The sequence below is a fragment of the Pseudomonas cedrina subsp. cedrina genome (assembly GCF_001983175.1).
GTDB classification, from domain to species: Bacteria; Pseudomonadota; Gammaproteobacteria; order Pseudomonadales; family Pseudomonadaceae; genus Aquipseudomonas; species Aquipseudomonas cedrina.
On record NZ_MNPW01000012.1, the window covers coordinates 114259 to 171646 of the forward strand.

The following is a 57388-nucleotide window of genomic DNA, read 5'->3' on the forward strand; positions in this document are numbered from 1 at the left end:
TGGCCCAGGCTGAGTATCCCGCCGTACCCCCAGATCATCACCATGCCCACGGCGCAGAACGCCAGGCTCAGGTATTTGCCGGCCAGGCCCAGGCGAAAGTCGCCCAGGCTCAAGGGCAATATCACCAGCAACAGCAGCGACAGCCAGATCAGGCTGTGGCGCTCGAGCAGCGGCAGCAACCCGTCGCGCAGCCGGCGCGTGGTCGACGCCTGGGTGCTGGAGCGGGTGAGGGGCGTCTCAGTCATATCGTTCATCTCAGCGTCTCACTTTCGCGGCGAACAAGCCGTTGGGGCGGAAGAACAGCAGTACGATCACCACCAGCAGCGTGATGGCCTTGGCCATGGACCCGGTGGTGAGGTATTCCAGCGAAATCTGCGTCTGGCCGATGGCGAAGGCCGACAGAAAGGTGCCCAGCAAACTCTCCACGCCGCCAAACACCACGACGATGAAGGTGTCGACCAGGTACTGCTGGCCGCTGACCGGGCCGGTCGAGGCGAGCATGGTGAACGAGCTGCCGGCGATCCCGGCCAGCCCGCAGCCCAGGGCAAACGTGACCGCATCGACACGGGCGGTGTTGATGCCGGCCGCCCCGGCCATGGCGCGGTTCTGGGTGACCGCGCGAATGCGCAAGCCCCACCGGCTGCGGTACAAAAACAGGAATACGGCGCCGGCGATAACCAGTGTCAGGCCGATGATGAAGATCCGATTGAGCGGCAGTTCCAGGCCTTCGCTGATCTTCCATGCGCCCTGCAGCCATTGCACCGTGGGCACGCTGACTTCCTTGGGCCCGAACACCTGGCGGAACACCTGTTGCAGCACCAGCGACAGGCCCCAGGTCGCCAGAAGCGTGTCGAGCGGGCGGTTGTACATGAAACGAATAAAGCAGCGCTCAAGCAGGAAACCAAACGCGAAGGTCACGACGAAGGCCACGCCGATGCCGATCACGAAATACCAGCCCATGTAGTCGGGGAAGTAGCGCGCAAACACCACGGACGTGACGTATGTCATGTACGACCCCATCGCCATCAACTCGCCATGGGCCATGTTGATCACGCCCATCAGGCCAAACACGATGGTCAGCCCCAGGGCCATCAGCACCAGCACCGAGAACAGCGAGAACCCGCTGAAGACCTGCATTACCAAAATATCGAAAGTCATTGCGTCGCTACCTGTCGCTGCACGTTGGCGGACCGCGTGGGCGGGAGAGGGCGCGAGTCAGACCGCGCCCGACCCTGCGTCACAGTTTCGGGAAAGGGTTGGGCTCGATGGGCGCCGACTCGTAGATCACGTCGACCTGACCCTGGGCGTTGATGGTGCCGATGCGCGCGCGCTTCCACAGGTGGTGGTTGTCCTTGTGGACCTTGACCTCGCCTTCAGGCGCGTCGAGGGTCAGCTCCGACGACGCCGCGATCACGGCCGGGACGTCGAAACTGCCGGCTTTTTCCACGGCTTTCTTCCACAGGTACACGGCGGTGTAGGCGGCAGCCATCGGGTCGCCGACCACGCGTTTCTCGCCATAGCGGGCCTTGAAGGCGGCGACGAACTTCTCGTTGACCGGGTTTTTCAGGCTCTGGAAGTAGCTCATGCACGTGAGAAAGCCGGTGAGGTTTTCGGCGCCGATGCCAGTGACTTCTTCCTCGGTGACGGCCAGCGCCATCAGCGTCTGGTTGCTGCTATCGATGCCGGCGGCCTTGAGCTGTTTGTAGAACGCCACGTTTGAGCCACCGACGATGGTCGACAGCACGATGTCGGGCTTGGCGGCCTTGATTTTGTTGATCACCGAGGAGAACTCGATGTTGCCCAGGGGCAGGTAGTCCTCACCCACGATGGATCCGCCCTGCTTGGTCACCGACGCGCGCGCCAGCTTGTTGGTGGTGCGCGGCCAGATGTAGTCAGAGCCCACCAGGTAGACGCTCTTGCCTTTGTTGGCCATCAGCCAGCTGACCGCTGCCAGGGTTTGCTGCGACGCTTCGGCGCCGGTGTAGATGATGGCGGGGGATTTTTCCAGGCCTTCATAGAACGTCGGGTAATACAGCAACGCCTTGTTGCGTTCGAACACCGGCAACACCGCTTTACGCGACGCCGAGGTGTAGGCGCCGAACGTGGCCACAACGTGATCGTTCTCCAACAGCTTGCGCGCCTTCTCGGCAAAGGTCGGCCAATCGCTGGCGCCGTCCTCGACGATGGGTTCGACGGTCTTGCCGAGCACGCCACCGCTGGCGTTGATTTCGTCGATGGCGAGTTTTTCCGCATCCACCACCGAGGCCTCGCTCATGGCCATGGTGCCGGTCAGCGAATGGATGATGCCGACCTTCACGGTGTCGGCCGCCTGCACCTGACTGACCAGGGAAAACGGCAGCAGGCTGAAGGCGCCCAGCAACAGGGCATGCTTGATCAAACGGCGTTTGTCGTTATGCATTCACTTCTCTCCAGGAATAAAAAAAGCCCGACATCCCGGCTAAACCAATAGTCGGGAAATCAGGCTTCTTGTGCCGAATCTGGCGGGACAGCTGTGTCCGATCCAGTCGTACGCGAGGGGCTTCCCTACTTGCCAAGGGGGCGTAGGGCAAACAGCTGGCGCGATGTCTCAGGAGAGTTATAGCAAGGGCAGTGCCAATTGCGGCCAGGGGAGTTTTGCGGGCAATTGAAGGGGCGCGCGAGTGACTCCTGCATCTATTGCCGGGTAGTGGTGGCCTGCGCCGCTTTGGCGCGACCGCACCCTGAATGCACCAATACCGTGAGCGTGTCGGTGGCATGGCGTGGTTCCAGGGCAAGGGTTTAACCCGGCCGGCCTCACGCGTGCAGGTCGCCCATTGCGTGTGGCCCACTATCTGCATGAGCGAGAGGCAACACCCTCGCAGGGTTCCTTGCCACACGCCCATCCTCGGCAGGTGTGGAAGGCCCCTCGCAATGACTGGCCCTGACAGCGTTGTCGCGCCAGCCCCAGGCACAACCCGCCTGAGAGCAGCCGTTGCGTTACACGGCGCCTCGCTCAATCATTTTTCGCACAGGCCTCCAGACCTCCCTCCACGAGCGGGTGTCTTTTCTCACGTTGAACAAGGTTCATAGGCATGGTTGACCAGTCGATCCGCATAGGCGGTCTGTTTTCCGATACCGGTGTCACGGCGGCTGCCGAGGGCTCGACGATGCGCGGCGCGCAGTTCGCCATTGCGCAGATCAATGCGGCAGGCGGGGTCGAGGGGCGCCCACTGCAGTTGATCACCCGCAATCCCGATTCGACGCCTGCGCTGTACGCCATGCACATCGAATCGCTGATCCGCGAAGAACACCTGCGGTTTTTCTTTGGTTGCTACACCTCGGCTGCACGCAAGGCGGCGCTGCCGATTGTCGAGCGCTATGACGCCCTGTTGCTGTACCCGGTGTATTACGAAGGTTTCGAATATTCGCGCAACATCATCTACACCGGCGCCACGCCGAATCACAATGCCTTGCCGCTGGGCAATTACATGCTGGACAACTTCGGCAATCGCGTGTTGATGATCGGCTCCGAATACGTCTACCCATACGAAACCAATCGCTTGATGAGCGACCTGTTGTACGAGCGTGGCGGCACCAAGCTGGGCGAGTATTACCTGCCGCTGAAAAACGCGCGTCCGGAAGATTTCGCCAAGTTGATGGTCAAGGCCAAGGAGCTCAAGCCCTCGTTTATTTTCTCGACGGTCGTCGGCGAAACCATGGGGCATCTGTACCAGGCCTATGCCGACGCAGGCTTTGACCCGTCGGTAATGCCGATTGCCAGCCTGACGACCAGCGAAACCGACATTCAGCAAATGGGTGTGCACCTGGGGGCGGGGCATATTTCGGCGGCTACGTATTTTCAGTCGGTGGACACGCCGACCAACCGCCAATGCATCGCCCAATACCGCGAGCTGTTTGGTCAACATCAGGTCACTGACCGTTGCTGGGAGGCGGCGTACTTCCAGGTGCATTTGCTGGCCAAGGCGATCGTTCGCGCCGGCAGCACTCAGGTGGAGGATGTACTGCAGGCCATGCGCGGGCTGGAATTCGAAGCGCCACAAGGACGCATTCGGGTCGATGCCAACAATCACCACACGTACCTGTTTTCGCGGATCGGCCGGGCCAATGTCGAGGGCCAATTCGACATTCTTTACCAGAGCCAGGCTGCACTCAAGCCCGACCCTTATGCCATTGCCCCCAATTTCAATGAATGGTCCGGCTCGGTGGGGAGACGTCCATGACCTTGCGTGCCGCCAAGAAACGCCTGCGCAACGACAGTGCAACAGGCATCAAGGACCTGCGCGACGTCAGCGTATTGGTGATGCACCCGGATGACGAGGATGGACGCAACCTGATCGAGCAGTTGCAGCGCATCGGCTGCCAGGTGCGTGTGCAATGGCCGATTCCGGAGCGCTTGAGCGCCGAGGCGGACGTGATCGTGCTGGCGGTGTCGCCGGAAAGCCTGTCGACCAATACGCCATGGCTGCTGCACGCCAGCACGCCGCCGATCATTCCGGTGATTGCCTATGAGAACCCGATCATCGTCGAGGCATTGGTGCAATTGAACGCCTGTGCTGTGATTCCTTCGCCAGTGAAGTCGTTCGGCTTGCTGACCGCTTTGGCGATCACGCTCAGCCAGTCCCGCAAGGCCCGCGAACGGGAAAGGCACGTCAAGCGCCTGGAAGGGCGCATGGCGGTCATGCGCACCGTGCAGCAGGCGAAAATAATCCTCATCGAGACCAAGGGCATGTCGGAGACCGATGCCTACAACGCCTTGCGGGACCAGGCCATGGCCAAACGCGAACCGGTGGAGAAAATCGCCGAGGCGCTGGTCAAGGCCCACGAGTTGTTCCGACAAGCCTGTTCCTGAACAGTCTTTGAGCATCAAGCGTGTGAGGGCTTGATCCTCTTCTGCGTGGACGTTTGCCATACGCCTCCCTTGGCAGGTATGGATCACCGCGTGGCGACCGGCGTGGACAATGGCGTCCTCCGGAGCGAGCCGTCACCTGTGCATTGGGCATGGGGGGCTCGCGTCAGTGATCACCCGATACCGGGTGGTTCTTAACGTCATTTGGAGAGCACCATGTCCGTAAAACGCCCCAGCAAAGCCGATTTTCTGATTGCCGCCGAAGACCATGGTTATCACCTGACCGATAGCCAGATGGAGGCCTTCCTCAACCTGGCAGACGAAACGTTGAATTCCTACGAATCGGTCGATGCGCTGTACGCCGCCAACGTCGCGCAGCAACCGCCCGAACGCGAATACAGCAAAGCCGCCGAGGCAGACAACCTGCACGGCGCCTGGTACGTGAAAACCCGAATCGTCGGAGCGGCGCAAGGGCCGCTGGCCGGCAAGACGGTGGTCATCAAGGACAACGTGTCGGTGGCGGGCGTGCCCATGGCCAACGGCTCATTGAGCCTGGACGGCTATATCCCGTCCGAAGACGCCACCGTAGTCAAACGCCTGCTGGCGGCCGGGGCCACGGTGGTGGGCAAGTCGGTGTGTGAAGACTTGTGTTTCTCCGGGGCAAGTTTTACCTCCGCCAGCGGCCCGGTTAAAAACCCGTGGGACCTGACGCGCAATGCCGGCGGCTCGTCGAGCGGAAGCGCGGTGCTGGTGGCGCTTGGCCAAGTGGACATGGCCATCGGCGGCGACCAGGGCGGTTCGATCCGGATGCCGTCGGCCTGGAGCGGCATCGTAGGGCATAAACCGACTTACGGCCTGGTGCCTTACACCGGCGCGTTTCCGATTGAGCGAACCATCGACCATGTGGGCCCGATGGCCAACAGCGTGCGCGATGTGGCCGTGATGCTCGACGTCATTGCCGGAGCGGACGGTCTTGATTCCCGGCAGAAGAACCCGCCAGCGGTCAACTGCCTCGCGACGCTGGACCAGGGCGTGGCCGGCTTGAGAATCGGCTTGCTGCGCGAGGGTTTTGCGATCCCGGGAATGTCCGAGCCCCAGGTGGATGCGCTGGTCAAGGCGGCGGTCGCCCAGCTTGAACGCCTGGGCGCCAGCGTCGGCGAAGCGAGTGCTCCGTGGCACACGGGCGTGGCAATGGATCTTTGGAACGTGATTGCCACTGACGGCGCGGCGTATCAGATGTTGCAGGGCAATGGTTATGGCATGAACGTCGACGGCTATTACGACCCGGACATCATGAGTTACTTCGGCGAAAAACGCCGTGAGCACGCCGATGCGTTGTCCAGTAGTGTGCGAGCGGTCGCGTTGACCGGTCACTACAGCCTGAAAAACCTGCATGGCGCCTATTACGCCAAGGCACGGATGCTGGTACCGGAACTGACGCGCCAATATGACGCGGCATTCAAGGATTTTGATGTATTGGTGATGCCCACCATGCCGTTCGTAGCCACGCCGTTGACCGCCGCGGATGCACCCGTCGAGGCGTACGTGCACAGTGCACTGGACATGCTCGCCAATACCGCGCCGTTCGACCTCACGGGGCACCCCGCAACGTCGATCCCGGCAGGGCTTGCGGACGGCTTGCCGGTCGCCATGATGATCGTTGCTCCGCGTTTCCAGGACGCCCTCGCGTTACGTGTTGCCCAGGCCTACGAACACGCCCGTGGCGCGTTCCCTAAACCCCCTACGCTGTAGACCGCTTGCCTGCCCAGGCGCCGGCGAATACGTTCGCTGGCGACTGGGCTTGGTGACTGACAGCGGGCATGCATCAGTTTTCTTGCGTGAATCTGTGAGTCGCATCGGGTAGGCAGTCACGTTATGCCGTCGATCAAAATATGCCGTTGTCCCCGGCTGCATTGCTCGATCCGCGCCTCAACCTGGTACACCTCGCGCAGCATGTGTTCGGTGATCACCTCATGACTCGCGCCGCTGCCCTGGGCGGTGCCGTGCGCAATCACCAATACCTGGTCGGCGAAGCGCAACGCCTGGTTCAGGTCATGCAGGGTAATAAACACGATGACCTGCTGCTTGCGGGCCAGTGCGCCCATGAAGTTCAAGACCTGCACCTGACGATGCATACCGAGGGCGCTGGTGGGTTCGTCCATGAGCAGGACTTCCGGTTCGCGCACCAAGGTCTGGGCGATGGACACCAGTTGCTGCTGGCCGCCGCTGAGTTCGCCCAGGTTACGAAAGGACATTCACCTCGTCTTCGCGTGGGCAATCGAGCACTGAAGTACCGCCGAAGCGGGGTTGGATTACATGAGTTACGGCGCCTGCCAGCCTAACTGCCTGGAAATCTGCTGCGTGGTTTCCATCAGCCGATTAACGTAGTCCTGCTTGAGCTCTTCGCGAAAACGGAAGCAGGGGAAGGACACGCTCATACCCCCTATTACGTGGCCGAAACGGTCGCGGATCGGTGCGGCCAGGCAGCGCATATTGTCTTCGAACTCTTCATGGTCTTCGGCATAACCTTGGGCGCGCACCACTTCCAGCTCTTGCAGATATGCCTCGATGCTGACCAAGGTGTTGGCGGTGCGGCGTTCAAAACTTTCTTCCTGCAAGTGGGCGATCAGCTCCGGCTGGTCCAGCCAGGCCATGAGTACCTTGCCGATCCCGGTGCAATACAGCGGCGCACGTCGGCCGATGCGCGAGTACATGCGCAGGTTGTACTTGGAGTCGATCTTGTGCACGTAGACGATGCTGCCTTCGTCGAGAATACCCAGGTGCACGGTCTCGCCGGTCAGTTCGTTGATGCGCCGCATGCCCGGTTCCGCCTCACGGACGATGTCCAGGTGGGGCAGGGCCTGGGCGCCCAGTTCAAATAGCCGAACGCTGAGCCGATAGCGATCCTCGGCGTCCTGCACTACATAGCCGCGCGCCTTGAGGGACTGCAAGAACCGGTAAACCGTGCTTTTGGACATGTCCAGTTTCTGCGCGATTTCCGATACGCCGCTTTCCTCTGGATGCTCGGCCAGCGCTTCAAGCACGGCCATGGTCCTTGCGACGGCGGAAACCAGTTCGTTGTTCTGGAGGGTGCTGTTGTCCATGAAGGCTCCAACGGAAACGGAAAACCCAAGAATATACGCTGGTGAATCAAAACGCTGTTTCATTTTTCTTGACGGTGTGGGAAATCTGATTAAACTCGACCACGCAAGCTCGAAATGAAACGCCGTTTTAAAAATAACAAAGGCGCGCAGGAATGACGTTAAATTCAAGGCAACGCCCGCAATCTGCTCCATCCGGCCCGCTCAAAGTGGCGCTGGTGGGTGAGTGCATGATCGAGATGCGCAGCGATCCCGTCGCGGGTCTCAGCCAGACGTTTGGCGGCGACACACTTAACGTGGCCGTTTATTTCTGCCGATTGAACGCGTCTGAGCACATTGTCGCGGACTACGTCACCGCCATCGGCGCCGACAGTTTCAGTGACGCAATGCGTCAGTTGTGGCGTGACGAAGGTGTCGGCGACCCACATGTGCGCGTGATCGAGGACGCGCTGCCGGGCTTGTACTTCATCCAGACCGATAGCCAAGGCGAAAGACGCTTTCTTTATTGGCGTGGCGAAGCCGCAGCGCGACGCATGTTCGACGGCGCTGAAGCAGACGCCGCACTGCATGCCCTTGCGGATTACGACTACATCTATGTGAGCGGCATCAGCCTGGCGATTCTCACGGCCGGTGGCCGTGAGCGCCTGCTGCATGCCCTGCGACTGGTCCGTGAAGCCGGCGCGCGCATCGTCTTCGACAACAATTACCGTCCCCATCTATGGCCCGATACCCAGGCTGCACGCCAGGCCTATGGCGACATGCTGCGCCTGACTGACCTGGCGCTGATTACCTGGGAGGACGACGCGGCCCTGTTCGGTTATGCCGATGTCGAGGTGTTGTTCCGCGCTTACGCGGCGTTTGGCGTGGGTGAAATCGCTCTCAAGCGCGGCGCCGCCTCGTGCCTGGTGCAGTGCGATTCGGGTCGTTTTGAAGTGCCCGCCGAGCAGGTGCGGCACGTCGTCGATACCACGGCGGCAGGCGATTCCTTCAGTGCGGCCTATCTTTCGTGTCGCCTCCAGGGCGGTGATCCACAACTGGCTGCGCGTTGGGGGCATCGACTGGCGGCCCAAGTCGTCCAGCATCGCGGCGCGCTGATCCCTGGCGCTGCCATGCCGAGCTTGAAAATGCCTTCATTTTCTTCTGCAACAGAGGCCTGACTTTATGAAAATCATTGAAGCGCGCGTCATTGTTACCTGCCCGGGGCGCAATCTGATCACGCTGAAAATCGTCACTGATTCGGGCATCTACGGCATCGGTGATGCGACCTTGAACGGCCGGGAAATGGCGGTGGTCGCCTACCTTGAAGAGCATGTATTGCCCGCCTTGATCGGTCGCGATGCCCAGCGCATCGAGGACATCTGGCAGTACCTGTATCGCGGCGCCTACTGGCGCCGTGGTCCGGTGACCATGACCGCGATTGCCGCCGTGGACGTCGCTCTGTGGGACATCAAGGCCAAGGCCGCGCAGATGCCGTTGTACCAGTTGCTCGGGGGTAAAAGTCGCGAGCGGGTCATGGTCTACGGGCATGCCACTGGCAAGGATATCGAAGGTTGCCTGGACGAAGTCGCCCGGCATGTCGAACTCGGTTACAAGGCGGTGCGCGTGCAATGCGGGATTCCCGGCATCGCCACCACCTATGGCGTGGCCAAGCGCAGCGGTGAACGTTATGAACCCGCCGACAGCGACCTGCCTGCCGAGCACGTGTGGGACACCGCCAAATACCTGAACCATGTACCCAAGCTGTTCGCCGCCGTGCGCGAGCGATTCGGCGATGACTTGCACATCCTGCACGACGTGCACCATCGCCTCACACCGATTGAAGCGGGGCGCCTGGGCAAGGCGGTGGAGCCGTTCAACCTGTTCTGGCTGGAAGACTGCACCCCGGCCGAGAATCAGCAAGCCTTCCGCCTGATCCGCCAGCACACCACCACGCCGCTGGCGGTGGGTGAAGTGTTCAACTCTATTCACGACTGCCGCGAGCTGATCCAGGAACAGCTGATCGACTACATCCGCGCCACCCTGGTACATGCCGGTGGCATCACCCATGTGCGCCGCATTGCTGACTTTGCTGCGCTCTACCAGGTGCGCACCGGCTTTCATGGCGCCACCGACCTGTCGCCGGTGTGCATGGGCGCGGCGCTGCATTTCGATACCTGGGTGCCCAACTTCGGCATTCAAGAGCACATGCCCCACGACGAATGTATCGACGAAGTGTTTCCCCACGCCTATCGCTTCGACGATGGCCACTTCACGCCCGGCGAAACGCCGGGGCATGGCGTCGACATCGACGAGAACCTGGCGGCGAAATATCCCTACAAGCGCGCCAGCCTGCCGGTCAATCGCCTGGAAGACGGCACGCTCTGGCATTGGTAAGCGCTGCCTCGACTGCTTGATAACGACAGAACACAGAGTGCCACCCGCCCTGTCAGGAGTTACCCGATGAAAGCATTTCAAGTAAGAGCACCTTTTGAGTTCGGCCTGGCGCAGGTCGAGATGCCGCAAGTGGCACCCGGTGAAGTCAAGATTGACGTCGCCTACGCCGGTATCTGCGGCTCGGACATGCACATCATTCACGGGCAAAACGCGTTTGTGCGGTTTCCGCGTGTGACCGGCCATGAGTTCTCCGGCGTGGTACGGGAAGTGGGCGAGGGGGTCGATAATCTCAAGGTCGGCGACCGCGTGTGCATTGACCCGGTCATCAGCTGTGGCACCTGTTATCCCTGCAGAATCAACCGACCGAACGTCTGCACCCGGCTGCAAGTGATTGGCGTGCACCGCGATGGCGGGTTCAGCGAGCAAGTCTGCGTCCCCGCGGACAATGCCCACCGCTTGCCGGACTCGATGTCCCTGAGCCATGCAGCGCTGGTGGAACCGTACACCATCGCCCTCAACGTGCTGGACCGCATGCAGCCCGAACCGGGCGACAGCCTGTTGATCTACGGCGCGGGCGTGATCGGCTTGACGCTGGTGCAAATGGCCCGGGCGCTGGGGATGACCGATATCACCGTGACCGACGTCCTCGATACACGCCTGGAGGCGGCCAGGGCACTCGGGGCCAGCCGCACCCTCAACGGCAAGGACGTTGACGTCGAAGCAACGATGCGCGAATTGACCCAGGGCGAAGGCGTGCCGCTGATTGTCGACGCCGCCTGCATCCCCGCGCTGATGCCGCAGATGGTGCGCCTGGCCTCGCCTGCGGGGCGTATCGGCCTGCTGGGTTTCAACACCGTGCCGAGCGACCTGGTGCAATTGGAAATGATCAAGAAAGAACTGACGCTGGTGGGATCGCGCCTGAACAATCGCAAATTTCCAAAGGTGATCGAGCTGATCGCCAGCGGCAAATTGCAGGTGCGGGAACTGATCAGCCACCGCGTGAGCTTCGACGAAATGCCGGGGGCCATCGATTTGATCGAAAACCATCCCGAACAAACCCGCAAGGTTCTCGTGGAACTGAGCGGCGCGCATCCCTAGTCATCCGTAGACACGCGTGCCCACACGGGCACCCTCACCGAATAAACACAAGAAGCGGGAGGTTCCAATGTTTGGTCAAGGTCGCACATTAATCATCATCATGCTGTTCCTGGCGGGCGTCATCAATTACCTGGATCGCTCGGCATTGTCCGTTGCCGCGCCGTTCATCCAGAAGGACTACGGTCTTTCGACGGGTGAAATGGGCATGATCTTCAGTAGTTTTTTCGTCGGTTATGCCGTGTTCAACTTTATCGGCGGCTGGGCGGCCGACCGCTACGGCGCGAAAACCACGCTGTTGCTGGCGATGGTGCTGTGGTCGCTGTTCAGCGGTCTCACGGTGCTGACGGTTGGCTTTGCCTCGCTGGTATTGATCCGCATCCTGTTCGGCATGGGTGAAGGGCCGTTGAGCGTGACCACGAGCAAAATGGTCAACAACTGGTACACCCCCAAGCAAAGGGCGCGGGCCCTGGGCACGTCAATGTCCGGCACGCCGTTGGGCGGCGCCATTTCCGGGCCGGTGGTGGGCTTCATCGCCGTCACCTACGGCTGGAAGGTGTCGTTCATTATCATCATGGCGATCGGCCTGGTCTGGGCGGCGGTGTGGTACAAATTCGTCAAGGAACGGCCTGAAGGCGCGGGCGCCGAGGATATCCTGCGGGCCGAGGGTCAAAGCGAGCTGGCGGCGCAGCCGGTGTTCCCGCTGCGGTACTACCTCAAGCAGCCCACGGTGCTGTTCACGTCCCTGGCGTTCTTCTCCTATAACTACACGCTGTTCTTCTTCCTGACCTGGTTCCCCAGCTACCTGACCATGGCCCACGGCCTCAACGTCAAGGACATGAGCATCGCCACGGTCATTCCCTGGGTCCTGGGGTTCCTCGGCCTGGCCCTGGGCGGTTTCATTTCCGACTTCGTGTTCAAGAAAACCGGGCGGATGATGTTCTCGCGCAAGGTGGTACTGGTGACCTGCCTGTTGCTCTGCGCCGCCTGTATTGCGGTTGCCGGGGTGGTCAAGACCCTGTACCCGGCAGTTATCCTCGTCGCCCTGGCCGTGTTCTTCCTTTACCTCACGGGTGCCATCTATTGGGCGATCATCCAGGACACCGTGCCTGCCGCGCGGGTGGGTGGCGTCAGTGGCTTCATGCATTTTTTGGCGAATACCTCGGGCATCATCGGGCCGACCTTGACGGGCTTTCTGGTGCAGTTCACCGGTTCGTTCACCAGCGCGTTCCTGCTGGCGGGATTGTTGACCGTGATTGGCGCCGTGTGCGTAGCGCGTTATGTCAAACCGCTTTCGGCGGCGGATACCGGTAACGCGCAGGCAGTGAGCCCGCAACCCGTTTCGGCCCTGAGCCGGCCATAACTCAAAGGAGCCTGTCGATGCCCACCGTGAACCGTGTGCCCTCAGCCGGCACTGTCCGTGACATCGGGATCGTGCATCTTGGCCTGGGGGCGTTTCATCGCGCCCACCAGGCGGTCTACCTGCAACGCCATCTCAACCGTCATGGCGAAAGCGATTGGGGGTTGTGCAGCGCCAACCTGCGCTCGAATCGCACATTGGTTGATCAATTGCGCGCGCAGGACGGCCGCTATCATGTGGCCGAATACCGTGATCGCGAGCGGGTGACGCTGCGTGAGATCGGTGTACTGCGCCAGGCCTTGTATGTGGGCGAGGGCGGCCATGAGCTGGAGCAACTGTTGCAGCGCATGGCCGCGCCGCAAACCCGGATCGTCACGCTCACCGTCACCGAGAAAGGTTATTGCCTGAACCCGGCCACCGGACAGCTACGCACCGAAGATCCGACGATTATCCATGACATTGCGCATCCCCGAGCGCCACGCACGGCGCCCGGCATTGTCCTCGAAGCCCTGCGCCGCCGCCGCGCCGCCGGCACGCGTGCGTTTACGGTGCTGTGCTGCGACAACATGCCCGACAACGGCCAGCGCACCCGCCAGGCGGTGAGCGCGTTGGCGGCGTTGCAGGACCCAGTCCTGGCGCAATGGGTCAATGAGCATGTGGCGTTCCCGGGCTGCATGGTTGACCGGATCGTTCCCGCCATGGACGGCGAGTCCTTCACCCGGCTGGAGCAGCAACTGGATTGCCCCGACCGTGCGGCGGTGGTCTGTGAAAGCTTCAGCCAATGGGTGATCGAAGATCACTTTCCTCTCGGGCGTCCGGACTGGGAGGAGGAAGGCGTGCAGATGGTGGGCGATGTGCGCCCATTTGAAACCATGAAGCTGCGCATGCTCAACGGCAGCCATTCGTTGCTGGCCTACGTGGGGCTGCTGGCCGGCCACCACTTGGTGTTCGAAGCCATCAACGATGCGGATCTGGCGCGTTTCATCGCACGCTATATGGCCGAGGAAGCCGCGCCGACCCTGGCCATGCCGGCGGGCATCGATCTGGCGCTCTACGCCCGCGATCTCAAGGCGCGATTTGCCAATGACAGCCTGCAACACCGTTTGCGCCAGATCGCGATGGACGGTTCGCAGAAACTGCCGCAACGCTGGTTGCTTGGCGCGCAGCAATTGCTCGATGAAGGGCGTGACCTGAGCTGTACCGCATTGGGTATCGCGGCCTGGATTCACGACTGCACGCAGCCGCGCCCCAACGGTTCGGCACCGGTGATCGACGATCCCTTGAGCGCCACCTTTGCTGAGCTTGCCGGGCGGTTCGAAGGCGTTGCCTTGGTGGATGCCTTTCTCGGCCTGGACGAGGTGTTCCCGGCCAGCCTGTCGGATCGCCCTGCCTTTCGTGACGCTGTACAACGCGCCTATGCCGCCCTGGTCCGCGATGGCATGGTCAGCCTTTTGCACAACTTTGCCGCACACCACTAACAGGAAAGGAGCACAGCATGGAACACACATGGCGTTGGTTTGGCCCCAAGGATCCGATCTCCCTGGCGGACGTGCGTCAAACCGGTGCGACCGGCATTGTCACCGCGCTGCACGAGATCCCCAATGGCCAAGTCTGGCCGGTGGAAGCTATCGCGGCGCGCAAGCAGATGATCGAAGCCGCGGGCTTGAGCTGGTCGGTGGTGGAGAGCATTCCGGTGCACGAAGACATCAAGCGCGGCTGCGGCCGGCGTGACGAGTACATCGCCAATTATCAGCAAAGCGTGCGCAACCTGGCGAGCTGCGGCATCGATATCGTGTGCTACAACTTCATGCCGGTGCTCGACTGGACCCGCACTGACCTGGCCTGGGAGCTGGCGGATGGCGGTTGGGCGCTGCGTTTCGATCAAACCGCGTTCGCTGCGTTCGACCTGTTCATCCTCCAGCGCCCGGACGCCCAGGCCGAATACACCGCCGAAGATATCCAGCGGGCCAGAACCTACTTCGAGCAACTGACGCCGGCCCGCAGCGAAACATTGGTCAATACCTTGATCGCCGGTTTGCCCGGTGCCGAGGAGCATTACAGCCTGGATGACTTTCGGGCGTTGCTGCGCACCTACGCCGACATCGACGCCGACAGGTTGCGTGAGCACCTGGGGTATTTTCTGCGTGCGGTGATACCGGTGGCGGAGGAGGTGGGCGTGCGCATGGCGATCCATCCGGACGATCCACCCCGTGCGCTGCTTGGCTTGCCGCGCATCCTGTCGACCGCCGAAGATGCCCAGTGGTTGCTGGACGCTGCCCCCAGCGCCGCCAATGGCCTGACGTTCTGCACCGGCTCTTATGGCGTGCGTGAAGACAACGATCTGGTGGCGATGGCCAAGCACTTTGCGCCGTTCATCTACTTCACCCACCTGCGTTCAACCCGCCGCGAGACCGACCCGCGCAGCTTCCACGAGGCCCATCACCTGGACGGCGACGTCGACATGGTCGGGGTCATTGGCGCGCTGGTGGCCGAAGAACGCAGGCGTGAACGCGAAGGCGGCCCACGCTTGCCGCTGCGCCCCGACCATGGGCATCAACTGCTCGACGACCAGCACCGTAAAAGCAACCCGGGCTATTCGCTGATCGGTCGCCTCAAGGGGCTGGCGGAAATCCGCGGTGTGGAATTGGCGGTGCGGCAACAACTGCCTTGATGGCGTGAAAACGGAGCCAGTCGCCAGCGGGCAAACCGTTGGCTACTTGTTCTGTCCATTGGCCGTAAGCTCTTGCGGCTCCAGCGCTTGCAACCAACGATTTTCCGAACGGCTCAGATGCTGGCGCATTGAGGTTTGTGCACCGAGCACGTCTTTTTGGGCCACGGCGCGAAGGATTGCTTCATGCTCGGTGACGGCCGCTTGCCAGGTCAAAGCGTTCTCTGAATGTTTGCTCAACTGCGCCGAGATAGGGTTATGTCGCTCATCAAAGAGCCCGGTGATGATCCGGACCAAGGCAGAGTTGCCGCTCATTTTAGCCAGGCGATGGTGAAACTTGCGGTCATCCTCCAGGGGTGGCAAACCCTTTTCGATGGAGGCACGCATGGCATCAATACATTCCTGAAGGTAGCGACAGTCACTTTTTTTAGCATGCAGACAAGCCAGAATTATCGACTCACCTTCAATCAAGGCACGCGCCTGCATAAGCTCCGAGGGACTTTCGCCGAGCGTTACGGTGTTATGTGTGCCTTCCAGGGCCAGTGCTCTGACGTACACGCCTGAGCCCATCTTGATGTCAACCACGCCTTCTATTTCCAGGGCGATCAGCGCTTCGCGCAGCGAGGGTCTGGAGACACCAAGACGTTGCGTCAAATCGCGCTCGGGAGGAAGCCGTGAGCCGGGTTTGAAATCCCCCTGCAAGATGTAGTTCCGAAGCTGGTCGGCGATTTTCTGATACGGCTTTCGCTCAGAGGCGTTTGTCGGTGCGGCCATCGGTACGGCGTCCTTCAGGAAGTTTGCGAAGGCTACCATAGCCCGGGTGAGTGGCTGTTCGTTTCACATCACCGCGCCCATCTGCCAGGGCAGGAACTCGTTGTCGCCCAAGCCGTTTTCTTCGCTGCACGTGGGGCGTCCGGAGGCGGTGTCGAGCATCAATTGAAACAGCCGCTCACCGGCCTGCGTCACCGATTCCAGGCCATCGACAATACCGCCGGCATTGAAGTCCATATCCAGTTCCATGCGATGGAACAGGCCGGTGTTGGTAGCAATTTTTAAAGAGGGAGTGGGTTTGCACCCGTAGGTCGAGCCACGGCCTGTGGTAAAGCAGATGAGATTCGCGCCTCCCGCTACCTGGCCGGTGGCTGACACAGGGTCATAGCCAGGCGTGTCCATGAATACCAGTCCGTGGGTATCGATCGTTTGGGCGTAGTGATAAACGCCCATTAACCCAGTGGTGCCGGCTTTCGCCACGGCGCCAAGGGATTTTTCCAGAATGGTGGTAATGCCGCCGGCCTTGTTGCCAGGGGAGGGGTTGTTGTTCATGTCACCGTCATTGTGGCGTACGTAGGCTTCCCACCAATGGATGCGCGCCATCAACTTTGCCGACACCTCGGCCGAGACGGCGCGTGCCGTCAAGAGGTGTTCAGCGCCATAGATTTCTGGCGTTTCCGAAAGAATGGCACTGCCGCCGTGCCGCACAAGCCGGTCCACCGCCGCCCCGAGTGCCGGGTTCGCGGTGATGCCTGAGTAACCATCCGAGCCGCCGCATTGCAAACCCACGCTGAGGTGGCTGGCCGCAACGGTGGTACGCCGCAAACTATTGATGATGGGCAGCATCGCTTCAATGTGCGCGATGCCCCGTTGTACGGCTTCGCGAGTACCGCCCGCTTCCTGAATGATCAGACTGGCCTTGAGCGTGGGCGAGCGATCCCCCAGTTCATTCATCAAAGGCGCCAATTGGTTGACCTCACAGCCCAGGCCGATCAATAGCACACCGGCAAAATTGGGATGATTGGCGTAGCCGCGCAAGGTCCGTTTGAGGATATCGATCCCTTCGCCTTTCGCCCCCATGCCACAACCGCTGCCATGGGTAATTGCGACAACGCCATCGACATGGGCGAAGTCTTTCAGGCGCTCGGCAGAGAACGCATTGGCGATGTGTTTGCAGACGGTTGCCGAGCAGTTAACGCTGGAAATAACACCGATGTAATTGCGTGTGCCGACGCGCCCACCATCGCGGACAAACCCCTCGAAGGTCGCCGGTTCATGGCTGAACACCGTGGGCACATAGCGGTTCTGCACGCTGTGTTCGGCGTTGGTGGCGGGCATGTCCAGGTTGTGTACATGGACGTAATCGCCGGGTTCGATGCCGTGAGTGGCCAAGCCTATGGTTTGGCCGTACTTGAGCACCTGTTGGCCGGCCAACACTGCACGCAGGGCGATCTTGTGGCCGGATGGAATCGGTTGCCGGGCGATCAGCGCGATACCGTCGGCGCTGAGGTGTTGGCCTGCGGCGATATCGCCTCGAGCCACGGCAACATGGTCGCCGGGTGTCAACACCAGCAAGGACTGACTGTCACTCATCAGGTCTCTCCTAACACTCGATGATTGCTTTGACGACGCCTTGTTTGGGGTCGAGCAATGTGGCGAACGCGTTGGGGACATCGCTGAGCGTCAGTCGATGGGTATTGAGGGCTGCGTGCGGAATCAAGCCGTTGCGCAAGCATTCCTCTACATGACGGAAGTCTTCATGGGTGGCGTTGCGACTGCCCATCAATGTGGCTTCGCGTTTGTGGAATTCAGGGTCGGAGAAGGTGATGGAATCGCGCACCACCGAAATCATCATATAAGTGCCGCCGTGCGCGATGAACTCAAACCCACGCTCCATGGCCCGGGCATTGCCGGTGGCATCGAACACCACGTCGAAAAAGTCGCCCTCGGTCAGCTCAGCCAGGGTCTCCTTGTCGCCTTCGCCGATTTTCACCGCCGCGTGAATCTTCAGGTGTTCCTTGCAGAACGCCAGGCGATCATCGCGCGTATCCAGAACGGTGACCTGAGCGCCACGCAGACTGGCGAAAATCGCGGCCGCCATGCCGATCGGGCCGGTGCCGACCACCAGCGCACGTTTATCCGCCTGGACATTTGAACGCCGTACGGCATGAGCGCCGATTGACAGGAATTCGATCATCGCGGCCTGGTCCAGTGTCACCCCCATGGCCTTGTGGACGAACTCATGGGGGATACTCAGGTATTCGGTGAAGGCACCGTCGCAATGAACCCCCAGCACCTGGATACGCGTGCAGCAGTTGGTCTTGCCCTGGCGGCAGGCGATGCATGTTCCGCAGGAAAGATAGGGCATCACGTAGACGACATCGCCACTTTTGAGATCGCTGGCGCTGTCAGCTTCTTCCACTACCCCGGAGAACTCATGGCCCATCACCCGCGGGTATTCGAGGTAGGGCTGATTGCCGGTAAAAATATGCAGATCGGTGCCGCAGACCCCGACGCGCTTGATGCGGATAAGGATTTCGCCGGGCTTTCTGAGCGGTTTTTCACGCTCGACGGCGGTTAACGAACCGGGTGCATTGCAGATGACAGTCAGCATGTTGATGCTCCTTGGCCGGGGCGCAGGCGACGGATGTCGTACAGCGGGACAGGGCTTCAAAGCTACACACCGAGAAAATTATTGGCAAGACCAATTTAGGTAAATGACAATTGGACCGACCAATTAATATTTCGGGAGAACGCATCAGCAGCAAGCGCGTCAGTGGCGACGAACTGGGTGCGCACATTTCGCCACTCGACACTCGGTCGAGATTCGCTTGATGAAGGGGCTGGCGCTGGGTAACCCGCTGCCTGGGCCTGGGCGGACGCGGTATTGAAGGTTGCTGCAAACGTGAAGCACAGCACGACCATTGCCAATAAACGCTGCATGGGGATTTTCTCCAGAGTTAAGTGTGTCGAGCCCTAGCGCGTCGTGAAAAAGACCTGTGCCGGGTCTTTAGCCGGCTGCAAGTATTCTGTTAATCCCTGGAACCACATCACCTCTACAAAGTCACCGCTGATGTTCAGATCACCTTTACGCAAGCCTGTCAGAAATTCATCCTTGCTGTCTTTAGCCGACAGAATGGCGAAGCCTCTTTCTGCGTTTCTGAACGACAGCGTGAATGCCGGCTTTTGCGTTAAACCAGCGGCGGATTTTATCTTGCCGTTCGCAACGGTGAAGTAGCGACCCACGCCATCCTCTGTTCGAATCTGAAAGACCAGCGACTTGCCTTCAACCAGTTTTGCGCAGCCGGGGTTTTTCTTGATGGCTCGCTGTAACAGCTTGGTCAGCGCCCACAACAAAAATTTGAATTTCAGCATGATGTGCTGGCTCCGTAAGTCGTTATTCGCTGAGGAACGCGATGGCGTGTTTCAGAAAGCGCTCAGGGCATTGGAATTGGGCGCCGTGGCCTGCATCCGGGTACAGGAATAACTGGGCGTTCGGGATGTTATGGGCCATGTACCAGGAGTTGACCGTTGGAATCATGATGTCATTCATGCCGTTGAGGATGAACGTTGGCTGTTTGATCGCGCGTAGATGATCGAACGGAGCATCGGGGTCCAGCTTGGGCATAAAGTGCATGTGGGCTTCGATCTGTGCCTGCATCACCTGTACAGAGCTGGGTGGGTCCTGGTCGACACGCTGATGACGGCGTTCCCAGAAATCGCGTCCTGCTTGCCGCGCCGCCTCGGACCGACCGAAAAACAGAAACAGAAAATCGTTCACTGTGGGGATGGGACGGGGCGCGGCCTCAAGCACCCCAGGGTCTGAGTCCGGATTACCACCACGCGGCCCGGTGCCCAGCAGCATCAACTTGCGCACGAGGTCGGGGTGGCGCCGTGTCAGGTCCTGGGCGATAAAACCGCCGAGCGAGAAACCCAGCACATCGACGGTTGATAGGCCGAGTGCGCGGATCACCGCGGCAGCATCGTCGGCCATCAGCTCAATGCGGTTACGTGGTTCGCCTGAAGAGGAGGCAATGCCGCGACCGTTGTAGAGAATGACTTCGCGGCCCGCCGCCAGCCCATCCGTCATGATCGGATCCCAATGGTCCATGCCGCCGCGAAAATGTTGGAGGAGGAACAGAGGCGGCTGATCCGTGTTGTCGTTACCCCAGCGGCGATAGGCAAACGTGTCCCCATCGACGTCGATATAGAGGGTAGGGGCGGTTAGATGGTTATGGCTCATGTTAAAGGTCTCCAAAAGGTTGTGATGTCGTGCAGGCATCCAGCGACGGCCGGGCTTATGCACGTGCGCGCCGCGTGCGGAACGTGCCCCAGCCACTCTTCAGCACCGATTTCGCAAACGCCCAAAGCCCGCTTTCGTTGGGTTTTGGATCACCGCCACTGGCGATTCGCTTGAGCTGCAGCGCGTACCACAGAATTTCCATGACCCCCATTTGATCGATCTGCTTGATGCCGGTGGTGATCGGCCGTACGCGCTGTGCGCTGTCCTTTCCTTGCAACAGGGCGGCCGGTGCATCGGGATCAATCGCCAACAGCCGCGCGAGTCCGATGACGTCCAGTGCTCCGGAACGCAGTGCAGCGTTCATTGCAGCGGCGCTGCGGAAACCGCCGGTGACCATCAGTGGGACGTTGATCGAGGCGCGCACCTTCTCGGCAAACTCCAGAAAATAAGCCTCACGCGCGACGGTGGAGGCCTTTTGGGTTTCCTTGAGGCTGCCACTCATGGCGGGCGCCTCATAGGTGCCGCCGGAAATTTCAATCAGATCGATGCCGGCTTCGGCGAGTGCCTGGATCGTTGCCATGGACTCTTGCTCAGTGAAGCCGCCGTGCTGGAAGTCGGCTGAATTGAGCTTGATACCGACCGGAAAATCGGTACCGACCTGACGCCGGATTTCTCTGTAGACGGCCAGCACGAAACGCCGACGTTTTTCCGGGCTGCCACCCCATTCATCGGTGCGTCGATTGTGGTGGGGCGACAGGAACTGGTTGATCAGATAACCGTGCGCGCCATGGATTTGTACGCCGCTGAAGCCGGCTTTCTTGCAGATGGCTGCGCTGCGGCCGAAGCGTTGAATTATCTCTTCGATCTCGGCCGTCGTGGCCTCGCGTGGCGTCTCGAAGAGCGAGGCCATGTCCTTGCGAAACGGCACGGCGGATGGCGCGAGGTTGCTGTGGTTCAGGCCTTTGGTCGACTGCTTGCCCGGGTGATTGAGCTGCACCCAGATCGCTGCGCCGTGCCCGGTTGCCGCACGGGCCCACTTATGAAGCAAAGGCAGGTCTGTTTCATCCTCAATCACCACGTTGCCTGGCTCACCGAGTGCACGACGGTCGATCATGACGTTTCCGGTGATGAGCAAACCGATGCCTGACGCGGACCAGCGTCGGTACAGTTCGACCAGCTTCAATGTGGGGTGATTGTCGTAGGTGCCCAGTGTTTCGCTCATGGCCGCTTTGGCCAGGCGATTGCGGATAGCGCTGCCGTTTGGAAGGTATAAGGGCCGGTTCAGCAAGTTTTCTTCAGGCGAGGAGGCGGTCATGGCGAGTTCTCTACAAGGGGGTACACGCCGCATGAGCGCTTGACGTGCACGGGGTTACCACCGAATGGCGTCGGATGCAGGTAAATGGGGGCAGACAGATTCGGCTTGCGGCTAAGGCGCCAGCGCTGTTGCGCTGGCGCTGCAACGCGGCGAAGGGCGCACGGGCAATAAGGTGGGGGTGGAGTCGCCCAGGGCTTAGGGCTTGTACTCGAGTACTTTGAACACTCGCATGAACGCTGGACGATCGCCGTGCAGCAGTTTCGCGCGTCCTTCGCCAAGCGCCTGGGTTGGCGTGATCTGGCGTAGAACCAGTGCAATAAAGGTGTCCATGTCGCACTGGATCCTGATGTCGACCGGCTCTGTGCAGGGCCCGGACCTCGCCAACAGGCTCCCGTCGCTGACCCGAATATGGAAGACTTCCGGCCCCACTTGAAATTCGTACACTTCCTGCAACCCAACGCTTGCCGCCGGATCGTGCGCGCAGGTCAGGCAAAGGGCTATGAGCTCTGCCCGTGCACTGGACGGATCGATGCGCTCGTCGACCGGCAAGCCCAGCCCCCAAAAGCCCAGCGCAAGCACTGGCGTGCGCAGTCGCTCGCCAAGCTCCGTCAGCTCGTAAGCCGGCGTAGCGGCAGGTGTGAGCAGCGTGACGGGTTGAATAACGCCGTTCTGCACCAGCATGGCGAGACGTTCGGAGAGCCGATTTGGACCCATCGCGGTCAGAATCGCGAGCAGGTCCTTGAATCGCTTGGGCCCCAGCAGGAATTCGCGTATCAAAAGCAGCGTCCAGCGGTCTCCCAGCACATCCAGCGAGCGGGCGATTGGGCAGAGTTGACCATAGGTTTTGTTTGGCATGACTTATTGTACCCATTTCGCCCAGCCAATTTGTAGCGCGATGCGTTGGATAGACGAGCGCCCAGCGTTCAATACCAGAAGCTCTTCCACCCGAGCGGGTCGCTATCGATTGGGCACCTTCTGCTGGTGATCGCATAGCTGTTCTCATGGAGTGCTCGCCGCTTGGGTGGGTAGGCTGTCATTGTATAATTTCACTATACGTTTTATATATCAAATACGCTATACGAAAAATATAGTAATGCGATTTTTTACGAGGGGCGGGGACTTCGCGGTTTTACTGCTGCAACATCAAGCTACGCCAGACGATGACAGGCCGGGCAGTGTCTTCAGGCACGTTGCTGGTCGGTGACGGCGCAGGTGTTGCGTCGTCACGTTGTGGCGCTTGATCCTGATGTGGGTATGTGTGTTCTGTATCGGGTGTTGCGGCCGCGATTGATTCAGCGCATTCATTGATGTCGCACTTATCGTCAGTTAATTTCATTTTTCCAGCCTTTTGCGCGCTCCTGCCTTGCCCTTGTGCCTCAGTGGTTGAACCGACCGAAGTGTGTATCCGGGAAGGTCCGGGTAACTCCGTATAAATGGCGCGCTTGATGCCGTTACCCTGTGTTCTGGCACCAAACGAGCCTGCGTCGATTACAGAACGATCACGACTGGGCTAGATAACGCCCAGTACCGGATCATGCCCGCGTTGGGCAACGCTCGACGTAAACCGCGCCAATGCCTAGTGGGCGGCAGCGCTTGATTCGGCCAATGTCGGGTAGTCGATGTAGCCCGCCGCACCGCCGCCGTAGAGCGTGGTGGGGTCGAAGGCAGACAGCGGCGCACCGGCCTTGAGCCGTTCCACCAGATCCGGGTTGCCGATAAACGGACGGCCAAAGGCGATGAGGTCAGCCTTGTCCTGCGCAAGCCGCGCACTGGCCAGGTTTTGGTCGTAGCCATTGTTGGCGATGTAGGTGTTCTGGAAGCGCTGGCGCAAGGCATCGAAATCAAACGGCGCCACGTCGCGCGGCCCGCCGGTCGCGCCTTCGACGACGTGCAGGTAAACGATGTCGAGTGCATTGAGTTGGTCGACGATGTAATCGAACTGAGCCTGTGGCTCACTGCTCGACACGCCATTGGCGGGCGAGACCGGCGAAAGGCGAATGCCCGTGCGGTCCGCGCCAATCTCGGCGACCACGGCGGCGGTCACTTCCAGCAACAAACGCGCGCGATTTTCGATCGAACCGCCGTAGGCATCGGTACGCTGGTTGGCGCCGTCCTTGATGAATTGATCAAGCAAATAGCCGTTTGCACCGTGGATTTCCACGCCGTCGAAGCCGGCCGTAATGGCGTTTGCTGCTGCCTGGCGGAAATCGTTGACGATGCCTGGCAGTTCGTCGAGTTCGAGCGCGCGTGGCTCGGACACGTCGGCAAAGCCGTTATTGACGAAGGTCTTGGTCTGGGCACGGATGGCCGACGGCGCTACTGGCGCGGCACCGCCCGGTTGCAGGTCCACATGGGAGACCCGGCCCACGTGCCACAGCTGCACAAAAATCTTGCCGCCCTTGGCATGCACCGCTTCGGTGACCCGGCGCCAGCCGTCGATCTGCGCCTGGGTGTAAAGACCGGGTGTGTCCTGGTAGCCCTGGGCCTGCGCCGAAATCTGGGTGGCCTCGGTGATCAGCAGCCCGGCTGAAGCGCGCTGGCTGTAGTAAGTGGGGGCGAACTCGCTGGGCACCAGTCCGGTGCCTGCGCGATTGCGTGTCAGTGGTGCCAATACGATGCGGTTGGCGAGGGGCAGGGAGCCAAGGGTATAGGCGGTAAACAAATTCTGCTCGGTCATCTGAGGTTTCTCCTGTGGCTGAAGATGGATTTGGCGCGCCTTTATGATGGTGGTCGTAATCTAAGCTGTCAATTATTTTGATTGCGGTCAACATCTATGTAATATGGGCGTATGGTTTTTGAGCAATTCGAGGTATCGCAGGTGAAAGTGACCAAAGCGCAGGCGCAGGCAAATCGCGAGCACATCGTCGAGACGGCCTCAGTGTTGTTTCGTGAGCGAGGGTTTGACGGCGTAGGTTTGGTGGATCTGATGGGGGCTGCCGGGTTCACCCATGGAGGTTTCTACAAGCATTTCGGCTCAAAGGCCGATTTGATGGTCGAGTCTTCAGCCAGCGGTCTTTCCCGCTCGCTGGCCGGTGCCGAAGCGCTTGATATCCAATCGTTCGTCGATATCTACGTGTCGAGAAGGCACAGGGATGGGCGTGCCGACGGGTGCACCATGTCGGCCCTGTGTGGAGACGCGGCGCGTCAGCCCGATGAGCTTAGGAGCGCATTCGCCGAAGGCATAGACCGCATGCTGCAAACGCTGGTGGAAAAGTACCCGACCACCGAAGACGCTGCACCGGGCGAGGCGAGAGCGAAGATGATCGACGTATTGGCTCATGCTGTTGGCGCGATTATGTTGTCGCGTGCATGTCCGGATGACTCGCCGCTTGCCGATGAAATACTCGAGGTTTGCCACGCCCGGATATCGGCTTCCTTGCCGGTATTGCCAGGCGGCGAGCAGTAGTCAGGGAGCCCTCTGGCGCGCCTGCCGATGCAGGCGCGCCTGTGAGCGTCAGATAGCGGTGGTCAGGTAGCCACCGTCGACTGGCAGCACCACGCCGGTCACAAATGACGCGGCATCCGAAGCCAGAAAGGCAATCACCTTGGCGATCTCTTCAGCACTGCCGAAGCGCTTCATGGGCGTGCGAGACAGCAAACGATCGATCCTGGGTTGATCATCGATTTTCGCCAGCAGGGGTGTGGTGATCCACCCCGGCGCCACGGCATTGACGCGAATGTTGTCAGGGGCATAGGCCTCCGCCAGGGACTTCGTGATCTGCACAATCGCCCCTTTGGCCGCCGAGTAAGCCACGAGTTTGCCCCCGCCAAAGTAGGAGAACATCGACGCGATGTTGATGATCGACCCACCTTGCCTGGCCAGCAATGGATACGCCAGGTTGATAAGACGGTAGACAGCGTTGAGTTGCACCGACAACACCAGGTTGAAGGCGTCCCACTCCATCTCCTTTTCGCCCAGGGTGCCACCCGCAGCCGGTACCAGGATATCCAGGCGGTCCAGGCTTTGGATCACGCCTTTGAGCGCTTCGTCGTCGGTGACGTTAACTTCGCGAAGATCAAGCTCAACCCCGTCGGCGACGATTGTCGCGTCGGCGCCCAAGCCGATCGCCACGACCCTGGCGCCATGCCGGGCCAGATACTCGGCGGTCGCTTGGCCAATCCCGGACGTCCCGCCGCTGACGAGCGCGACCTTGCCTTCAAACAGCGTGCTGCTGAACATAGTCATCGTTACCTCATGGAGTCAGTTAATCGTTTTATTCAAGTCACCGGATTACAGGCCCAGTACCGAACCCACATCCAGCACCACTTGCAGGCCAATCACAAAACCGTTGTTGCTCAATTGCGTTGCGCCCGGGTTGTAGAAGTTGTCCGGGTTGATGATGTACTGGATGCTCGGTTCGATGGCCAGGTTGCGGGTCAAGGCGAAATGGCCGTTGGCTTCCACGGCGTACACGTTGCGCTCACCCAATTCAGGGTCGCCGCCGGCCGCCGTGCGCAGGCGTTGCTGGAACTGCAACTGATGGTCGTTGACTTGCAGGTAGCTGGCTTTGAAGTTGAGCTTGTCCTGCGCCCGATCAAAAGGGGCAAGGTAGGTCAGCCCGGCTTCGGCGAAGTGGCTGAAGGGTTGTTTGTCGTCGGCCGCCGCCGACAGCGAGCCGAAGACCTGCACGCCTTGCTGCCCGCCGCGCCAGAGCGTCTGGCGAAACTTGAAGAAGCCGCCGGCTGTGCCGTGGTCGCTGGCACCCGTCAAGGGGTCGACCTGGTTGGACGAGTTGAAGTACGCGTTCAGTTCGTACTGGGTGGTGTCATCGCCCGGCTTGCTGCCAAGACCCACCAGGAAGCTGGTGCCACTCGCGTCGTCGGTGCTGAAATCCAGGCCTTTGCGCTTTTTCAGGTAATCCACCGGGTTGGATTCGAACGCACCCGCGTGCACGTAAAAACGGGGGTTTACCTGATACTTCAGGTAGCCGCCCCAGGCCCCGAAAGGCGGCGGCAACATACCGCTTGACGCATCCAGGATCGGGTCGTTGCAGGTGACCCCCGTTTCGCAGTTATAGATGTAGAAGTAGCGCCGGCCATTGGTTCGTCCGACGTGCAGGTCGAGCTGACCATCGAGCCATTTTTGCTCGTAGGTCAGCAAGCTCAGCTGGTTGCTGGCGATGTCATTGTGCAAGGGCGCACCGCCAAAATAGCTGCCAACGGCACCTTGCCATTCGCTCCCGGTCGGTTGGCCAGTGCCGTTGTCCAGGATAAAGACGGTCTGTTCGAAATGCAGAGCGGCGCCATCCAGGCCGCTGAGCGTGGCGAGGTTAACGTCAGCGCCGATGTACAGGTCACCGCTGTTGCCGAAGCTGTAGGGGCGCGGACCTGTGTCGAGGTTTTTCATCGACACGCTCGTGAATTGCACATGAGGCTGGATGCCGTAGCTGGCTAATTGCTCCCCCAGGCCCGCCAGTGGACCTTCACGGTCCTGTGCCCAGGCGTGGGGGTATGAAAGCATCAGCAACGAAAATGCGCACAAACGAAGGGTAGGGTTCATGGTCAAGGACTCATTGTTATTGTTGTTGTGATGAGCAACTGGAGCGGCGTGGTGATCGCGGATCACGCACGCTGCGTGCAGGTTTGCATCGATCGGGCGATTACAGTGAGTGTCCTTGGGCAACGGACGGCGCACCCGCTCGGCGTTGCCAGACGGTGGGTGCGGTTTCCTTGAGCAGCAGGGACAGCCCCGCCGCGAGCACGGCGCCGCCGCAGGAGATCCACATCACAATCGACAACCCGAACTGGTCGGCGGCGAACCCGGCAATGGTCGGCGCCACGAACCCTCCCACCAGTTCGCCAACGCCCATGATCATGCCCAGTGCCGTGGCCATGACTTCACGCGGGACGGTTTCAGCCGGAATGGTGGACATGAACAGTGTGAAGCAGCCAAGCCCGGTGAAGGTGAGCACCATCAGCACGCCAAGTATCATTGGCGAGGGTGCGAACAGCAGGGCTATCGGGCAGCAGGCGGCAATCAGCGAGAACAACACCAGCGTCGGGCGGCGGCCGATGCGGTCGGAGATGCTCGGCACCACAAACCCCCACACGACCCAGGCGGCGCCCAGGCAACTCATGACCGCGCCCATGCTCGGTGCGCTGTAGCCGCGGACGCTGACCAGAAACGTCGGGGTAAAGGAGATCAGGATCACGAACCAGGTCAGAAACACGCAACTGATCAACGTGCACAGCACAATGTTGCGGCTTTTCAGCAGTGCCAGGCGATGCCCGGTGGGCTTGACGTTACTCACTGGCGCCTGGCGCGGTTCATCCTGACGCACGTAACGCCAGATAAGCCACGCGATCAGCAGTCCCGGCAGCAACGACACAATGAACGCATGCCGCCAGCCATACGCCTCCGCCAGGGCAATCAACACCGGAGGGCCGATCACCGCGCCCAGCAGACCCGCTGCCGAGCCTTGCAGCAAGCCCATGTTCAGGCCGCGCCGATGCGGCGATGAAGCCTCCACCATCATCGACTGGGACAAGGGCAGGATGGGCCCTTCGGCCAACCCCATGATGGCGCGAAACAGCAACAGGCTGAGAAACCCCGCGACCAGCCCCGAGAGGGCCGAGCACAGCGAAAACAGGATGACCGCCGCAATCAGCAGAGGCTTGCGCACCCCTCGGCGATCCGACCACGCGCCGACCAGTGTGCCGGAAATCGCCCAGGCCAAGGCCAGCACCGAAGACAACATGCCAAGGTGGCTGTTGCTCAGTTGCAGCTCCTGCGCCATGAACGGAAACAGAAAGGACAGCGCCAGACGGTCGAAAAATACAAAACCGAACGTCAGGAACAACACGCACAGCAGGACATTTTCATAACTGGCTTTATTATTCTTGTGAGCCATGGTGGTTCTCCGTAGCACGGGGTTTAACGGAACAAGCGGTCCACAGCGTCAGCACCCAGGCCGACCTTTTCGTAGTGTTCACGGCACAGGGCAATGTAGGAGTGCACGTCGAAGTAGCCGGTGGACTCGCCTTGCTCGTCGAGCCAGATCAGCGGCCCCTTGACGATGAAGAACACGCGCATGGGTTCTTCGTGCTCATAGGCCACCAGGGTGTGACCCTCGCCAGGCGTCTCATAAACGAAGTCGCCGGCGGTGGCGGTCCAGTCGTGTTCCAGGTAGCCCCACTTGCCCGACAGGGTGTAGGCGAAGACTTCGTGCGGGTGGTAGTGGCGATTGACCAGGCCGGCATGGCTGGACATCAAGATGTCGCACCAGCGGTTTTCGCTGGGGGAGATCCACAAGGGGCGTGAAGAGACGGTTTCGGTGAAGGGCACGTAGAGCCGCAGATCATCACTGGCGGCATTAGGCAGGTACACCTCAGGCTTGGCGTCGGGCTTGAAGCAGTTCGCGATGGGCTGCAGGTCTTTCCAAAATTCGTTGCGGGCTAATTCGGGCATGTTGGGCCTCTGATTGTTGGAATACGGAGGCCACTCTAGGGGGAACGGGACGCTACGGTTTGATCGGAACTGACATCATTGTTGTCTGAAACGGACGGGTATTTTCAGTTCATCGGTTGCAGTGGTTTTTGTATCGGCTACCGATTGACAGCGTACTTGGGTGGGCGGTTAATGGGGCGCTGCAGGCCCCGTAATCCGCTTTGTGTGGGGCCGAGCAGTCAATAAAAACGAGAATAATAAAAATGAATCGAGCCGCCGCCTTGCTTGATACCCAGCGTGCCAGTACCGATGACCTTCCCGTGGATCAGCGCGTAGCCTTTTGGGAGCAGTACAACGCATCGACACTGGTCGGTCTGAAGTGCTCGTCCTTCAACGAAACCGGGTTCAGCGCGCGGGAGGACAATCTGAGTCTGGACCGGCTGCGGGTCGCCCATATTGCCGGTACCCAACATGTCATCGAGCGTGACGGTTCAATGATTCGCAGCGTGCCCAAAGAGTCGGTGTTCGTATCGCTGGTCATGGGCAGTGCGTCGTTTTTCTTTCAGAACGGCAACTGCCATCTGCTGGAACCGGGCGAGATGATGGTGTATCGAACCGACAAGCCCTATCTGTTCGGCTTCTGCGCGTCGATGCATAAGTTTATCTTCGACATTCCCCAGGACGTGTTCGCCTCCCGCTGTCTGCGCCGCTTTGATCACGCCGTGAAGATCAGCGCGAACACCGGCACACAGCGTCTACTGCTAAGAACATTAAGTGAGCGCACCGGCGGTTTTTTCGGGCAGCCGCTCAGCCAGGGGGCAGACAGCTATCAAGAGGATGCCCTTGAACTGCTGGGGACTATCATTGCGGGTCAGATGGGCAACCGCCGGATCAACGCACTCAGTGCGTCCTATTTGTTGGTCGCCAAGCGATGCATCCTTGAGCAACTGTCCGACCCCGCATTGAGTTGTGAGCGGGTTGCGCTTCAAACCGGCGTTTCCACCCGGCACTTGGCCAGGCTATTTGCCCTGGAAGACACACAGCCCCATCGTTTTATCCTGGAGAAACGCTTGCAGGGAGCGTTCCGTCTGCTGAGCCAGGCGGACAGTTGCGGGCTGGACATTGCCGAGATCGCCTATCGTCAAGGCTTCACCAGCCAGGCGCATTTTGCCAGGGCCTTCAAGGCGCACTACGGGCGCACGCCCAGCGACGTGCGCGCTTCGTCGGTCGGCCAATAGCGTTCGCGATCCAGCCGACTGCCTTGTTAGATGTGCCGCTGATGCTTCTTCAATCGATACGCAAACTGCGCGCGGCTCAGCCCCACGAGTCGGGCTGCGGCGGCCAGGTTGCCGGCGGTGCGTTGCAGTGCTTCGTGGATCAGGCGCGATTCCAGGCCTTCGATGGAAAACCCCTGTTCCAACGGGCCAAGGGTGTCCAGCAGTGCGGAGCTCGGGGCCGGGCCGCCGTTTGACAGGCTGCCGTGGTCGTCCAGGCTATAGGGATCCGCCGGCAGGGCTTCGTTGCGAAACAGATGCACCAGGTCGATGGCTTGGCCTTCATCGCTGGCGATCAAACCGCGCTCGATCAGGTTTTGCAGCTCGCGCACATTGCCCGCGAAATCGTAGCGCAGCAGCACTTTCAGGGCGCGCATGGTCAGGCCCGCAGGCGTGCGCGCATATTCCTGGCAGAACCGCGTGAGAAACGCATTGATCAACAGCGGGATGTCATCCCGGCGTTCGCGCAGAGGCGGCAGGGCGATGGGGTAGACATTCAGCCGGTAGAACAGGTCTTCGCGGAACGTACCGTCCGCCACGGCTTTGCGCAGATCAATATTGGTGGCGGCAACCACCCGCACATCCACCTTGATACCGCGTCCGCCGCCGACGCGTTCGATCTCGCGCTCCTGCAACGCCCGCAGCAGTTTGCTTTGCCCGCCCAGGCTGAGGCTGGTGATTTCATCCAGAAACAAGGTACCGCCCTGGGCGCGCTCGAAGCGCCCGGGACGCGAGTGCGTGGCGCCGGTGTAGGCGCCGCGCTCGACACCAAAGAGTTCAGCCTCCATGAGGTTGTCGGGGATGGCCGCGCAATTGAGCGCCACGAACGGGCTGTCGCGGCGGGGGCTGAGTTGGTGCAACTGGCGGGCAAACATCTCCTTGCCGACCCCGGACTCACCGCTGATCAGCACCGTGGCCGGGGTCAGGGCGACCCGTTGCAGGGCCTGGGTCGCGGCGTTGAAGGCGGCGCTGGCGCCAATCAACGGTTGCGGCTGGCCGAGCCTGGCGCCGTCGCTCGGCGGCGGGGAGGATGGGGCGGCAGTCGGGCTGCCGATGGGCTGGGACACATTCAGGTAGCGCAGGTCCTGTTCGACGTCACCCCATTGTTCGGCCGTCTTGCCGATCACCCGGCAGTTGCTGTGGCCCATGCCACGGCATTGCACTTCGCGAAAGATCACCATCTGCCCGAACAGACCGCTGACGAAACCGATGGCATAGCCCGTTTCCGTCCAGCACACCGGGTCCTGGCCGATACCATAGACGCTCACGTGTTCATCGGCCTCGCACGAGTGGTGCCACAGAAACTCGCCTTCGTAGAACCCGGAATCGGCGTCGAATTTGAAGTGCAGGGGTTCCACCTTGGTCATGCCTTCCAGAGTATGCAGGTGCGTGCCGGCGCGAAACACAGCAGCGGCATCGGCCTGGGGCCAGCGTTCACGGATCAGGCGGGCGTCGCGCAAGCCGCAGGCGTAACCGGTACGTGTGAACAGGCCGCGAGCCTGCTCCAGCCCGAGGCGTTCGATGACCTCCCCGCGCAGGGCACCGAAGGCGGAACTGTGCAGCAACAGCATGCGTTGGTCGTTGAGCCAGATACGTCCGTCTTCGGGAGAAAAGAACAGGCAGTCGGTCAGCTCCGCAGGCGTCGGCGAACTGGTGTCGCTCAACTGGCGGCTGTCACCGCGCGGATGATAAGGCGCCGTGGCCGCCGGGTGTTCAGGCAACGCGCTGTGGGGATTAGTCATTGTTATGCCCCTGCAAAGCGAATGATCGATATGAGTAACCGCTCAGATAGTTATTAAACATAACCTTATCAAATGAACAAGTGCCAGGGCCCCGGTTTTTGCCGCAGCGCGCCGTCATGGCGCTGGGCGACGTAAGCCAGGTCCCGGCCCAGAGCCCTCGAGAGCGTATGTCAGGGTCCCGGCACGTAAACGGCACAGCCTTTGCTCTTGAGGTTGTGAAGTCTTGATACGGCGTTTGCACAGCGTGCGGACGATGACAATTACAAGAACCGGGAGTTGCCATGCCAGTGTCTGAAACCACCCACCTGTTACAGCGGGCCCTTGAATCCGAATGCCTGTTCAATGGCGATTGGATACCCGCCTCGGGGGCCGTGGTCCCTGTGATCGAACCTGCCACCGGCGAACCCTTGATGCGTTGCGCCATGGCCAGCCCGGCCGATATCGCCATGGCCAGCCGCAGCGCGGCCCTGGCCCAGCCGGCATGGGCCGCACTCGGCCCACGGGAGCGCGCGCAGGTGTTTCGCAAAGCCGCCGACCAGGCCCAGCAGTCATTTGCCGAACTGGCGCTGTATGTTGCCCGGGAAACCGGGGCAACGCTGTTCAAGGGCGAGCACGAAGTGCGCGAGGCGATTGTGCTGCTGCATCAGGCGGCGGGCCTGTTGTCCCAACCCCATGGGCTGGTGCTGCCCAGTGCGGCGGGGCGCTTGTCTTACGCCCGGCGCCAGCCCCATGGCGTGGTCGGGGTGATTTCGCCGTTCAACTTTCCCTTGGTGCTGTCGTTGCGCTCGGTGGCACCGGCCCTGGCGGCGGGCAATGCGGTGGTGCTCAAGCCCGATCCGCAAACGCCGGTCAGCGGCGGGTTCCTCATCGCCCGGCTGTTCGAGGAGGCTGGGCTGCCCAAGGGCCTGCTGCAGGTAATGCCCGGTGCCGCGCCGGCAGGCGAAGCGCTGTGCCGCGACCCCAACGTGCGGATGATCGCGTTCACGGGCTCCACGGCGGCGGGGCGCAAAGTCGCCGAGGTGGCCGGGCGACACCTGAAAAAAGTCGCGCTGGAGCTGGGCGGCAAGAACCCGCTGATCATTCTCGAAGACGCCGACGTCGACCTGGCCGCGAGCAACGCCGCCTGGGGTGCCTGGCTGCATCAGGGACAAATCTGCATGGCCACCGGCTTGATACTCGTGCATGAATCCATTGCCGCCAGCCTGACGCGCAAGCTGGTGGACAAGGCCCGGGCCCTGACCGTGGGCAATGCCGCCCGGGGTGAGGCCGCACTCGGCCCATTGATCAACGCGCGTCAATTGCAGCGTGTGCACGAGATCGTCAGCGACAGCCTGCAGGCCGGCGCGCGGCTGGAGACGGGCGGCGAATATGACCAGTTATTCTACCGGCCCACCGTACTCAGCGGTGTACGGCCGGGCATGCGCGCCTTCGAGGATGAAATATTCGGCCCGGTGGCCACGGTGGTCAGCTTTGCCACGGACGAGGAGGCCATCGAACTGGCCAACCGCACGGAATACGGTCTCTCGGCCGGCATCCTCTCGCCGTCCGTGGGGCGCGCCATGGCCATTGGCGAGCGGCTTGACTGCGGCCTGCTGCACATCAACGACCAGACCGTGGCAGACGAATGCATCAACCCCTTTGGTGGGCGGGGTGCGTCTGGCAATGGCGGCAGCGTGGGCGGGCCCGCCGACTGGGATGAGTACACCCAGTGGCAGTGGGTCACCGTGAAAAACACGCCGCCGACTTATCCCTTCTGAACCCGTGGCACACGCATGCCTATACAACAATAAGAGGGCTTGAACATGCACCTGCACAACAAAACCCTGATCGTCACCGGCGTTGCCTCCGGCATTGGCGCGCAAGTGGCGCAATTGGCGCGCTTCCAGGGCGCCACGGTGATCGGCGTTGATCGCCATGAACCGCAGTTGACCCTGGATGGGTTTTTCCAGGCCGACCTGAGCGATCCCGGGAGCATCGATGCGCTGGTGGCGCGTCTGCCGGCGCGGGTCGATGCGCTGTGCAACATTGCCGGCGTGCCCGGTACGGCACCGGCGCAAACGGTGGCCGAGGTCAATTACCTGGGTTTGCGCCATCTCACTCAAGCACTGCTGCCACGCATGCCGGCGGGTGGCAGCATCGTCAATGTCGCGTCAATCCTCGGGGCGCAGTGGCCGCAGCGGCTGGAGCAGCACAAGGCCCTGGCCGCCACGCAGGACTTCGGCGCCGGGCAGCAGTGGCTGGCGGCCAACCCGGTCGAGCAGGCTACCTGTTATCAGTACTTCAAGGAGGCGCTGATCGTCTGGAGCCTGCAGCAATCCCAAAGCTGGTTCCGCGACCACTCGGTGCGCATCAACTGCGTCGCGCCGGGGCCGGTGTTCACGCCGATTCTAGGCGACTTCGTCAGCATGCTCGGGCCGGAGCGGGTGGCCCAGGACAGCCAACGCATGATCCGCCCGGCCCTGGCCGATGAGGTGGCGTCGGTGATCGCCTTCCTGTGCTCGGACGCCGCGCGCTGGGTCAACGGCGTCAACCTGCCGGTGGATGGCGGGCTGGCGGCGACCTACGTGTAGGCGATGCAACCGCGTTAAGCCCCGGTGCGGATCCGCCGCGCCGGGGATCTTGAATAACAACAAAAAATACAGGACACACAAGATGCCCAAGCCTATCTTGCGGGCGATGGCGGCCACGACTTTTGTCGCGCTGTCATCGACTGCCTACGCCTACGACTTGCCCGGACTCAACCTGGGCAGCACCAGTTTCTATGACGGTTCGCCCGCGCCCGCCGGTCCCGGTTGGTACCTGGAGGAATACCTGACGTACTCCCGTGCCAGCCGCTTCAACGATGCCAACGGCCACAAGCTGGCCTTGCCCAGACAGGACGTGGAAGTGGTGGCGCCGACCACGCAGATCATCTATGTGGGCCAACCGCTGGCCAACGGCGCGATGCCGGGTTTTACCCTGATCAATACGTCGCTGGCCCATGTCGATGTCGATGACGGCTTGGACAACGCGGCGCTGAGTTCCCGTGCGGGCTTTGGTGATGTGATCGTCGGGCCCTTCCTGCAACTGCCGACCTTGAGCCGCGCTGACGGCAGCCCGCTGCTGGCCCAGCGCATCGAAGCCGACATCGCGGTGCCGGTGGGCGCCTATGACCGCAAGCGCTCGATCAACCCTGGCAGCAACTTCTGGTCGTTCAACCCGTATTACGCGGCCACCTACTGGTTCAGCCCAACGTGGTCGACCAGCGGGCGCTTCATGTACCTGTGGAATGGCAAGAACGACGCACCGGCGGCCGGCTTTGGTGATGTTTCCAGCACCCAGGCCGGCCAGGCGCTGCACGCCAACCTGACGCTGCAATATGCCGTGAGCCAGCAATTGAGCGTGGGGTTGAACGGCTACTGGCTGAAGCAGATCACCGATACCAAGGTCGATGGTGACGCGGTGAGCGGGCGCCGAGAAAAGGTCTGGGCCATCGGCCCAGGCCTGGTCTATGCGTTCAACAAGGAAAACGTGCTGTCGGTAAACGCGTACTTCGAGCAACAGGCGCAAAACCGCACCCAGGGCGACAAACTGGTGCTCAACTGGCTGCACCAGTTCTAGACGTCTGTGTGCCGGGCAGGTCCAGCGGCGCCGTACGCACCATCACGCTGATGATGGTGAGTGCGGCGATCACCAAGCCGGGGGAAGTCGCCAGCAGCACGCCGGTGGTGCCGGCGCCTGCTGCCAGCAGTTGCCCGGCAGCCAGCGGCCCGGCCACCGAGCCCAGCCGGCCGATGGCCACGGCCGCACCGACGCCGGTGGCGCGCACGGCGGTGGGGTAGGAGGGTGGGGCACTGGCATACAGCACCAGTTGCGCAGCCATCACGAACAAGCCGGCGGCAAAGCCCGCGATGGCCATGGGCACGATGCCCACCGACAGTCCGACACCGGCCAGCGCGGCCAGCAACCCGGCGTACACGAACAGCACCACCTTGAGGGCATTGCAGCGGTCCAGCAGCACGCCGCCGAGCAGTGAACCCAGGGCGCCACCGATATTGAACAGCATCTGCACCATGCCCGCCTGGGGTTTGCTGAAGCCTTGTTCCAGCAACAGCGACGGCAACCAGTTGAGCAGCATGTACATCACGGTCAGGGTGAAGAAATAACTCAGCCATAACGCCAATGTGATGCGGGCGCGACCCTCGCCGAACAGTGCCTGGCCGGTGGAAGGGCGGGCGCCGGGCGTGCTGTCGAGCTGTTGGCGAAAAGCGTTGGATTCAGGCAGCAGCAGGATCATCAACGGCACGGCCAGTAAGGGCGCGAGGCCGCCGATGATAAAGGTGGTTTGCCAGTGTTCACTGGAAAACATCGCCACCACGGCGGCCAATGCACCGCCCAGCGGCACACCGCAGTACATGACGCTGATGGCCGTGCCGCGATTGCGCTCACTGACCGCTTCGGCGCACAGGGCGATCAGGTTGGGCAGCGCGGCGCCCAACCCCAGGCCGGTGAGGAAGCGCACCAACAGCAGGCTCGAATAGTTTTCGACAAACGCGGTGCTCAGGGAGAACAGCCCGAACAACAGCACCGCCATCACCAGGATTTTCTTGCGGCCGATACGGTCGGCAATCCAGCCGCCAAAGAACGCGCCCGGCAGCAGCCCGATAATCCCGACACTGAACACCCAGCCAAGCATTTTCGGGTCGAGGGCAAAGCTGTGGCGCAACCCCGCAGCGGTGGTGCCGGCCGCCTGCAGGTCGAAGCCTTCGATCAGCGCAACGATAAAACACAAAGCGATCGTCAGCGTCGAACGACGCGATGGACTGTTCATGGGCAAACCTCATTGTTGTTTTTGTTGTGGTGGCAAGCCTGACCGGCTGCTGGCAATTAAGATAACAAATATAACTATAAAAAGAAGGGTGCAGAATCTGCCTACACAATCATCGAGGGAGCCGTCTACCTCAGCCGTTTGGGACTCACGGCCGTATACAAAGGCAAAATAGATAATTTTATTAATGTTCGATTATCGGTCAGTGGCAGTTGACGACGGCCGCCTGCTGTTTCCATTCTCTGTTCGCGAAGCTGCTTGAGCCAAGCGCGTGCCACCTCAAAAACAACAACAAAAATGGACATTGAACATGCCAAAACTCCCCACGGACGCCGTCGCGGCGGCCTGCTGTGTGTCGAACAGCATTCCATGCCTGATCAGCGCGCTGCTGATATTGAGTGTCCTGCCCGCCCCGTCGTGGGCGGCGGGGTTTATCGACGACAGCCATGGCACCCTGACGCTGCGCAATTACTACCTGGACCGTGACTACAAGGACGACGGCGCCAAGACCGCCGCCCGGGAATGGGCCCAGGCGTTCATCCTCAACCTGGAATCGGGGTACACCCCTGGCACCGTGGGTTTTGGTCTGGATGTGCGCGGGCTGATGGGGGTCAAGCTCGACTCGTCGCCGGACCGCAGCGGCACCGAGCTATTGCCGGTGTCGGCCAGCGACAAGCGTGCCGCCGATGAATACTCGCGCCTGGCGCCGACGGCCAAGCTGCGGTTTGCCCAGACCACCGTGAAGGCCGGCGACGTGTCGATCTTCCTGCCATTCGCCTTCGCCAGCCCGTCGCGCCTGCTGCCGCAGACTTTTCGCGGCACCACGTTGAGTTCCAAGGATATTGATGGCCTGACCCTCAATACCGGCTATATCGACCGCATCAACAAGCGCGATTCCACCGACTACCAGGCCATGACCATCGCCTCGCCCAACCGGCGATTCAATGCCACGGCCACCACCTCGCACCTGGCGTATGTGGGCGGCGATTATCAGGTCAACAAGGACTTAAGCCTGCGCGTGTACCACGCCGAGGTGGCGGACCTTTACCAGCAGGACACCCTGGCATTGCTGCACAACCTGGCGCTGGGCGATGGTGTGCTCACCAGCGACCTGCGCAGTTTCTTCAGCCGCGAGGACGGCAGCGCCAAGGCCGGCGAGGTGGATAACCGCAACCTCTCGGCGCTGTTCGGCTACCGCCTGGGCGGGCACCGGGTCAGCCTGGGCTATATGCATTCCAGCGGGGAAACGGCCACGCCCTATATCTCCGGGACCGAGTTGATGGGCATGAGCGAACTGACCATGAGTTCGGACTTCCTCAACGCCAAGGAGCGCACCTGGCAGGCCATCTATGACTATGATTTTGCGGCATCGGGTGTGCCGGGCCTGAAGACCCGGCTGCGCTATGTGCGCGGCGACAACATTGAGCTGGCGGCCTTCAATGCCGAGGATCGCAAGGAGCGCGAGTTCCAGATGGAGCTGGGCTACGTGATCCAGAGTGGCCCGCTGAAAAACGTCGGGCTGATGGCGCGCAAGTCGATCTACCGCAACGACTTCCCCGGCGGCGCGGCCTTTCGCGATGAAAACCAGACCCGCTTTCTGGTGCTGTACACCGTGGCGCTCTGGTAGATCATCCGTCCTGATACACCTTCTTGAGCAAGCGCAGCAGCTCCGCACGTTCCTCGACGTCCAGGGCTGCGGTGGCGTCCAGGTCGCTTTGCGCGGCAATGGCCTTGAGTTCCTTGAGCAGGGCTTCGCCGGGTTTGCTCAAGAAAATCCCGTAGGAGCGCTTGTCCGGTTTGCACCGCACGCGCACAGCGAGTGCGCGGCTTTCCAGCTTGTTGAGCAAGGGCACCACCTGGGGTGGCTCGATGGCCAGGGCGCGGGCCAGGTCGGCCTGCATCAGCCCGGGGTTCTGCTCGATGATCGCCAGGGCCGAGAACTGTGCGGGGCGCAGGTCGTGGTCCGACAGCCGGCCGATCAGGTTCTGGAACAGCTTGAGCTGTGCGCGGCGCATGGCGTAGCCGATCAGATCGTCCAGGGCCGAATCCAGCGGCGGCCGACCCTCGTCATTGTCGGGCAGGGCCTGGCTGGCGGCGGCGAGGGTGGAAGGTTTGGCCATGGGCAGTGCAGTCCTTGGAAAGTTGAGGTTAAGAAGGCTATCCAGTTTGCCGGGGTTGCCGCGTCATGGCTATGCCGGTTTTTTACGCAGTTTGAAAAACACAGCGGTTTACCCTGGAAAATATTGGTTATCTGAATTAATAGTTAATTGACATAACTATATTTGCGGTTTAATTTCGAATCATCTTCACACCAGAACAAGAGCGTACCGCCATGAGCAATTACGAAGGCCGTTGGACCACCGTCAAAGTCGAGATCGAGGAAGGCATCGCCTGGGTCACTCTCAATCGTCCGGAAAAACGCAACGCCATGAGCCCGACCCTCAACCGGGAAATGATCGATGTGCTGGAAACCCTCGAGCAGGACCCGGCCGCCGGCGTGCTGGTGCTGACCGGCGCCGGTGAAGCCTGGACCGCCGGCATGGACCTCAAGGAATACTTTCGCGAAGTGGACGCCGGCCCGGAAATCCTCCAGGAAAAAATCCGCCGCGAAGCCTCGCAATGGCAATGGAAACTGCTGCGCATGTACGCCAAGCCGACCATCGCCATGGTCAATGGCTGGTGCTTCGGTGGCGGCTTCAGCCCGCTGGTGGCGTGCGACCTGGCGATCTGTGCCGATGAAGCGACGTTCGGCCTTTCCGAGATCAACTGGGGCATCCCGCCGGGCAACCTGGTGAGCAAGGCCATGGCCGACACCGTGGGCCATCGTCAGTCGCTGTACTACATCATGACCGGCAAGACCTTTGACGGGCGCAAAGCCGCCGAAATGGGGCTGGTCAACGAGAGCGTGCCCTTGGCCCAACTGCGCGAAGTGACCATCGAACTGGCGCGTAACCTGCTGGAGAAAAACCCGGTGGTGCTGCGCGCGGCCAAGCATGGCTTCAAGCGTTGCCGCGAACTGACCTGGGAGCAGAACGAGGATTACCTCTACGCCAAGCTCGACCAGTCGCGCCTGCTCGACACCGAAGGCGGTCGCGAGCAGGGTATGAAGCAGTTCCTCGACGACAAGAGCATCAAGCCCGGCCTGCAGGCGTATAAACGCTGAAATACGCGGCCTCTCGGCCGCGCTGCTGTAAACGAAGCTGAACGTATTCCCGATAAAGACAATTAAAGAGGAATCACCATGCTGGACGTGCCCCTGTTGATTGGCGGCCAGTCGTGCCCCGCCCGCGACGGTCGAACCTTTGAGCGTCGCAACCCGGTGACCGGTGAAGTGGTCTCGCGGGTGGCCGCCGCCACGTTGGAAGATGCCGATGCCGCCGTGGCCGCGGCCCAGGCCGCGTTTCCCGCCTGGGCCGCGCTGGCGCCCAACGAGCGCCGCAGCCGCTTGCTCGTGGCGGCCGAGCAATTGCAGGCGCGCAGCGCCGAGTTTATCGCCGCCGCCGGCGAGACCGGCGCCATGGCCAACTGGTATGGCTTTAACGTGCGCCTGGCGGCCAATATCCTGCGCGAAGCGGCGTCGATGACCACTCAGATCACCGGCGACGTGATCCCCTCCGACGTGCCCGGCAGTTTCGCCATGGCCTTGCGTCAGCCGTGCGGCGTGGTGCTGGGCATCGCGCCGTGGAATGCCCCGGTCATCCTCGCCACCCGCGCCATCGCCATGCCGCTCGCGTGTGGCAACACGGTAGTGCTCAAGGCTTCGGAGTTGAGCCCGGCGGTGCACCGTCTGATCGGCCAGGTGTTGCAGGACGCCGGCCTGGGCGATGGCGTGGTCAATGTGATCAGCAATGCCCCGGCGGATGCCGCCGCCATCGTCGAACGGCTGATCGCCAACCCGGCGGTGCGCCGGGTCAATTTCACCGGTTCGACCCATGTGGGGCGCATTGTCGGTGAACTCTCGGCGCGTCACCTCAAGCCGGCCTTGCTGGAGCTGGGCGGCAAGGCACCGCTGCTGGTACTCGACGACGCCGACCTGGATGCGGCCGTAGCGGCGGCAGCCTTTGGCGCCTACTTCAATCAGGGGCAGATCTGCATGTCCACCGAACGCCTGATTGTCGACGCCAAGGTCGCCGATGCGTTTGTCGCCAAGCTGGCGGCGAAGGTCGCGACCCTGCACGCGGGTGATCCCGGTGCGCCGGATTCGGTGCTGGGTTCCCTGGTGGATGCCAGCGCCGGTGTGCGCATCAGGGCTCTGATCGACGATGCGCTGAGCAAAGGCGCACGGCTGGTGACGGGTGGGCAACTGGACGGCAGCATTCTGCAGCCGACCCTGATCGACGGCGTCACCGAACACATGCGCCTGTACCGCGAAGAGTCCTTCGGTCCGGTGGCGGTGTTGCTGCGCGGTGAGGGTGATGAGGCGCTGCTGCGCTTGGCCAATGACTCGGAATTCGGCCTGTCGGCGGCGATCTTCAGCCGCGACACCGGACGTGCCCTGGCCCTGGCGCAACGGGTGGAATCGGGCATTTGCCATATCAATGGCCCGACCGTGCATGACGAAGCGCAGATGCCTTTTGGCGGGGTCAAATCCAGCGGCTACGGCAGTTTTGGCGGCAAGGCTGCGATCGAGCATTTCACGCAATTGCGCTGGGTGACCTTGCAGAACGGGCCACGGCACTACCCGATCTGAGCAGGCGCCGCGACATAACAATAACAAGGCGGCATTGATCCGCCTTTGTGGAGGACATCCCTGTGAGTTCCCAATTCAGACCGCAAGCCCGGCCCGAGCAGCCGCCGCCGCGATACCGCGCGGTGTCTATCGGCCACGCGCCGGTCGAAGTCACTGAAGAACAGGGCGTGCTGCATATGCGTTCCCTGGAGCCATTGGCCGCGCTGCCGCCGCGCTTGCTCGACCGGCTGGTGCATTGGGCCCGGGTACGGCCCGAGCAGACGTTTATCGCCGCACGCCAGGCTGACGGCGAGTGGCGCCATATCAGCTACCGGGCGATGCTCGATAGCGTGCGCGCGATTGCCCAGGGCTTGCTCGGTTACGGGCTGTCGGCGCACAAGCCGCTGGCGCTGTTGTCGGGCAACGATATTGAGCATCTGCAGGTAGCTCTCGGCGCAATGTACGCCGGCATCCCCTATTGCCCGGTGTCGCCGGCGTACTCGTTGTTGTCCCAGGATTTCGCCAAGCTGCGGCATGTGTGCGACCTGCTGCAACCGGGGCTGGTGTTCGTCAGCGATGCGGCGGTGTACCAGCGCGCCATCGACGCCGTGTTGCCGGCCGACACGCCTCTGATCAGCGTGCGCGGCCAAGTGGCCGGGCGCTCCCAGGTCAGCTTTGCGAGCCTGCTGCAAACACCGGCTGGCGCCGAGGCCGAAGCGGCGTTCAACGCCACCGGCCCCGACAGCATCGCCAAGTTTCTCTTCACCTCGGGCTCGACCAAGTTGCCCAAGGCGGTGATCACCACCCAGCGCATGCTCTGCGCCAACCAGCAAATGCTGTTGCAGACGTTTCCGGTGTTCGGCGAAGAGCCGCCGGTGCTGGTGGACTGGCTACCGTGGAACCATACCTTCGGCGGCAGCCACAACGTCGGCATCGTGCTCTACAACGGCGGCACCTTTTACCTCGACGATGGCAAGCCCACCGTCCAGGGCATTGCCGAAACCCTGCGCAATCTCAAGGAGATTTCGCCCACCGCCTACCTGACCGTGCCCAAGGGCTGGGAAGAATTGGTCAACGCCCTGGAACAGGACGCCGAGCTGCGCGAGCGTTTTTTCGCGCGGATGAAGCTGTTTTTTTTCGCCGCCGCCGGCCTCTCGCAAAGTGTCTGGGATCGCCTCGACCGCGTGGCCGAGCTGCATTGCTGCGAGCGCATCCGCATGATGGCCGGGCTGGGCATGACCGAAGCCGCGCCGTCCTGCACCTTCACCACCGGGCCGTTGTCGATGGCCGGCTACATCGGCTTGCCCGCACCGGGCTGCGAGGTGCGCCTGGTGCCGCTGGACGGCAAGTTCGAAGGGCGTTTTCGCGGGCCGCACATCATGCCGGGCTACTGGCGGGCGCCCGAGCAAACCGCCGAAGTGTTCGATGAGCAGGGTTTCTACTGTTCCGGTGATGCGATCAAGCTCGCCGATCCTCAGCAGCCGCAACTGGGGCTGATGTTCGACGGGCGCATTGCCGAGGACTTCAAGCTGTCTTCCGGGGTGTTTGTCAGCGTCGGCCCGATGCGTAATCGCGCGGTGCTCGAAGGCTCGCCGTATGTGCAGGATTTGGTGATTGCCGCGCCGGACCGCGAATGCCTGGGCGCGTTGGTCTTCCCCAGGCTCTACGAGTGCCGCCGGCTGGCGGGCTTGGGTGCCGAGTCCAGTGACGCCGAGGTACTCGCCAGCGCGCCGGTGCGCCAGTGGTTCGGCGATTGGTTGCAGCGGCTCAATCGCGAGGCCACCGGCAATGCCAGTCGCCTGGAATGGATCGCCGTGCTCGACGAACCGGCGTCCATCGACCGTGGCGAAATCACCGACAAAGGCTCGATCAACCAGCGTGCGGTGTTGCAATGGCGCGCGGCCAAGGTCGAGGCGCTGTATCGCGGTGAAGACCCGACCATCCTGCGCGCCGGGCCCAAGCTGTGAAAGGCGCCGGGCAGTACACGGCGTTTGCCGATGCGGCGATTTTCGACGCGGTGCGCACGCCCTGGGTCGATCTCGGCGGGGCGCTGTCCCAGGTGTCGCCCATCGACCTGGGGATCAAGGTCGGCCGTGAAGTACTGGCCAGGGCCGGTGTCGAAGCGCAGGCGGTGGACAGCGTACTGGCCGGCTCCATGGCCCAGGCCAGTTTCGATGCCTATTTGCTGCCACGGCATATCGGCTTGTACAGCGGGGTGGCGCAATCGGTCCCGGCGCTGGGGGTGCAGCGCATCTGCGCCACCGGTTTCGAACTGTTGCGCCAGGCCGCGGAACAACTGCGCGACGAGGTGCAACTGGCGTTGTGCGTGGCCGCCGAGTCGATGTCACGCAACCCGATTGCCGCCTACACCCACCGGGGCGGGTTCCGTCTGGGGGGCGAGGTGCAATTCAAGGATTTTCTCTGGGAGGCGCTGTACGACCCGGCTCCCGGCGTGGACATGATCGCCACCGCCGATAACCTGGCGCGCCGTTATGGCCTGAGCCGCGAGGCGGTGGACCGGTATGCCTGCGACAGCCATCAGCGTGCCCTGCAGGCGCAACGCGAGGGCGCCTGGGTGGAGGAGATCGTGGCGGTGGACAGCCAAGTCTTCGCACTCGAAGGGTATCAACCAAGGGGGATTAACCTGGCGCACCGAGCCGCAGCCGTCAGCGCGGACAGCCATCCACGGCCCACCGATCTGCAAGCCCTGGCGCGTTTGCGTGCCATTCATGCCGACGGCGTGCAAACCGCCGGCAACAGTTGTGCCGTGGTCGACGGTGCGGCAGCCGCACTGGTCGGGCGCATCGCTGACTGCTCGCGCCCGGCGCTGGCGCGGCTGGTGGCCAGCGCGGTGGTGGGGGTGGCCCCGGAGTACATGGGCATCGGCCCGGCACCGGCGATCCGCTTGCTGTTGCAGCGCAGCGGGCTGAACCTGAGCGACATCGGCCGCTTCGAGATCAACGAAGCCCAGGCCGCCCAAGTGCTGGCGGTGGCCGAGGAGCTGGCGCTGGACAGCACCCGTCTGAACGTCGAGGGCGGCGCCCTTGCCCTCGGGCATCCGTTGGCCGCCACCGGCCTGCGCCTGGTCATGAGCCTGGCCCGGCAACTGCGTCGGCACAATTTGCGTTATGGGATTGCGGCTGCGTGTGTGGGTGGAGGGCAGGGGATGGCGTTATTGATCGAGAATCCTGCCTGGAGTCGGCGACTATCTAACTGACACCGCGCGATCTAAATATGGGAGGGGGCTTGCCCTAATGCCGTTCAGTTAAGCAAACGCAATGCTCAAAGCAACGAAGATCAAATGTGGGAGCTGGCTTGCCTGCGAAGACGTCGGCCCAGCAAACATTGATGTTGACTGGCCCACCGCTATCGCGGGCAAGCCCGCTCCCACAGGGTATCTGCGCTTAACTGAACGGCATTAGGGCTTGCCCCCGATGGCAGTGGGTCAGTAACAAATGCATTCACTGACACTCCTCATCGGGGCATAGGTATCTACACAACTCTGTAGCGCTCAACCGTAACCACGATGCGAAGCGAGTCGCTCTTGATCTTGCTCTTGATCTTAGGCGCCCCGTTAAACCACGCTGGCCGAACGCAGGCTTGAATCCGTGGGCAACCCGGCAGGACGCCGGGTTAGCCGCACTGGGCCATGGATGGCCCATTGCGGCGGCCCACGGATTCAAGCCGGAGAGAGGGCACGCCGAGCCTAAGCGAGGCGCCGAGTGGTGGGGCAAGAGCGTTTTGCTTACTTTTGCGCTTTTCAAAAGTGAGCCGCCGTAAGGGCGGAACCCATAGCAGCCGTTACCGCAGAAACGGATATGTACTCAGTCTGATCCAACACCCTGGTCGGCCCCGAGGCCGCCATCGGGGGCAAGCCCTAATGCCGTTCAGTTAAGCGCAGATACCCTGTGGGAGCGGGCTTGCCCGCGATAGCGCTGGGCCAGTCAACATCAATGTTTGCTGGGCCGACGTCTTCGCAGGCAAGCCAGCTCCCACATTTGATCTTCGTTGCTTTGAGCATTGCGTTTGCTTAACTGAACGGCATTAGGGCAAGCCCCTCCCACATTTTGATTCCATACATCAGGTAGACCTCAGTCTGTTCTGGCTCTGGCTCTGGCGTTCGTCTGACGGGACCGCAGGCTTGCGGTACTATGGCGGCCCATGTTTTCTGGAAGTTGCCTGGATGAGTAAACCCGGTCAATTGGTGCTGGTTGCACTGCGCAAGATGATCGCCAGCGGCGAGTTGGTGGCGGGCGAGCGCCTGATGGAAATTCCCACGGCGCAACGCTTTGGCGTGTCGCGCATGCCCGTACGCATGGCGTTTCGTACCCTGGAGCAGGAAGGGTTGCTGGTGCCGTTCGGCGGGCGCGGGTATCAGGTGCGTTCGGTCAGCCCCAGCGACATCGCGGGCGCGGTCGAAGTGCGGGGTGTGCTCGAAGGCCTGGCGGCGCGCCAGACCGCCGAGCGCGGCTTGTCCGACGAGGCGCGCAGAGCACTGGAGCGCTGCCTGGTCGAAGGCGATCAACTGTTCGACAAGGGTTACGTGACCGAGGACGACCTCGAGATCTATCACGACCTGAACATGCGTTTTCACCAAGTGATCGTCGAAGGCAGCCACAACCCGGCGATTGCCGACGCCCTGGCGCGCAACGACCACCTGCCGTTCGCCTCGGTGACGGCGCTGGCGGTGGACCGCGAGGACATGGCCCGCGAATACCGCCGCTTCAACTATGCCCACATGCAGCACCATTCGGTGTTCGACGCCCTGGTCAATCGCCAGGGCGCGCGGGCCGAAGCCATCATGCGCGAACACGCCAACGCGACCTTGCGCTATGCCGAGATCTTCAGCTCGGCCACCGCCGACGCGCGCATGAAGGTGATCTTGCCCGCGTCGTGACAGGGTTCAGATATCGAGCACCAGCAGCGGGGTTTTCGCGCGCGAGCAGCAGGGCGTGAACTGGTCGTTCAAGGCTTGCTCCTGCTCGGTGAGGAACAGGTCGCGGTGCTCCGGCGTGCCCTCCAGCACGCGGGTCAGGCAGGTGCCGCAAATCCCTTGTTCGCACGACACGGCAATCTCGATGCCGTGGCTTTGCAGGACCTGCACCACAGTCTGGTCGGCCGGTATCTCGAAGACCTGACCACTGCTGGCCACCTTCACCGAAAACCGCCCGTCCAGGCTGCTGTCCACCGGTGCCGCCGAGAAGTACTCGCGGTGCAGGCAGTCTTCCCGCCAGCCCTGGGCCCGTGCGCTGTCGAGCACATGCTGCATGAAGCCGCCTGGCCCGCAGACGTACAGGTGCACGTCGTCCGCCGGTGTCGCCAGCACCTGGGCGGCATTCAGCGCCGTGTCGGGCTGCTCGTCGAAATGCAGGAATACCCGCTCGGCAAACGGCGACGTCTTCAGGCGCTGCACAAACGCAGCGCGTTCATGGGCACGGGCGCAGTAATGCAATTCGAAGTCGGCACCCAGATGGGCCAGGCGCTCGGCCATGCACAGGATCGGGGTGATGCCGATGCCACCGGCAAACAACAGGCTGCGCCGGGCTTCGTGGGCCAAGGGGAACAGATTGCGAGGTTCGCTGATGGACAGGCGGGCGCCTTCGTGCACCTGTTGGTGCAGGCTGCGTGAACCGCCTCGCGAGGCCGGGTCGTTGAGCACGCCGATCAGGTAACGATGGCGTTCCTCGGGGTGGTTGCACAGCGAATATTGCCGGATCAGCCCGTCCGGCAGGTGCACATCAATGTGCGCCCCGGCACTGAACGGCGGCAGCGGCGCGCCATCGATACGGGCCAGCTCATAGCTGCAAATGTCCAGCGCCTCGACGCGCCGCGATGCCACCACCACCTCAATCATGTCGGCTCTCCGGCGCGTTCCCGGGCGATCAGTCGCTCCAGGACCTTGCGCGACTGTACGCCGCCGGCATCGATATTCAGCTTGAGCAGGTTGCGTGTCGGGTGGGCGAGCAGGTTCTGCTGCTGGCGTTCGAGCATCTCCAGGTCTTCGCTGAAAATCTTGCCCTGGCCTTCGCGAATGCTGGCGGTCAACGCCTCATCGTGCGGGTTGAAGTTGCGCGCCATGCCCCAGAAGTACCAGATCGAGGTGTCGGTCTGCGGGGTGATGAAGTCGACCACGATACTGGCCGCCTTGTGCTCGGGCGCGGCATGGTAACCGCCCTTGCCGGCATGGGCCACGCCGACCTCGATCAGCACGTGGCTGGGCGGGGTAAAGCGGCAGATTTGCCAGCGGTCCACCGGCACATCGTCAGCCAGGTTGTTGCCGCGCAGCGCCATGCGCCAGAACGGCGGCGCCATGATGTTTTCCATGTGCCGCGCGGTGACCACTTCGTCGCCTTCCACCGTAGTGACGGGCGGCGCCTCGTCAATCTCCTTCTGGCCGATGCTGGAGGCATGCACGTAGGTTTCGTGGGTCAGGTCCATCAGGTTGTCGATCATCAGGCGGTAATCGCACTGGATATCGAACAGGCCGCCGCCATAGGCCCACTCATCGCTCACCGCCCATTCCAAGTGATGGATCAGCGCTGGGTCGGCCTGGGCCTGATCACCCGGCCACACCCAGATGAAGCCGTAGCGCTCAACCGCTGCGAAGGTCTTATTGCAGGGAAAACCGCGTACCCGCTGGCCAGGCATCTCGACCGTCTTGCCGTCGCAGCCCATGACCAGGCCGTGGTAGCCGCACACCAGGTTGCCGTTCTCGACATAGCCCAGCGACAACGGCGCGCCGCGATGAGGGCAGAAATCCTCGACCGCGACCACCGCGCCTTCGAGGCCGCGGTAGAACACCATTTTTTCACCACAGATCTGCCGACCCAGCGGCTTGTGCGCGACTTCGTCGGGGGTGCAGGCGACATACCAGGTGTTCTTGGGGTACATGGTGACTCTCCAGGCAATGGATTATTTTTATTTGTTGGATCCATTAAATTGGAGGGGTGTGGATAGGTCAAGGTCTTGAATGGGTTTTAATGGGCGATTACCGGACGATTGCTTATTAGTGGATCCATTATGGGTGTCTGGCGTGGGAGATAGCTATGATCGTTCCCACGCTCTGCGTGGGAATGCATCCCGTGACGCTCTGCGTCACCTTGTGTAGGACTTGAGACAGGCATCGCGATCGGGACGCAGAGCGTCCGAGGCGGCATTCCCACGCAGAGCGCGGGAACGATCCGCGATGACTGGCTCCCACAGTTGCTTCATGGGGCATCGCCAGAGGGTCTTCAGTAACGAATCATCACCGATTTCAACTCGGTGTAATCCTCAATAAACGCTGCGCCAAACTCCCGACCCACTCCCGAGGACTTGCTTCCCCCAAACGGCACCGCCGGGTCCAGCAAGGTATGCATATTCACCCACACCGTGCCCGCTTCAATGGCCGGCACCATGCGCAGCGCCTTGCCCAGGTCGTTGGTCCAGAGGCTGGCGCTCAAGCCATAAGGCGTGTTGTTCATCAACGCCAGCAGCTCCTCTTCAGTGTCATACGGCAAGAACGTAGCAATCGGGCCGAAGGTCTCTTCGTTGAGCAACGTATCGTCGACCCCGTTTGCCAGGATGATCGTCGGTTCAACGTAGCAACCCGGCCGGTCGATCAGCCTGCCGCCGTGCACGATGCGGTTGTTTTGCGCGCGTGCCCTGTCAAAGAACGCGCCCAGTTTGAGTTGGTGCTGGCGGTTGGCGACCGGGCCGAACTCGGTACGCTCATCCAGCGGCGAGCCGATGTTCAGCGCGCTCAAGCGTTGCGCCAGTTTGTCCATGACCGCCTCGATCTGCGAGCGATGCACAAAGAAGCGCTCTGCAGCCGCGCAGATCTGCCCCGAGTGCAAAAAGCCCGCTTCGATGATGCCGCTGACCGCCTTGTCCAGGTCCACGTCGGGCAGGAAACCCGCCGAGTTCTTCCCGCCCAGTTCAAGGGTCGCGCGAGTCAACCCGGCGCCCATGGCGCTCTGGCCCACGGCGATGCCGGTCGGCACCGAGCCGGTAAACGACACTTTGTTGGTGCCGGGGTGTTCGACCAGCCCTTTGCCCACCAGGCCGGTTCCGGTCAGTACGTTGAGCGCACCTGGCGGCAGGCCGGCTTCCATCGCCAGTTCGGCGATGCGCAGGATGGTCAGCGGCGTGAACTCACTGGGCTTGATGATGATGCTGCAGCCGGTCACCAGTGCCGAGGCGAGTTTCCAGATGGCGATCATGGTCGAGAAATTCCACGGCACGATCCCGACCACCACCCCGACCGGCTCGCGCAGGGTAAAGGCGGTGTAGCGTTCACCGGCGAAGGAGGGCAGTGACGGCGTGATGGTCTGCCCGGTGATCTTGCTGGCCCAACCGGCGTAGTAACGCAAGAAATGCGCGGCCTGGTCGACTTCGAAGGCCCGGGAAATCTGGATGATCTTGCCCGACTGGCAGGTCTCGATCTGCGCCAGCTCTTCGCGGTGCTGCTCCATCAGATCGGCCAGTTTGAACAGCACAGTGCCGCGTGTCGCGGGGGCGACCTGGGACCAGTGTTTGAAACCACGGCGCGCGGAGGCCACGGCCGCGTCGATATCGGCCGGGTCGGCGTCGGCGACCTCGGCGATGACCTGGCCGGTGGCCGGGTTGGTCGCCTCCAGCGTCTGGCCGGAGTGACTCTGGACGTAGCCACCGTCGATAAACAACGCGTGTTGTCGACGCAGAAAGGCTTCGACGTGAGGCAGCAGTGGAATATCGCTCATGGGGTTTTCCTGGTCGTGAACAAAGAAAACCCCGAGGTTAAACCACCGGTGCATGCCCGGCTTGACTGTGCCTGCCGTGCGCTATGTCTGTGGCTGCCATGCCTGTGAAAAGTACAATCTTGACTCTGGAACGTGCATTTTATGCCCGCCGGGCGCACTCCATACTGGCCCTGCATCCGGCGCCCCGCCTCGATTTCTTGCGGTTGCCCGGGCATCCAATAATAAGCAGGGCCATCCATGAAAAAGCCAAACCCGCTCCTCGAAGACCTCAAGTCCCTCCTGCCGGCCATTGCGGCCAATGCCTTCCAGGCCGAGCAGGGTCGCCAGGTGCCCGCCGAGAATATTGCGCTACTCAAAGGCATCGGCCTGCACCGTGCGTTCCAGCCCAAGGCGTTTGGTGGCATGGAGTTGTCGCTGCCACAGTTTGCCGACTGTATCGCGGCGCTCGCCGGGGCCTGCGCCAGCACGGCCTGGGCCATGAGCCTGTTGTGCACCCACAGCCATCAACTGGCGCTGTTCTCGGCCACCCTGCAGCAGGAGGTCTGGGGCACAGACCCGAACGCCACGGCCAGCAGCAGCATCGCCCCCTTCGGGCGTACCGAAGAGGCCGAGGGCGGCGTGCTGTTCAGCGGTGAGATGGGCTGGAGCAGCGGCTGTGACCATGCCGAATGGGCAATTGTCGGTTTCCGCCGGCCGAATGCCGAGGGCACTCAGGATTATTGCTTCGCGGTGCTGCCGCGCAGTGACTATCAGATCCGCGACGACTGGTTTGCCGCCGGCATGAAAGGCAGCGGCACCAAGACCCTGATCATCGACAAGGCCTGGGTGCCGGAGCATCGCATCCAGAAGGCCAAGGACATGATGGAGGGCAAATCCGCAGGCTTCGGCTTGTACCCCGACAGCAAGGTGTTCTACTCGCCGTACCGTCCGTATTTTGCCAGCGGCTTTTCGACCGTGAGCCTGGGTGTCGCCGAACGCATGCTTGAGGTGTTCCGTGAAAAGACCAGGACCCGCGTGCGCGCCTACACCGGCGCGGCGGTGGGTGCGGCCACGCCGGCGTTGATGCGCTTGGCGGAGTCGACGCATCAGGTTGGCGCGGCGCGTGCGTTTCTTGAAAAGACCTGGGCCGAGCATGCCGAGCACAGTGAGCAGCAGCGCTACCCCAGCCGCGAAACCCTGGCGTTCTGGCGCACCAACCAGGCGTACGCGACCAAGATGTGCATCCAGGCGGTGGATCGTCTGTTCGAAGCCGCGGGCGGCAATGCCTGGTTCGAACACAACGAGATGCAGCGCCTGTTCCGCGACTCGCACATGACAGGCGCCCATGCCTACACCGACTACGACGTGTGCGCGCAGATCCTCGGCCGCGAACTGATGGGCCTGGAACCCGACCCGAGCATGATCTGAACCCGTATTTGATAACAACAATCAGGGCTGCGCCTGACGCAGCCCGGGAGTCTTGCATGTCTGAATCGACCTTCGACCCACGCGCCTTTCGCCGCGCCCTGGGCAATTTTGCCACCGGCGTGACCGTGGTCACCGCCGCCGACGCTTCCGGGCGCAAGGTGGGCGTCACTGCCAACAGCTTCAACTCGGTGTCCCTCGACCCGCCCTTGGTGCTGTGGAGCCTCGACAAACGTTCCAACAGTCATGAGGTGTTCGAGCAGGCCAGCCATTTCGCGGTGAACGTGCTGGCGGCTGACCAGATCGACCTGTCGAACAATTTCGCCCGGCCCAAGGATGATCGCTTCGCCGAGATCGAGTACCAGCCGGGTGAGGGCGGAGCGCCGGTGTTCGCCGATTGTTCGGCGCGGTTTCACTGCGAGAACTTCCAGCAGGTGGACGGTGGCGATCACTGGATCATGATCGGCAAGGTGGTGGCTTTCGATGATTTCGGTCGTGCGCCGCTGCTCTATCATCAGGGCGCCTACTCGATGGTCCTGCCCCACACGCGCATGACCAAGCGTGACGACAGCCAGCCGCCGAGCAGCCATTTCCAGGGGCGCCTGAGCCACAACCTGTACTACCTGATGACCCAGGCGGTGCGTGCCTACCAATCCAGCTACCAACCCCGGCAATTGTCCACCGGCCTGCGCACCAACGAGGCACGCATGCTGATGGTGTTGGAGAACGACGCCCGGCTGAGCACACATGACCTGTTGCGCGAAGTGGCCATGCCGGTGCGCGAAATCGACGAAGCCGTGGCCAACCTCAAGCGCAAGGGGCTGGTGAGTGACGATGACCAGGGCGTACACCTGACCGCGGCCGGTGTGGAGCAGACTGAAGACCTCTGGGCGATTGCGCGTCAACAGCAGGACAAGGTGTTCGACGCGTTCACTGAGGCGCAGATCGAAACATTCAAGACGGTGTTGAAGCAATTGATCCGCCACTGCTGATCGTAAAAAACCGAGGCCGGTAAAGGCCTCGGTTGATCGTTCCCACGCTCAGCGTGGGAATGCATCTTGTGGCGCTCTGCGTCACGTTTTCCAGGAGCGGACGCAGAGCGTCCAGGGCGGCATTCCCACGCAGAGCGTGGGAACGATCTGATCCTGCAGATGCAGGATGGCCCCTGGCAGCCAGGCGCAAACGGGCGTGCAGGCTCGTACAAGCAATCGTGGGTGGTTTGCGATCATATCCAGCGTTTCGACACGATGCGCAGAGGGCAGACCGATGTTCTTCAAGAAAAACCAGCCGATGCAGGACCTTGCTGTCCACCTCAAGCAGCTGCTGGCGGGGGAGGCGCCTGATACCCGGGCGCTGCACACGTACCCGTCGGTGCAGGCCTGCCTGGAACAGCTCGCGCAACAGCGGGCATACACCGACCGCCAACTGCAGCAGGCCGAGGCATCGGCCAGGGATCACGCCGCCCAGCGGGCAGCCGACCAGCAGGCCCTTGAAGCGCTGCGTCAACAATTGGAACAGGGCCGGCAGCGTGAGGCGGCACTGGACGTCGAGCTGCGTGGGCACCGGCTGCTTTGCGACCAGCAGCAACAGGAGAAGCAGATCTGGGAGCTGCTGCTGTGCACCATGACCGAGGGTTGCTGGGACATAACCGTGGTCAACGGTGACGTTCAGGACCCGCGCAGCCAGATGCGCATTTTCAATCAGTTCCGCCTGCTGCTGGGGTATGCCCCCGATGAGCTGCCCGACGGCTGGGACGCGCAGGTCGGCATTACCCATCCCGACGACTTGCCCAAGATCATGGCGATTTTCGACCGCGAGATCCTCGCGGCCCATGGCAGCGGTGAGTACGTATTTGAATACCGTATGCGCCACAAGACCGGTGACTACATCTGGTGCCGCGAACGCGGCCGGGCAGTGCGGGACGCCCAGGGACGCTTGACTCGAGTGCTTGGCGCGGTCCGGGACATCAGCGATGAGCAGTCAGCGCGGACCACCCACCAACAACTGCTTGAACACAACCAGGCCACCTATGGCCAGATCGCCACGGTGGTCAGTGTGATCAAGGGCATTGCCGACCAGACCAACCTGCTGGCCTTGAACGCGGCCATTGAAGCCGCGCGGGCCGGCGAGGTCGGCCGTGGGTTTTCGGTGGTGGCCGATGAGGTGCGCAAACTGGCGGAAAACACCCGCCAGGCGACTCATCGGATTCAGACGATGTTGCACCAGCACAAGCAATAACGTGCTTCAGGCGCTGTGCCGGGCAGCGCCCGAAAGGGGTCAGAAGGGCACGGCCACCGTTAGCTGGCTGTAGAGGTTGGTGCCGTTGCCACCCACCTGGTTACCGCCGCTGTCCGCGTCTTTTTTCGGTTGGTACAGGCCCACCAGTGGGCTGATGATCAGGTGGCTGTTGACCGCCCATTCGGCGTACAGGTCCAGTTCGCGGGCGTCCAGGTTCAGCGCATCGTGTTTGCGCAGGGTGTTGAAGTCGAAGTACAGCGCGCCAATTGTCAGGTTTTCCAGCGGCGTCGCCTTGAGTCCTACATGCTGGATCGCGGTGTTGCTGTTGAACGGGCCGGCGTAATTGGACGCCACTTCACCCTGGAACCAAGTGCCGTAGCCGGTGCTGAGCCCGGTGAACAGCGGGTCCCATTTTTGCGAGTAGCGGGTGTAGCGATAGGTCAGTTTTGGCGCCCAGCTGACATCGGCGAAGGTGTAGCCGGCTTCGCCGTACCAGGCTTTTTCCGGACCGGCATCCTTGTCCTGCCAGGCGTATTCGAAGGCGAAGCTGGCGTTCTCGATACCCGCGCTGCCTTCGCCGCGCAGGCTGTAGGTGTTCATGCCGTCGCGCTGTTTCTGAAAGTCACTGGCCCATTGGTCGGTGACCCCGATGCCGTGTACCCAGGTCAACCCCAGCGTGCCGGCGGCGACCGTGTAGTCGAGGGTGCCCGCCGCCAGCTCGGTTTCGGCCTGTGCGCGGTTGTCGGATTTGAGCCACAGTACCGACCCATGCAGGCCGTCCTGGCCACCCAGGCGCAGCACGGCGGTACGGTCGAAGGCGTGACGCGCGGCGAGGTAGTAGGCACCCCCGCGATTCAATGCGCCATCAGCCGGGCCCTTGCCCAGGTTGGGGCCGTCGTCGTTGATCAAGAAACCGCGGCCCAGCTTGACCACTTGGCGGCCGACGGAGAAATCCACCCCGTCCTTGCCCAGTGCCGGGAACAGCTCGGCCGAGCGCCAGCCCAGGTAGGCGTCTTCGATTTTCGTGGTGCGTTCCGAACCGTCGGTGTTGCCGGCGGCGTCGCCGTCGCCCCAGGTGCCGGAACTGACCCAATTGAGTGCGCCATAGCCGGTACCGTACCCGGCCAGGCCCTGATCGCCGCTGACCCCGTACTTGATGAGCCCTTCGCGCCAGGTCGAACCGCCTGGCGTGCCATCGTAGTTGTGGCGGCTGTTGAACATCCCGTAGACCGCCAGGAAGTCGGCGTTGAGGTGGGTGTCTTCGTCGGCGTACAGCGCATAGGCCTGGGCCGACGGGTGGGTGATCAAGAGCGCGATGCCCAGGCCGACAGCCTTGGACAGCGTGCGGGTGTTCGGTGTGTGCTCCATTGTTATAGTCCCCAGCATGGTTAGGTCGAGCGCGCATTAGGATGGCCGGGAGCAGGGGAAGTCTTTTACCAGCGTGCCAGGTAATTGATCCTGCCCGCCAAGCCCCTTGCCTTGGCAGACAGCAACAAAAGTGACGGCAGACATGGGCAAGACGCTCGGTGCGTTGGAGGCGCACAGTGATTTTCGCTCGAGGCCGTTTCGATCAGGGACTGGCAGGGGAGGGCTTCAACGCCAGCACCTTGTACGGCTCGATGCATCCACTAAGAAATCCGCTTTCGAGGATCCGCACCATGTCGATCAATGACCGGCTCACGCAGCATCTGAAACGAGGCAGCGTCGGCTTTCCGACCGCGCTGGCCAGCACCATCGGCCTGATCATGGCCAGCCCGGTGATTCTCACCGCGACCATGGGCTTCGGCATCGGTGGCAGCGCTTTCGCGGTGGCCATGCTGATTGCGGTGGTGATGATGCTGGCGCAAGCGACCACCTTCGCCGAGGCCGCCTCGATCCTGCCGACCACCGGCTCGGTCTACGACTACATCAATTGCGGCATGGGCCGGTTTTTTGCGATCACCGGGACGTTGTCGGCGTACCTGATCGTGCACGTGTTTGCCGGTACCGCCGAGACCATCCTGGCCGGGGTGATGGCGTTGGTGAATTTCGAGCACCTCAACACGCTGGCGGAATCCGCCGGAGGCTCCTGGTTGCTGGGGGTCGGGTTCATCGTGGTGTTCGGTATTCTCAATGCCTTTGGCGTCAGTGCCTTTGGCCGGGCGGAGATCGTGCTGACCTTCGGCATGTGGACCACGCTGATGGTCTTTGGCGTGATGGGCCTGATCGCGGCACCGGCGGTGCAGTTGGATGGCTGGTTCGGGGTGTCGCTGGTGGGCACTGACCTGATCACGATTCTGTCGCTGGTCGGCATGGCGATGTTCATGTTTGTCGGCTGCGAGTTCGTCACGCCGCTGGCGCCGGATTTGCGCAACTCGGCCAAGTCCATGCCCAAGGCCATGATTCTGGGCTTGCTGGGCGTGGCCACGTGCATGTTCATCTATGGCGCCGCGATGAAGCGTCAGGTCGAAAACGTGCTGCTGGATGCCGCCACCGGCGTGCATTTGCTCGACACGCCCATGGCGATCCCGAAGTTTGCCGCGCAGGTCATGGGGGATGTCGGTCCGATGTGGCTGGGTATCGGCTTTCTGTTCGCCGGGGCGGCCACCATCAACACACTGATGGCAGGTGTTCCGAGGATTCTCTACGGCATGGCCGTGGATGGCGCGCTGCCCAAGGTCTTCACCTACCTGCACCCGCGTTTCAAGACGCCGCTGCTGTGCATCTTGGTGGCGATGCTGATTCCGTGCCTGCATGCCCTGTGGTTGGGCGGCAACGCCGATAACATTCTGCACCTGGTGCTCGCGGCTGTCTGTGCGTGGAGTTTTTCCTATCTGCTGGTGACGCTGTCCGTAGTGATCCTGCGCATTCGCCGCCCGGATCTGCCACGTGCCTATCGCTCGCCGTTCTTCCCGTTGCCACAAATACTCTCCAGCATCGGCATCTTGCTGGGCATGTGGTTCATTACTCCACCCGGGATGAACCCTGCCGACATCTACGTGCCGTTCGGGATCATGCTCGCGCTCACGGCGACCTACGCGCTGTTCTGGACGCTGGTGGTACAGAAGGTCAATCCATTCAAGCCGGCGCGGGTAGAAGACGTGCTGGCCAAGGAGTTCTCCCATGAGCTTGGCAACCACCCTCACAGCACACCTTTCGAGCACGCTGCAAAAGTTGTCTGAGCTGTTCAATGCCAGCCGTGCCCCGGCCGGCTATCGGCCCGGTGTGACGCTCGAGTACCTGCGGCGCAACCTGGGCCTGGCGAGTTTCAGCGCCACGGGCGCGGCAAGTGCCGGGTTTTACCTGGACGATGCCGACGTGCACGTGAGCGTTGTCGAGCGCACCGAATCGCAGTTGCTGATGCACCTGGTCATGACCGAGTTCATGATCCTGGTG

49 protein-coding genes and 1 pseudogene (2 of these 50 running past the window's edge) are annotated in these 57388 nt (G+C 61.8%); 25 read left to right on the forward strand and 25 right to left on the reverse strand.

The genetic code is table 11. From position 1 onward, the window contains the following. From urtC to urtA, 3 genes are all read right to left on the reverse strand, one after another. Positions 1 to 254 carry the start of an urea ABC transporter permease subunit UrtC gene (gene urtC / locus BLL36_RS23310; RefSeq protein WP_076953961.1) on the reverse strand. It extends 895 nt beyond the left edge of the window, so the window shows 254 of its 1149 coding nt (coding positions 1-254); its start codon is at positions 252 to 254; its stop codon lies beyond the left edge, outside the window. 1 nt (position 255) lies between these two features. Next, complete coding sequence (gene urtB / locus BLL36_RS23315; protein ID WP_027603389.1) at positions 256 to 1158, reverse strand: urea ABC transporter permease subunit UrtB; 903 nt, start codon at positions 1156 to 1158, stop codon at positions 256 to 258. Positions 1159 to 1237: 79 nt separating this feature from the next. Beyond that, entirely contained in the window at positions 1238 to 2419 is a 1182-nt protein-coding gene (urtA, locus tag BLL36_RS23320; RefSeq protein WP_076953962.1) for an urea ABC transporter substrate-binding protein, read from the reverse strand. A gap of 652 nt (positions 2420 to 3071) precedes the next feature. On the opposite strand from urtA, the gene BLL36_RS23325 reads away from it, so the two are divergent. From BLL36_RS23325 to BLL36_RS23335, 3 genes are all read left to right on the forward strand, one after another. Then, positions 3072 to 4220: a transporter substrate-binding domain-containing protein gene (locus BLL36_RS23325; RefSeq protein WP_076953963.1), complete on the forward strand. Its 1149-nt coding sequence runs from the start codon at positions 3072 to 3074 to the stop codon at positions 4218 to 4220. Then, complete coding sequence (locus BLL36_RS23330) at positions 4217 to 4849, forward strand: ANTAR domain-containing response regulator (protein WP_076953964.1); 633 nt, start codon at positions 4217 to 4219, stop codon at positions 4847 to 4849. The genes BLL36_RS23325 and BLL36_RS23330 overlap by 4 nt, the downstream gene beginning before the upstream one ends. Positions 4850 to 5062: 213 nt before the next feature. Continuing rightward, a complete protein-coding gene (locus BLL36_RS23335; RefSeq protein WP_076953965.1) occupies positions 5063 to 6598 on the forward strand; it encodes an amidase in 1536 nt (511 codons plus the stop codon). A 116-nt stretch (positions 6599 to 6714) separates the two neighbouring features. On the opposite strand, the pseudogene BLL36_RS23340 reads toward BLL36_RS23335, so the two are convergent. Next, a pseudogene (locus tag BLL36_RS23340) lies at positions 6715 to 7101 on the reverse strand (ATP-binding cassette domain-containing protein); the annotation flags it as partial. A gap of 66 nt (positions 7102 to 7167) precedes the next feature. Continuing rightward, positions 7168 to 7950: a DNA-binding transcriptional regulator KdgR gene (gene kdgR / locus BLL36_RS23345; protein WP_076953966.1), complete on the reverse strand. Its 783-nt coding sequence runs from the start codon at positions 7948 to 7950 to the stop codon at positions 7168 to 7170. A gap of 152 nt (positions 7951 to 8102) precedes the next feature. Between kdgR and BLL36_RS23350 the strand changes: the two genes are divergently transcribed. The 6 genes from BLL36_RS23350 to uxuA all read left to right on the forward strand — a co-directional run bounded on the left by BLL36_RS23350 (position 8103) and on the right by uxuA (position 15446). After that, the gene (locus tag BLL36_RS23350) at positions 8103 to 9104 is read left to right on the forward strand and encodes a sugar kinase (RefSeq protein WP_076953967.1); all 1002 of its coding nucleotides are present in this window, start codon (positions 8103 to 8105) and stop codon (positions 9102 to 9104) included. A gap of 4 nt (positions 9105 to 9108) precedes the next feature. Further along, positions 9109 to 10320: a D-mannonate dehydratase ManD gene (manD, locus tag BLL36_RS23355; RefSeq protein ID WP_076953968.1), complete on the forward strand. Its 1212-nt coding sequence runs from the start codon at positions 9109 to 9111 to the stop codon at positions 10318 to 10320. A gap of 66 nt (positions 10321 to 10386) precedes the next feature. Continuing rightward, positions 10387 to 11418, forward strand: a complete 1032-nt coding sequence (locus BLL36_RS23360) for a Zn-dependent oxidoreductase (protein WP_076953969.1) — start codon at positions 10387 to 10389, stop codon at positions 11416 to 11418. Between the two features lie 67 nt (positions 11419 to 11485). Then, positions 11486 to 12778: an MFS transporter gene (locus tag BLL36_RS23365; protein WP_076953970.1), complete on the forward strand. Its 1293-nt coding sequence runs from the start codon at positions 11486 to 11488 to the stop codon at positions 12776 to 12778. Positions 12779 to 12795: 17 nt separating this feature from the next. Further along, entirely contained in the window at positions 12796 to 14253 is a 1458-nt protein-coding gene (locus BLL36_RS23370) for a mannitol dehydrogenase family protein (protein WP_076953971.1), read from the forward strand. Positions 14254 to 14270: 17 nt separating this feature from the next. Continuing rightward, entirely contained in the window at positions 14271 to 15446 is a 1176-nt protein-coding gene (gene uxuA, locus BLL36_RS23375; RefSeq protein WP_076953972.1) for a mannonate dehydratase, read from the forward strand. 42 nt (positions 15447 to 15488) lie between these two features. Here uxuA and BLL36_RS23380 read toward each other — a convergent pair whose 3' ends face one another. The 9 genes from BLL36_RS23380 to BLL36_RS23415 form a co-directional block, all read right to left on the reverse strand. After that, a complete protein-coding gene (locus BLL36_RS23380) occupies positions 15489 to 16217 on the reverse strand; it encodes a FadR/GntR family transcriptional regulator (RefSeq protein WP_076954067.1) in 729 nt (242 codons plus the stop codon). Between the two features lie 63 nt (positions 16218 to 16280). Then, positions 16281 to 17807 carry a UxaA family hydrolase gene (locus BLL36_RS23385; RefSeq protein WP_076953973.1) on the reverse strand — a complete coding sequence of 509 codons (1527 nt, stop codon included), beginning with the start codon at positions 17805 to 17807 and terminating at the stop codon, positions 16281 to 16283. Between the two features lie 10 nt (positions 17808 to 17817). Beyond that, positions 17818 to 18828, reverse strand: coding sequence for a zinc-binding alcohol dehydrogenase family protein (locus BLL36_RS23390; RefSeq protein WP_076953974.1), 1011 nt, complete (start codon positions 18826 to 18828; stop codon positions 17818 to 17820). 95 nt (positions 18829 to 18923) lie between these two features. Then, positions 18924 to 19157 carry a hypothetical protein gene (locus BLL36_RS30735; RefSeq protein WP_130925969.1) on the reverse strand — a complete coding sequence of 78 codons (234 nt, stop codon included), beginning with the start codon at positions 19155 to 19157 and terminating at the stop codon, positions 18924 to 18926. Positions 19158 to 19190: 33 nt separating this feature from the next. Further along, positions 19191 to 19589, reverse strand: coding sequence for a helicase (locus BLL36_RS23395; protein ID WP_076953975.1), 399 nt, complete (start codon positions 19587 to 19589; stop codon positions 19191 to 19193). Positions 19590 to 19611: 22 nt separating this feature from the next. Continuing rightward, positions 19612 to 20457 (reverse strand): alpha/beta fold hydrolase, encoded by an 846-nt coding sequence (locus BLL36_RS23400; RefSeq protein ID WP_076953976.1) that lies wholly within the window; start codon positions 20455 to 20457, stop codon positions 19612 to 19614. Between the two features lie 55 nt (positions 20458 to 20512). After that, positions 20513 to 21772 carry an NADH:flavin oxidoreductase/NADH oxidase family protein gene (locus BLL36_RS23405; protein WP_076953977.1) on the reverse strand — a complete coding sequence of 420 codons (1260 nt, stop codon included), beginning with the start codon at positions 21770 to 21772 and terminating at the stop codon, positions 20513 to 20515. Positions 21773 to 21967: 195 nt separating this feature from the next. Then, on the reverse strand, positions 21968 to 22627 hold the full coding sequence (locus tag BLL36_RS23410; RefSeq protein ID WP_197678466.1) for a winged helix-turn-helix transcriptional regulator: 660 nt from the start codon (positions 22625 to 22627) through the stop codon (positions 21968 to 21970). A gap of 721 nt (positions 22628 to 23348) precedes the next feature. Then, positions 23349 to 24449: an alkene reductase gene (locus BLL36_RS23415; protein WP_076953978.1), complete on the reverse strand. Its 1101-nt coding sequence runs from the start codon at positions 24447 to 24449 to the stop codon at positions 23349 to 23351. Positions 24450 to 24590: 141 nt separating this feature from the next. Here BLL36_RS23415 and BLL36_RS23420 point away from each other — a divergent pair, with 141 nt between their 5' ends. Further along, on the forward strand, positions 24591 to 25178 hold the full coding sequence (locus tag BLL36_RS23420; protein ID WP_076954069.1) for a TetR/AcrR family transcriptional regulator: 588 nt from the start codon (positions 24591 to 24593) through the stop codon (positions 25176 to 25178). A 48-nt stretch (positions 25179 to 25226) separates the two neighbouring features. Here the strand turns inward: BLL36_RS23420 and BLL36_RS23425 are convergent, their stop codons facing one another. The 4 genes from BLL36_RS23425 to BLL36_RS23440 all read right to left on the reverse strand — a co-directional run bounded on the left by BLL36_RS23425 (position 25227) and on the right by BLL36_RS23440 (position 29180). Then, complete coding sequence (locus BLL36_RS23425) at positions 25227 to 25958, reverse strand: SDR family NAD(P)-dependent oxidoreductase (protein ID WP_076953979.1); 732 nt, start codon at positions 25956 to 25958, stop codon at positions 25227 to 25229. Positions 25959 to 26003: 45 nt separating this feature from the next. Beyond that, positions 26004 to 27272 carry a carbohydrate porin gene (locus BLL36_RS23430; protein ID WP_076953980.1) on the reverse strand — a complete coding sequence of 423 codons (1269 nt, stop codon included), beginning with the start codon at positions 27270 to 27272 and terminating at the stop codon, positions 26004 to 26006. A gap of 100 nt (positions 27273 to 27372) precedes the next feature. After that, the gene (locus BLL36_RS23435; protein ID WP_076953981.1) at positions 27373 to 28623 is read right to left on the reverse strand and encodes an MFS transporter; all 1251 of its coding nucleotides are present in this window, start codon (positions 28621 to 28623) and stop codon (positions 27373 to 27375) included. 23 nt (positions 28624 to 28646) lie between these two features. Beyond that, positions 28647 to 29180: a 2,4'-dihydroxyacetophenone dioxygenase family protein gene (locus tag BLL36_RS23440; protein WP_076953982.1), complete on the reverse strand. Its 534-nt coding sequence runs from the start codon at positions 29178 to 29180 to the stop codon at positions 28647 to 28649. Positions 29181 to 29422: 242 nt separating this feature from the next. On the opposite strand from BLL36_RS23440, the gene BLL36_RS23445 reads away from it, so the two are divergent. Further along, a complete protein-coding gene (locus tag BLL36_RS23445) occupies positions 29423 to 30397 on the forward strand; it encodes a helix-turn-helix domain-containing protein (protein WP_076953983.1) in 975 nt (324 codons plus the stop codon). Between the two features lie 26 nt (positions 30398 to 30423). Here the strand turns inward: BLL36_RS23445 and BLL36_RS23450 are convergent, their stop codons facing one another. After that, complete coding sequence (locus BLL36_RS23450) at positions 30424 to 32175, reverse strand: sigma-54-dependent Fis family transcriptional regulator (protein ID WP_076953984.1); 1752 nt, start codon at positions 32173 to 32175, stop codon at positions 30424 to 30426. 281 nt (positions 32176 to 32456) lie between these two features. On the opposite strand from BLL36_RS23450, the gene BLL36_RS23455 reads away from it, so the two are divergent. The 3 genes from BLL36_RS23455 (at position 32457) to BLL36_RS23465 (ending at position 35775) form a co-directional block, all read left to right on the forward strand. After that, positions 32457 to 33932 carry a benzaldehyde dehydrogenase gene (locus BLL36_RS23455; protein WP_076953985.1) on the forward strand — a complete coding sequence of 492 codons (1476 nt, stop codon included), beginning with the start codon at positions 32457 to 32459 and terminating at the stop codon, positions 33930 to 33932. A 45-nt stretch (positions 33933 to 33977) separates the two neighbouring features. Further along, entirely contained in the window at positions 33978 to 34745 is a 768-nt protein-coding gene (locus BLL36_RS23460) for a coniferyl-alcohol dehydrogenase (protein WP_076953986.1), read from the forward strand. Between the two features lie 82 nt (positions 34746 to 34827). Next, positions 34828 to 35775 (forward strand): SphA family protein, encoded by a 948-nt coding sequence (locus BLL36_RS23465; RefSeq protein ID WP_076953987.1) that lies wholly within the window; start codon positions 34828 to 34830, stop codon positions 35773 to 35775. Here the strand turns inward: BLL36_RS23465 and mhpT are convergent. Next, positions 35753 to 36985, reverse strand: coding sequence for a 3-(3-hydroxy-phenyl)propionate transporter MhpT (gene mhpT, locus BLL36_RS23470; protein ID WP_076953988.1), 1233 nt, complete (start codon positions 36983 to 36985; stop codon positions 35753 to 35755). The two genes, BLL36_RS23465 and mhpT, sit on opposite strands and share 23 nt — an antisense overlap. A gap of 307 nt (positions 36986 to 37292) precedes the next feature. Here mhpT and BLL36_RS23475 point away from each other — a divergent pair, with 307 nt between their 5' ends. Beyond that, positions 37293 to 38609, forward strand: a complete 1317-nt coding sequence (locus BLL36_RS23475) for an OprD family porin (protein WP_076953989.1) — start codon at positions 37293 to 37295, stop codon at positions 38607 to 38609. Between the two features lies 1 nt (position 38610). On the opposite strand, the gene BLL36_RS23480 is transcribed toward BLL36_RS23475, so the two are convergent. Beyond that, the gene (locus tag BLL36_RS23480; RefSeq protein WP_057722560.1) at positions 38611 to 39102 is read right to left on the reverse strand and encodes a MarR family winged helix-turn-helix transcriptional regulator; all 492 of its coding nucleotides are present in this window, start codon (positions 39100 to 39102) and stop codon (positions 38611 to 38613) included. Positions 39103 to 39314: 212 nt separating this feature from the next. Between BLL36_RS23480 and BLL36_RS23485 the strand changes: the two genes are divergently transcribed. The 5 genes from BLL36_RS23485 (at position 39315) to BLL36_RS23510 (ending at position 46548) form a co-directional block, all read left to right on the forward strand. After that, entirely contained in the window at positions 39315 to 40145 is an 831-nt protein-coding gene (locus BLL36_RS23485) for a p-hydroxycinnamoyl CoA hydratase/lyase (protein WP_076953990.1), read from the forward strand. A 78-nt stretch (positions 40146 to 40223) separates the two neighbouring features. Next, complete coding sequence (locus BLL36_RS23490; protein WP_076953991.1) at positions 40224 to 41672, forward strand: aldehyde dehydrogenase; 1449 nt, start codon at positions 40224 to 40226, stop codon at positions 41670 to 41672. Positions 41673 to 41734: 62 nt separating this feature from the next. Then, a complete protein-coding gene (locus BLL36_RS23495) occupies positions 41735 to 43618 on the forward strand; it encodes a feruloyl-CoA synthase (protein ID WP_076953992.1) in 1884 nt (627 codons plus the stop codon). Beyond that, entirely contained in the window at positions 43615 to 44868 is a 1254-nt protein-coding gene (locus tag BLL36_RS23500) for a thiolase family protein (RefSeq protein WP_076953993.1), read from the forward strand. The genes BLL36_RS23495 and BLL36_RS23500 overlap by 4 nt, the downstream gene beginning before the upstream one ends. A gap of 966 nt (positions 44869 to 45834) precedes the next feature. Next, positions 45835 to 46548 carry a GntR family transcriptional regulator gene (locus BLL36_RS23510; RefSeq protein WP_076953994.1) on the forward strand — a complete coding sequence of 238 codons (714 nt, stop codon included), beginning with the start codon at positions 45835 to 45837 and terminating at the stop codon, positions 46546 to 46548. A 6-nt stretch (positions 46549 to 46554) separates the two neighbouring features. Here the strand turns inward: BLL36_RS23510 and BLL36_RS23515 are convergent, their stop codons facing one another. The 3 genes from BLL36_RS23515 to BLL36_RS23525 form a co-directional block, all read right to left on the reverse strand. Continuing rightward, complete coding sequence (locus BLL36_RS23515) at positions 46555 to 47505, reverse strand: PDR/VanB family oxidoreductase (RefSeq protein ID WP_076953995.1); 951 nt, start codon at positions 47503 to 47505, stop codon at positions 46555 to 46557. Next, entirely contained in the window at positions 47502 to 48542 is a 1041-nt protein-coding gene (locus tag BLL36_RS23520) for an aromatic ring-hydroxylating oxygenase subunit alpha (RefSeq protein ID WP_076953996.1), read from the reverse strand. Before BLL36_RS23520 ends, BLL36_RS23515 begins: the two co-directional genes overlap by 4 nt. Positions 48543 to 48883: 341 nt before the next feature. Beyond that, a complete protein-coding gene (locus BLL36_RS23525) occupies positions 48884 to 50371 on the reverse strand; it encodes an aldehyde dehydrogenase family protein (RefSeq protein ID WP_076953997.1) in 1488 nt (495 codons plus the stop codon). A 237-nt stretch (positions 50372 to 50608) separates the two neighbouring features. On the opposite strand from BLL36_RS23525, the gene BLL36_RS23535 reads away from it, so the two are divergent. The 3 genes from BLL36_RS23535 (at position 50609) to BLL36_RS31500 (ending at position 54013) form a co-directional block, all read left to right on the forward strand. Continuing rightward, positions 50609 to 51778: a p-hydroxyphenylacetate 3-hydroxylase oxygenase component gene (locus BLL36_RS23535; RefSeq protein ID WP_076953998.1), complete on the forward strand. Its 1170-nt coding sequence runs from the start codon at positions 50609 to 50611 to the stop codon at positions 51776 to 51778. A gap of 56 nt (positions 51779 to 51834) precedes the next feature. Further along, complete coding sequence (locus tag BLL36_RS23540) at positions 51835 to 52767, forward strand: p-hydroxyphenylacetate 3-hydroxylase reductase component (RefSeq protein ID WP_076953999.1); 933 nt, start codon at positions 51835 to 51837, stop codon at positions 52765 to 52767. A 274-nt stretch (positions 52768 to 53041) separates the two neighbouring features. After that, complete coding sequence (locus BLL36_RS31500; protein ID WP_076954000.1) at positions 53042 to 54013, forward strand: methyl-accepting chemotaxis protein; 972 nt, start codon at positions 53042 to 53044, stop codon at positions 54011 to 54013. Positions 54014 to 54052: 39 nt separating this feature from the next. Here the strand turns inward: BLL36_RS31500 and BLL36_RS23550 are convergent, their stop codons facing one another. Beyond that, the gene (locus tag BLL36_RS23550) at positions 54053 to 55381 is read right to left on the reverse strand and encodes an alginate export family protein (protein WP_076954001.1); all 1329 of its coding nucleotides are present in this window, start codon (positions 55379 to 55381) and stop codon (positions 54053 to 54055) included. Between the two features lie 290 nt (positions 55382 to 55671). Here BLL36_RS23550 and BLL36_RS23555 point away from each other — a divergent pair, with 290 nt between their 5' ends. Together BLL36_RS23555 and BLL36_RS23560 are read left to right on the forward strand one after the other, a co-directional pair. Continuing rightward, positions 55672 to 57174 (forward strand): APC family permease, encoded by a 1503-nt coding sequence (locus BLL36_RS23555; RefSeq protein ID WP_076954002.1) that lies wholly within the window; start codon positions 55672 to 55674, stop codon positions 57172 to 57174. Further along, on the forward strand, positions 57116 to 57388 hold the beginning of the coding sequence (locus tag BLL36_RS23560) for a DUF3156 family protein (RefSeq protein ID WP_076954003.1). The gene runs 351 nt beyond the window's last position; the window shows 273 of its 624 coding nt (coding positions 1-273); its start codon is at positions 57116 to 57118; its stop codon lies beyond the right edge, outside the window. Before BLL36_RS23555 ends, BLL36_RS23560 begins: the two co-directional genes overlap by 59 nt.

What these genes read in the sequence shown, in the direction of transcription:
- BLL36_RS23335 (WP_076953965.1), top strand. Translation starts at nt 5,063, where the DNA reads ATGTCCGTAAAACGCCCCAGCAAAGCCGATTTTCTGATTGCCGCCGAA.
- BLL36_RS23410 (WP_197678466.1), bottom strand. Translation starts at nt 22,627, where the DNA reads ATGCCAAACAAAACCTATGGTCAACTCTGCCCAATCGCCCGCTCGCTG.
- BLL36_RS23490 (WP_076953991.1), top strand. Translation starts at nt 40,224, where the DNA reads ATGCTGGACGTGCCCCTGTTGATTGGCGGCCAGTCGTGCCCCGCCCGC.
- BLL36_RS23430 (WP_076953980.1), bottom strand. Translation starts at nt 27,272, where the DNA reads ATGAACCCTACCCTTCGTTTGTGCGCATTTTCGTTGCTGATGCTTTCA.
- BLL36_RS23395 (WP_076953975.1), bottom strand. Translation starts at nt 19,589, where the DNA reads ATGCTGAAATTCAAATTTTTGTTGTGGGCGCTGACCAAGCTGTTACAG.
- BLL36_RS31500 (WP_076954000.1), top strand. Translation starts at nt 53,042, where the DNA reads ATGTTCTTCAAGAAAAACCAGCCGATGCAGGACCTTGCTGTCCACCTC.
- BLL36_RS23475 (WP_076953989.1), top strand. Translation starts at nt 37,293, where the DNA reads ATGCCAAAACTCCCCACGGACGCCGTCGCGGCGGCCTGCTGTGTGTCG.
- BLL36_RS23485 (WP_076953990.1), top strand. Translation starts at nt 39,315, where the DNA reads ATGAGCAATTACGAAGGCCGTTGGACCACCGTCAAAGTCGAGATCGAG.
- BLL36_RS23350 (WP_076953967.1), top strand. Translation starts at nt 8,103, where the DNA reads ATGACGTTAAATTCAAGGCAACGCCCGCAATCTGCTCCATCCGGCCCG.
- BLL36_RS23360 (WP_076953969.1), top strand. Translation starts at nt 10,387, where the DNA reads ATGAAAGCATTTCAAGTAAGAGCACCTTTTGAGTTCGGCCTGGCGCAG.
- kdgR (WP_076953966.1), bottom strand. Translation starts at nt 7,950, where the DNA reads ATGGACAACAGCACCCTCCAGAACAACGAACTGGTTTCCGCCGTCGCA.
- BLL36_RS23465 (WP_076953987.1), top strand. Translation starts at nt 34,828, where the DNA reads ATGCCCAAGCCTATCTTGCGGGCGATGGCGGCCACGACTTTTGTCGCG.
- BLL36_RS23510 (WP_076953994.1), top strand. Translation starts at nt 45,835, where the DNA reads ATGAGTAAACCCGGTCAATTGGTGCTGGTTGCACTGCGCAAGATGATC.
- BLL36_RS23440 (WP_076953982.1), bottom strand. Translation starts at nt 29,180, where the DNA reads ATGCCCGAATTAGCCCGCAACGAATTTTGGAAAGACCTGCAGCCCATC.
- BLL36_RS23515 (WP_076953995.1), bottom strand. Translation starts at nt 47,505, where the DNA reads ATGATTGAGGTGGTGGTGGCATCGCGGCGCGTCGAGGCGCTGGACATT.
- urtB (WP_027603389.1), bottom strand. Translation starts at nt 1,158, where the DNA reads ATGACTTTCGATATTTTGGTAATGCAGGTCTTCAGCGGGTTCTCGCTG.
- mhpT (WP_076953988.1), bottom strand. Translation starts at nt 36,985, where the DNA reads ATGAACAGTCCATCGCGTCGTTCGACGCTGACGATCGCTTTGTGTTTT.
- BLL36_RS23550 (WP_076954001.1), bottom strand. Translation starts at nt 55,381, where the DNA reads ATGGAGCACACACCGAACACCCGCACGCTGTCCAAGGCTGTCGGCCTG.
- BLL36_RS23325 (WP_076953963.1), top strand. Translation starts at nt 3,072, where the DNA reads ATGGTTGACCAGTCGATCCGCATAGGCGGTCTGTTTTCCGATACCGGT.
- BLL36_RS23455 (WP_076953985.1), top strand. Translation starts at nt 32,457, where the DNA reads ATGCCAGTGTCTGAAACCACCCACCTGTTACAGCGGGCCCTTGAATCC.
- BLL36_RS23330 (WP_076953964.1), top strand. Translation starts at nt 4,217, where the DNA reads ATGACCTTGCGTGCCGCCAAGAAACGCCTGCGCAACGACAGTGCAACA.
- urtA (WP_076953962.1), bottom strand. Translation starts at nt 2,419, where the DNA reads ATGCATAACGACAAACGCCGTTTGATCAAGCATGCCCTGTTGCTGGGC.
- BLL36_RS23480 (WP_057722560.1), bottom strand. Translation starts at nt 39,102, where the DNA reads ATGGCCAAACCTTCCACCCTCGCCGCCGCCAGCCAGGCCCTGCCCGAC.
- BLL36_RS23365 (WP_076953970.1), top strand. Translation starts at nt 11,486, where the DNA reads ATGTTTGGTCAAGGTCGCACATTAATCATCATCATGCTGTTCCTGGCG.
- BLL36_RS23450 (WP_076953984.1), bottom strand. Translation starts at nt 32,175, where the DNA reads ATGACTAATCCCCACAGCGCGTTGCCTGAACACCCGGCGGCCACGGCG.
- BLL36_RS23370 (WP_076953971.1), top strand. Translation starts at nt 12,796, where the DNA reads ATGCCCACCGTGAACCGTGTGCCCTCAGCCGGCACTGTCCGTGACATC.
- BLL36_RS23400 (WP_076953976.1), bottom strand. Translation starts at nt 20,457, where the DNA reads ATGAGCCATAACCATCTAACCGCCCCTACCCTCTATATCGACGTCGAT.
- BLL36_RS23540 (WP_076953999.1), top strand. Translation starts at nt 51,835, where the DNA reads ATGTCTGAATCGACCTTCGACCCACGCGCCTTTCGCCGCGCCCTGGGC.
- BLL36_RS23425 (WP_076953979.1), bottom strand. Translation starts at nt 25,958, where the DNA reads ATGACTATGTTCAGCAGCACGCTGTTTGAAGGCAAGGTCGCGCTCGTC.
- BLL36_RS23460 (WP_076953986.1), top strand. Translation starts at nt 33,978, where the DNA reads ATGCACCTGCACAACAAAACCCTGATCGTCACCGGCGTTGCCTCCGGC.
- BLL36_RS23390 (WP_076953974.1), bottom strand. Translation starts at nt 18,828, where the DNA reads ATGCTGACTGTCATCTGCAATGCACCCGGTTCGTTAACCGCCGTCGAG.
- BLL36_RS23405 (WP_076953977.1), bottom strand. Translation starts at nt 21,772, where the DNA reads ATGACCGCCTCCTCGCCTGAAGAAAACTTGCTGAACCGGCCCTTATAC.
- BLL36_RS23445 (WP_076953983.1), top strand. Translation starts at nt 29,423, where the DNA reads ATGAATCGAGCCGCCGCCTTGCTTGATACCCAGCGTGCCAGTACCGAT.
- BLL36_RS23415 (WP_076953978.1), bottom strand. Translation starts at nt 24,449, where the DNA reads ATGACCGAGCAGAATTTGTTTACCGCCTATACCCTTGGCTCCCTGCCC.
- BLL36_RS23435 (WP_076953981.1), bottom strand. Translation starts at nt 28,623, where the DNA reads ATGGCTCACAAGAATAATAAAGCCAGTTATGAAAATGTCCTGCTGTGC.
- uxuA (WP_076953972.1), top strand. Translation starts at nt 14,271, where the DNA reads ATGGAACACACATGGCGTTGGTTTGGCCCCAAGGATCCGATCTCCCTG.
- BLL36_RS23520 (WP_076953996.1), bottom strand. Translation starts at nt 48,542, where the DNA reads ATGTACCCCAAGAACACCTGGTATGTCGCCTGCACCCCCGACGAAGTC.
- BLL36_RS23535 (WP_076953998.1), top strand. Translation starts at nt 50,609, where the DNA reads ATGAAAAAGCCAAACCCGCTCCTCGAAGACCTCAAGTCCCTCCTGCCG.
- BLL36_RS23380 (WP_076954067.1), bottom strand. Translation starts at nt 16,217, where the DNA reads ATGGCCGCACCGACAAACGCCTCTGAGCGAAAGCCGTATCAGAAAATC.
- BLL36_RS23525 (WP_076953997.1), bottom strand. Translation starts at nt 50,371, where the DNA reads ATGAGCGATATTCCACTGCTGCCTCACGTCGAAGCCTTTCTGCGTCGA.
- manD (WP_076953968.1), top strand. Translation starts at nt 9,109, where the DNA reads ATGAAAATCATTGAAGCGCGCGTCATTGTTACCTGCCCGGGGCGCAAT.
- BLL36_RS23555 (WP_076954002.1), top strand. Translation starts at nt 55,672, where the DNA reads ATGTCGATCAATGACCGGCTCACGCAGCATCTGAAACGAGGCAGCGTC.
- BLL36_RS23385 (WP_076953973.1), bottom strand. Translation starts at nt 17,807, where the DNA reads ATGAGTGACAGTCAGTCCTTGCTGGTGTTGACACCCGGCGACCATGTT.
- BLL36_RS30735 (WP_130925969.1), bottom strand. Translation starts at nt 19,157, where the DNA reads ATGCAGCGTTTATTGGCAATGGTCGTGCTGTGCTTCACGTTTGCAGCA.